This window comes from Sphingomonas sp. ERG5, from assembly GCF_000803065.1.
GTDB lineage: Bacteria > Pseudomonadota > Alphaproteobacteria > Sphingomonadales > Sphingomonadaceae > Sphingomonas.
In genome coordinates, this window is record NZ_JSXI01000080.1 from 1 (window position 1) to 43521 (window position 43521).

Below are 43521 nucleotides of genomic sequence, written 5' to 3' on the forward strand. Positions count from 1 at the left end.
GGGCAATGCTATGCCGCTGCGCGCATCACCGGGATCACATGACCATGGCGCATTTCGCCGCCCTTTCCTACTCGCTTGCCGATCCGGTCGGGTCCGACCCGCTGGTCGCAGCGCTCGGCTGGTTGCAGGGAACATTGCTTGGCACGATCGCGTCGACGATCGCGATCATCGCGGTCGCGGTGATCGGCATGATGATGCTGAGCGGCCGGATCAACTGGCGCAATGGCGCGACGGTGATCATCGGTTGCTTCATCCTGTTCGGTGCGGGCGCGATCGCGGCAGGAATCCGATCGGCGGCGAGCGGTGGGTATGGGCGGGGGGAAGAGCTGCCGCCGGCCCCTTATGTCGCGCCGCCGCCACCCATGCCGGTCCCGTCGCCGGCGCCGACGCGGCCGGCCAATTATGATCCCTATGCCGGGGCGGCGCCGCGGAATTTCTGACGGTGGGTTTGCGCCATCGTGCGCGCAAGCGCGGGGCCAGCCCAGAAGAGATTGCGGATTGAGTAAGGTGCCGCTCAATAAGGCAGCTTGGTAACACGAAACATAAACTGCGTCCAAAAATCCTACTAAAATACTAGGATATTGTCGGGGGCCAGAAGAAGCCGCCCGTTGGCATAGGGGGTCTTCATGGCCGGAATTCGTTTATCGCTGATCCATCTCCTCTCGGCTTCCGTCCTTGGACTGTTCCCGGTCGCGGGCGCCGTTGCGCAGACGGCAACGGCGGGCACAGCGGATTCCGGCGACGCAGCCGACACCGCTGGCCAGGACGACATCATCGTGACCGCGCGCCGGCGTGCGGAGAATCTGCTGACCACGCCGGTTTCCGCGACAGTGCTGTCGAGCGCGGACCTGACGCAGCAGAATGTCCGCACCTTCCAGGATCTGCGCGGGGCGGTCTCCAATCTCGAGCTGACGCCGTTGCTGTCGGGCGGCACCAGCTTCACGATCCGCGGGATCGGGCAGACTTTCAATCAGGTCAATTCGGACACCAAGGCCGGCTTCTATGTCGATGAGATGTATGTCAGCCGGCTGGAGGGCAATGACCTGTATTTCTATGACATCGCCTCGCTCCAGGTGCTGAAGGGGCCGCAGGGCAATTTGTTCGGCAAGAATACGACCGCCGGCGCGGTGCTGCTGACCACCCAGCGGCCGACCGACCGTTTCGAAGGCTATGCCCAGTTGCGCCTCGGCTCCTATCATCGGGTGGATAGCGAGGGAGCGATCAACCTTCCGTTGGCGGACGGCATCAGCAGCCGGCTGAGCTTCCGCACCCAGGATGCCGATGGCCCGATCAGGCATCTCCTGGATGACGGCCGCAGCGGCAATGTCAGGAATCGCTCCGGCCGTCTCCAGCTTCGCGCCGAAAAGGGGCCGCTGACCGTCGACCTGCTCGGGGAATATAACTGGTCGCGGACCGATGGCGGGGCGACCATCCCGGTCGGCTGCCTGTCAACGGCGGCCTATATCAAGAATTACGATGCGCTCCACAGCGTGCCCTATTGCACCGCCTATCCGGTGCTGGGGAAGGACGATCTGGTGTATGGCGGCGCGACGCTGACCGCGCCGACCAGCGCGCTGGTGACCGACATCGCGTCGGGTGGCGACGCGGGCAAGGGCATTGCCCGTTATGTCGGGCGGGGGCCGTTCAATCACACCGATGCGACGACGCTCAACGGTCGCATCAACTATCAGCTGACCGACGCGATCGCGCTGCATTCGGTGACGACGTATCGCCGGTCACAGGCGACCTTCTACACGCCGGTCAACAACAGCCCGAACGACATCTACGCCGAATATGACCATACCCGCTCGACTCAGGTCACGCAGGAACTGACGCTGGGTGGCACCGCGTTCGATGAGCGGCTGACGTTCCTTGCCGGGCTGTATTATTTCAATCAGAAAACCACATTCCTGCAGGATACCGGCCCCGACTGGATCGATCCGCTGGGCTATATCTACGACGCGTCGCTGAAATATGAGAGCTATGCCGCCTTTGCGCAGGCGTCGTTCAAGGTCACCGACCGGCTTGAGCTGACCCTTGGCGGCCGCTACACCCATGACCGGAAAATCGGGGCGAGCTATGTCTTCTTCGCGGGCAAGGCGGGGAGTTTCCTCCACAATGGCGTGCTCACCCAGTGCGGTTATTTCACCGGCGATTTCCTGGGTGGTCTGGCGAATTGCGCCGGCGATCCCTTCACCGCGCGCGATACGCATAGCTGGCAGGGTTTCGACCCGAAAATACAGCTTTCCTATCGCTGGACCGACACGCTGTTCACTTATGCGAGCGCCGCCCATGGTTATAATGCCGGCGGCTTCAATCAGCAGATCGGTTCGCAACCGGCGAATGGCCGCTTTCCGTCCTTCTATGATCCGGAAAAGCTCTGGTCCTATGAGGCGGGCATCAAGGCCGAGCTGTTCGACCGGCGCGCGATCATCAACCTGTCGGGCTTCTACCAGAAATATACCGACATCCAGTCGGGCGTGAACGTGCTGATCGGCACGATCTCGACCCGGCAGGTGCAAAGCGCGGCATCGGCGCATGAGGCAGGTTTCGAGGGCGAGTTCGTGCTGCGTCCGACGCGCGACCTGACGCTGCGCGGTAACCTTGCCTATCTCAGCCAGGCCTATGACAGCATCCGGCCCAATGCAGTGACGCTGACGCTCGACACGCCGGTCAGTTCCGCGCCGAAATATACCTATAGCGCGGCGCTGTCCTATGACCTGCATGTCGGTGCGACAGGCAGGCTGACGCCAAGCCTGGACGTGCGCGGCGTGGGCTCGAAGCCCGCCTGCCAGGCCGGTGCGGATTATGTGTGCAAGCTGCCGGCTTATGCCTTGCTCGGCTTCCGGCTGGACTTCGTACCCGGAGGTGCAAAGGGCTGGCGGATCGGCGTCTATGGCACCAATGTGCTCGACAAGACGGTTCAGCTTGCCCGCACCGGTTATTTCGGGGATTTCGGCATTGATCGGTTTACACCGGGGCGGCCGCGGGAATTGGGTGTCGAGGCGGCGGTGAAATTCTGACGGCGGGGTGCTGTGGGGACGTTCTCTTCCTGCGCACTCAATTCATCCGAACCGAGATGGCAGGCACAATAGCCCAAAATATATAGATGCTGCGGAAAATGGGGTTGTTGCGGGTGTGACGGTGACCAGAGTATCAGTGCTGGCTTGATCGCTATTCTGGAAGCGAGCGCCAGACGGGCGCTATTACCTGCCAGGCGTGGGCTGACGCAAAAAAAGAGATTAGGGGTTAAGAAACTGTCACTGAAATCCCCAATGATACCAATAAGTCCGTAGGTTCGTAATGATATTTAGAATAAATGGCGGAGATGGCGATCAATCTATCTTCGATGAGGCATTTTTAGCTGAAACTTGCCAGGAAAATTGGTTTCCTGGTACCGTAATCAGAGGAAGGGCTCTGCTATTAAAGGTGGTATCTGGAAAAAATACGGGAAGGTATATTGCGATAACATCAAAAAATACAAATTCAATTGAAGATCAGCTTGGGAAGTCCAATTGGGTTAGTGTCGTAACCCATCTTATAGAAAGAACCGGGGATAAATTCTCTTTGGATAACGATAATGTCAGGGCGTTTGGCATGGCGGCGATTGAGAAAGTCTAGTTTGGACAGAGGCAGCGGGGTATCATCCTGGCGAGCTTTTTCGAGTTCGGGTGCCTCGGCTCTCCGCGAAGATGGCTGCGCTTGGTAGAGCAACGGCTGGCCTTCGGCTAATCCGCCTGCGCCTGACCGTCCGACATCCCGCCCTCGTCGTGCGACATCCCGCACAAAATCCACCCCCGCACCCCCACCAAGCCGGTTTGCATATCGGCCCGTCCCTCCTAAAGACTGGCCCAAGATCGAGAGGCCATCATGTCAGAAGACAGCAACGTCCAGTTTTCCGAGCGCGAAGCGCTGTTGTTCCATTCCGAGGGACGCCCCGGCAAGATCGAGATCATCGCGTCCAAGCCGATGGCGACGCAGCGTGATCTCGCGCTGGCCTATTCGCCCGGCGTCGCGGTGCCGGTGCTGGCGATCGCCGCCGATCCCGCCACCGCCTATGACTATACCGCCAAGGGCAATCTGGTCGCGGTGATCTCCAACGGGACGGCGATCCTGGGCCTCGGCAATCTCGGCGCGCTGGCGTCCAAGCCGGTGATGGAAGGCAAGGCAGTGCTGTTCAAGCGCTTCGCCGATGTCGACGCGATCGATATCGAGCTGAAGACCGAGGATGTCGACCGCTTCATCGATGCGGTCGAATTGATGGAGCCGAGCTTCGGCGGGATCAATCTCGAGGACATCAAGGCGCCGGAATGCTTCATCATCGAGCAGACGTTGCGCGAGCGGATGAACATCCCCGTCTTCCATGACGACCAGCACGGTACCGCGATCATCACCGCGGCGGGGTTGATCAATGCCTGTCTGCTGACCGGACGCCACATGAGTGAGGTCAAGGTGGTGGTGAACGGCGCGGGCGCGGCGGCGATCGCCTGTACCGAGCTGATCAAGGCGATGGGCGTGCGGCATGACAATGTCATCATGTGCGACCGTTCCGGCGTGATCTATCAGGGCCGCACCGACAGCATGGACCAGTGGAAGTCGGCGCATGCCGCGAACACCACGACGCGCACGCTGACCGAGGCGCTGGTCGGGGCCGATGTGTTCCTCGGCCTGTCGGCGGCGGGCGCGCTCAAGCCCGAAATGGTCAAGGACATGGCGGCGCGGCCGATCATCTTCGCCATGGCCAATCCCGATCCCGAAATCACCCCGCCCGAGGCGATGGCGGCACGGCCCGATGCGATCGTCGCGACGGGACGGTCGGACTATCCCAACCAGGTCAATAATGTGCTTGGCTTCCCGTTCATCTTTCGTGGTGCGCTCGACGTGCGCGCGACGGGGATCAACGATGCGATGAAGATCGCCGCCGCCAATGCGATCGCCGAGCTGGCGCGCGAGCGCGTGCCGGAGGAAGTCGCCGCAGCGTATGGCGTGCAGCACAGCTTCGGTCCGGCCTATATCATCCCGGCGCCGTTCGACCCGCGGCTGATGGAGAATGTGCCGGTCGCGGTCGCCAAGGCGGCGATGGATTCGGGCGTGGCGACCAAGCCGATCCTCGACATGGAAGCCTATCGCCAGAAGCTGCGCGGGCGGCTGAACCCGACCACCTCGGTGCTGACGCTCGCTTATGAGGGCGCGCGCGCGCATCCCAAGCGCGTGCTGTTCGCGGAAGGCGAAGAGGAAGTGGTGATGCGCGCCGCGATCGCGTTCCGCGAGGGTGGATATGGCACGCCGGTGCTGGTCGGGCGCGACGATGTGCCGGACCGGCTGAAGGCGCTCGGCGTGTCCGATCCGGAGAGCTACGAGCTGCACAACAGCCGCAATTCGCCGCTGGTGCCCGACATGGTCGATTTCCTGTACGAGCGGTTGCAGCGGCGCGGTTACCTGCGGCGCGATTGCGAGCGGATGATCAACCAGGATCGCAACATCTTCGGCGCGGTGCTGCTGCAGATGGGCCATGCCGATGCGATGATCACCGGCATCACGCGGACTTATGCGCACACCATGCGCGAAGTGCGCCGCGTGATCGATCCCGAGGTCGGGCGCACGCCGTTCGGCATCCATCTGATGGTTGGGCAAAGCCATACCGTGTTCATGGCCGACACCACGATCAATGAGCGGCCGAGCGCCGAGGAACTGGCCGATATCGCCGAAGGGACCGCAACGGTCGCGCGGCGCATGGGGCATGAGCCGCGCGTCGCGTTCCTGAGCTATTCGACCTTCGGCAATCCCGAGGGGCGCTGGCTGGAGAATATCCGTGCGGCGGTCGGCGTGCTCGACGGGCGCAATGTCAGCTTCGAATATGAAGGCGATATGGCGCCCGACGTGGCGCTGAACCCGAAACAGCTGGCGAATTATCCGTTCGCGCGGCTGTCGGGGCCTGCGAACGTGCTGATCATGCCGGGGCTGCAAAGCGCCAACATCTCGGCCAAGCTGCTGCGCGAACTGGGCGGCGACGCGGTGATCGGGCCGATGCTGGTGGGCATGGAGAAATCGGTGCAGATCGCGCCGATGACCAGCACCGCAAGCGAGCTGGTGACGCTGGCGGTGCTCGCGGCGGGCGGTATCGCGCGCTGACGAGCGGCCGGCGGATAGCGGGTCAGCATTGGTACAGGTAACATGCCGCAGGGAAGCGCGATGAGCGGAGTCCCGGGCGGCGTGTCGCCGTATCTGATCGCGATCATCGGCGTGGTGCTGGTCCTGCTGGCGCGGCGTTCGCGTCTCGTCGGCACCGTGCTGACCATCGGCCTGCTCGGGCTGGCGGTGATGATCTTCACGCAGCGTGCCGCGATCGATCCGGCGCTCGACCGGGTCGCGCGGATGTTCGGCGCCGACAGGGGCGGGCAGCAGGTCATGGGCAAGGAAATGCGCGTGCCGATGGCGCGCGACGGGCATTTCTGGGTCCGCGCGCGGGTCGGCGGCAGCGAGCGGCGCATGCTGGTCGATAGCGGTGCGACCGTGACGGCATTGTCGAGCGACACAGCGGCGGCGCTGGGCCTGCGCGTCGAAACACCCTTGTTTCCGGTGGTGCTGCAAACCGCCAACGGGTCGATCGAAGCGCAGACCGCGACCATCACCGAATTGCACATCGGCAATATCGTCGCGCGCGACCTGCCGGTGGTCGTGTCGCCGGCGTTCGGCGACATGAATGTGATCGGGATGAATTTCCTGTCGCGGCTGAAATCGTGGCGGGTGGAGGGCCGGACCTTGATCCTGGAGCCGCACCACCCGCAGCGTGTGGGGTAGGTTTCGGCTCCTCCCCGTGCCGGGGAGGAGCGAAAGGTTACGCGTCGATCGACGTCCCCAGCGCGGCATGGACCAGGCCGCCGTCGACGGTGATCGTGTCGCCGATGACATAATCGCCGGCACGGCTGGCGAGGTAGATGGCGGCACCGGCCATGTCCTCATCGACGCCGATGCGCTTCGCCGGGATGCCCCTGGCGATCTCCGACCCATGGTCGCGCGCCGCCTTGTTCATTTCGCTGGCAAAGGCGCCCGGCGCGATCGAGGTGACGTTGATCGAATCCGTCACCAGCCGTGCGGCCATGCGCTTGGTGAGATAGATCAGCGCCGATTTGGAGGCGTGATAGCTATAGGTTTCCCACGGATTGAGGCGCTGGCCATCGATCGAGGTGATGTTGATCACCTTGGACGGGCGGTCGGGGCGGGCGGCCTTTTTCAGCGCTTCGTGCAGCGCCTGGGTAAGAAAGAAGGGCGATTTGACGTTGAGGTCCATGACCTTGTCCCAGCCTTTTTCCGGGAAGACATCGAACGGCTCGCCCCAGGCGGCGCCGGCATTATTGACTAAGATGTCGAGGCTGTCGGTATGTTCGGCGAGCTGCGCGGCAAGCGCCTTGCAGCCGGCGACAGTCGAGACGTCCTGCGGCAGGGCGATGCATTTCTCGCCCAGTTCCTTCGCGGTTTCGAAACAGGCATCGGCCTTGCGCGCCGAGATATAGACGGTCGCGCCCTGCGCGATGAAGCCCGCCGCGATCATCTTGCCGATGCCGCGCGAGCCGCCGGTGACAAGCGCGGTGCGCCCGTCGAGGCGGAAGAGGTTGGTGGTGTCCATGTATTTTCTCTCCTGACATCCGTTCGTTTCGAGCGACGTCGAGACACTGTGCGCAGCGCTTACGACCTGTTTCTCGACATCGCTCGAAACGAACGGGGGTGGGTGTGCTTTCGGGTGATTATCCCCCGCGCCTGATCGTCTCGCGCGCGATGATGAGTTGCTGGATCTGGCTGGTGCCTTCGTAGATGCGGAACAGGCGGACGTCGCGGTAGAGGCGTTCGATGCCATAGTCCGAGATGTAACCGGCGCCGCCGAAGATCTGCACCGCACGATCAGCGACGCGGCCGACCATCTCGCTGGCAAAATATTTCGCCGCGGCCGATTCCATCACCACATCCTTGCCGGCGTCCTTGGCGGCGGCGGTTTCAAGCACCAGCGCGCGCGCGGCGAGCGCATCGGTCTTCGAATCCGCGATCATGCCCTGGATCAGCTGGTGTTCGGCGATCGCCTTGCCGAACTGCTTGCGCTCGGTCGCATAGGCGACGCTGTCGGCGATCAGCCGTTCGGCGACGCCGACACATACCGCCGAGATATGCAGCCGCCCGCGATCGAGCACGCGCATCGCGATCTTGAAGCCTTCGCCCTCCGCGCCAAGCCGGTTGGCGGCGGGGACGGGGACGTCGTCGAAGATCACATCGGCAACCTTGGCGCCTTTCTGTCCCATCTTCTTTTCGGGTTCGCCGATCGACAGGCCCGGCAGGTCGCGCGGCACGAGGAAGGCGGAAACACCGCGTCCGCCCGGTTCGTCGCCGGTACGCGCCATGACGGTGAACAAATCGGCCTTGTCGGCATTGGTGATGAAGCGCTTGGTGCCCGACAGGCGGTAGATGTCGTTTCCGTCAGCGTCCCTGGCCTTCACCGCCCTGGTCTTCACCGCACCCGAATCGCTGCCGACATCGGGTTCGGTCAGCGCGAAGCTGGTGATGATCTCTCCGCTGGCGATGCGCGGCAGCCAGGTGGCTTTCTGTTGGTCATTGCCCGCCATCACCAGGCCCTGGCTACCAATGCCGACATTGGTGCCGAAGGTCGAGCGGAAGGCGGGCGTGGTGCGGCCGAGCTCGATCGCGACGCGGGCTTCCTCCGCCATGGTCAGGCCGAGGCCGCCATAGTCCTCGGCGATCGACAGGCCGAACAAACCCATCTCGCGCATTTCGCGCACCACATCGGCGGGGATCGCATCGGCTTCCTCGACCGCGCTTTCGAGCGGGCGCAGCCGTTCGGTCACGAAGCGGCGGACGGTGTCGATCAGTGCGTCGAAGGTTTCCGGATCGAGTGCCATACATCCTCTCTCTCAGCCATCATGTCGAAACTGGTTCGGGATGGCGATGGATGTTCCCGTCGATGCCTCAATCGCCGCCCCTCCGCAAACCCGAAATTCCAAAAACACGCGATTGACCGCGCTGAACCCCATACTATGCTACCCAAAAAATATTGCCCCCAATAATATTACCCCAGGAGAGTGTGATGCGTTTTACCGGCAAGCGTGCCGTCGTCACTGGCGGCGCTTCGGGAATCGGCCGCGCGACCGCGCTGCGACTCGTCGAAGAAGGCGCGGAGGTATGGATCGGCGATATCGACGAGGATGGCGGGCGGGAGATTGCCGCGACTTCCAATGGCCGGATCCGCTTCCTGCGCACCGATGTGATGCAGGCCGGGGACATCGAGGCGCTGATGCATGCGGCCGATGCGGCGGGCGGGCTCGACGTGGTGTTCAACAATGCCGGCGCGGGCGGGTCGCGCGACAAGATCGATGCGATCAGCCCGGAGGATTGGGATCGTACCCAGGCGTTGCTGCTGCGCTCGGTCGCACTTGGTATCCGGTATGCCGCGCCGCTGATGACTGCGCGTGGCGGCGGCGCGATCGTCAACACCGCGTCGATCGCGGCGCTGCAGACCGGCGCGGCGCCGACCGCGTATTCGGTCGCCAAGGCGGGCGTGCTGCATCTGACGACGATGGCGGCCGCCGATCTCGCGCAGCACAATATCCGCGTCAACGCGATTTGCCCGGGCTTCATCACCACCAATATCTTTACCTCGGCGCTGGGTATCGAGGGCGAGAAACGCGCCATGGCCAACGCCGCGATCGGTGCGATCGCCGCCAAGGCGCAACCGCTGCAACGCGCCGGACGGCCTGAGGATATCGCGGCGGCGGTCGCCTATCTCGCCAGCGACGATGCGGCGTTCGTCACCGGCACGCACATCACCGTCGATGGCGGCATGACGATCGGGCCGCGGCACAGCTGGGACGCGGAAGCGCCATCGATGTTCGCCGCGCTCGAGGCGTTCGCGGCATGAACGATACGGCAGCGCCGGTACACGGCGCCGCGCCGGCGGCGCGCCGGCTCTCCCCGCGCACCACGCTCAGCTACGGCTTTGGCGCGGTCGCGTACGGCGTGAAGGACAGCGGGTTCGGGACTTTCCTGCTATTGTTCTACAATCAGGTGCTCGGCCTGCCGGCGGCGACCGTCGGGCTGGTGATCATGACGGCGCTGGTTGCCGATGCCGTGGTCGATATCTCGATCGGGTTCTTTTCCGACCGCACGCGCAGCCCCTGGGGGCGGCGCCATCCCTGGATGTATGGAGCGGCAATTCCGATCGCGGTCGGTTGGCTGCTGATCTGGAACCCGCCGGCGCTGAGCGAACCGATGACTCTGGTGTGGCTGTTCGTCACCGCGATCCTCGTGCGCAGCGCGGTGTCCGCTTATGAAGTGCCGTCACAGGCGCTGACGTCGGAACTGACCGCCGATTATGACGAACGCACGCGGATCAGCGCCTATCGCTATTTGTTCGGCTGGGCCGGCGGGCTCGGCATCCTGCTTGCCGCCTATACCATTTTCCTGCCCACCGACGCGGCTCACCCCAAGGGTTTGCTGGAGCGGGCGGGCTATACCCAGATGGCGTGGGTCGCGGCGGGCGTGATGCTCATCGCCATCCTGACCTCGGCGATCGGCACGCATCCGGAGATCAAGCGGCTGCCCAAATCGCCGGCCAATGGCACGCTTGGCGCAAGTTTCAGCGAATTGGGCACCACGGTGAAGAATCGCGGTTTCCTGGTGCTGATGGGTGCGGGGCTGATGGTCTATACCAATCAGGGGATCAGTTTTGCGCTGTCCAACTATCTCTATGCCTATGTCTGGCATTTCGAGAAGCTGGCATATGTGTTCCTGATCTTCGCGCTGTTCTCGGGAGCGACGATGGCGTTTGTGATCGCACCGCGGATCGGGCGGCGCTTCGGCAAGCCGGTCGCGGCGTCGGCCGCGATGGCCGGTGCGGTGTTCCTGCTGACATTGCCATATTGGCTGCGGCTGGCCGGCTGGTTCCCGGCACCCGAGGATCCGGTCATGATCCCGTTGCTGCTGACGATCTTTGCCTGCAACACGGCATGCAGTGTTTCGGCGATGATCCTTGGCGCGTCGATGATGGCCGATGTGGTGGAGGATTCGGAAGCCCGGACCGGACGGCGATCCGAAGGCATATTCTTCGCCGGATCCTTCTTCATCCAGAAATGCACCAGCGGTTTCGGCATCGCGCTCGCTGGCCTGATCCTGGCCCTGGCGCATTTCCCCGAAGCAGCGAAGCCAAGTCAGGTGCCGGTTGGAACGGTCGACCGGCTGACCATCATCTTCATTACGGTCTATATCGTGCTGGGCGCGACCGGGGCATTTCTCTTCAGCCGCTTCCCGTTCGGGCGGACTGAACATAATGCGCGGCTCGACGCGCTGGCGACGACCGAGCATGGAGGCTGATCCGCGCTGCCGTTAAAATAGAAATCATGGCCGGTCGATTCTGCCCGGGTCCGAACGACAAGGGATGTTCGCGCCATCACGGAGACCGGCCATGTCGACATCGTTTCCCAACCTGACCGCGCAATGCGCCTGCGGCACTGTCGCGTTCGAGACCAAGCGTGCGCCGATCATCACCGCAGCCTGTTATTGCCATAGTTGCCAGGAAGCGGGCCGACAGATCGAACAACTCTCCGGCGCGCCGCCGGTTCTCGATGCGGATGGCGGCACGCAGTTCATCCTTTATCGCAAGGACCGCGTCACCTGTATAAAGGGCGCCGAGCACCTCGCGGATCGCCGGCTGACTCCGCAATCACCGACGCGGCGGGTATTGGCGACCTGCTGCAACTCGGCGATGTTTCTCGAATTTTCAAAGGGGCATTGGCTGAGCATGTATCGCGCGCGCTTTGCGGGGGATGCGCCGCCGCTTGAGATGCGCGTCATGACCCGCGATCGCCGCGATGGTGTCGTGCTTCCCGACGATGTCCCCAATCTTGCCGGCCATTCTGGAAAATTCATGGGTAAGCTGTTCTTCGCCTGGATCGCCATGTTGCTGCGGCGCTGAGAAGGGGGCCCGAAGGGGCAGGCCGCGACCGTCGTCCAGACGCTGCAATCGCCGCCGACGCCGCGCCGCACGCGCCCTGATCGACCGGCGCGGATGCGGCGACGTCTTGCGCGGCGGCACAAGCGATGCGACTGATCAGGCCATGCCGACGAAAACACCCCATGTTTCCCGCCTGTCGGGAGAGCTTGATTGAGCGCCATCGCCGGGGTGGTTTTTGCCGATGGTCGCGCGGTGGAGGATGCGTTGCTGGCGCGGATCGTCGGCGCGTCGGCGCGGCGCGGCTTCGACGGCGTGACACGCTGGCATGGTGGCCCGGCGGGGCTGATCCGATTCGCACATGCGACGACAGTCGAAGCGGTGGGCGAAGTGCAGCCGTTCGTCAGCCGGCGATCGGACGCAGTGATGGTGTTCGACGGCCGGATCGACAATCGCGCGGAATTGATCGCGTTGCTCGGTCCGTCGGACAGCCCCCCGGCATCCGCGCCCGATGGCGAGATCGCGCTCGCGCTGTTTGATCGGCTCGGCGACGATTTCGTGCAGCGGCTGGCGGGCGACTACGCGATCGCGATCTGGCAACAGCAGCACCGGCGCTTGCTGTTGCTGCGATCGCCATTCGGCTGGCGTCCGCTGATCTGGACATTCGATGGGCACCGCTTCGGCTTCGCCACCGAGCCCCGCGGGTTGGTCCTCGGCCTGGGGATTGAGCGGCGGCTCAACGAAGGCGCGATCGGTGAGTTTCTTGCCGCGCGCTTTGTCACTGAAACCGACACGTTCTGGCACGGCGTGCACCGCCTGCCGCAAGGTGGCGCACTGGCGTTCGAAGGCGGCCGGGTGCGCCAATGGGCGTGGCATGGCGGCCCGTTCGAGGATCTGTCGCAGCTATCGCTCGACGAACATGTCGAGCGTTTCCGCACATTGTTCGACCAGTCGCTGATCGCCGCCGCGCGCGGTTCGGGGCCGGTGACCTCGCAATTGTCCGGCGGGCTCGATTCCTCCTCAGTGGTGTGCCGCATGGCGGAATTGCACCGCGACGGCCGGATCGATCGGCCGGTCGGCGCGATCAGCGCGCGCTTCCCCGGCGAGCCGCATGACGAGACGGTGTGGAGCCAGGCGGTCGAGACTCATGCCGGCATCACTGCCGAGACCGTGGGGTCCCAGCCGTTCGACAGGGATACAGCGCGGCAATGGTGCGCCGATTCCTACCAATTGCCGCTGCGCCCCAACACGCTCGACACCACCGTGCCTGTGTGTCGCCAACTGCGTCAGGATGGCCGCCGCATCCTGCTGACCGGAGAGGGCGGCGATGACTGGCTCAACGGGTCGTTCGCGCACTGGCCCGATCTGCTCGCCCGTGGCCAATGGCGCGCGCTGTTTCGCCACGGCGCCGAGCAATGGCCGGACGCCCCGGCGCATGTCATTGCGCGGCGTACGCTTTATCCCGCGCTGATGCCGTTGATCAGCGCACGTCATCGCGAAGCATTGCTCCAACCGCATCTCGATTTCCGCCTCGATCCGCCGGACTGGATCCGTCCCGACTGGATGGCGCGTATCGGGCTCGAGGCGCGCTGGCGTGATGGCATCGCACGGCAGGGTCTTCGCGGTTTTACGCAGCGCTCGCGCTATGCCGTGTTCACTCATGCCCGCCGCCACATCGGCTATGAACCGGTTTTCGCTTATGCCGAAAGCCAGGGGATCGAAACCCGTCATCCGTTTCACGATCTCCGGCTCGCGGATTTTTTCATGGGCGCGTCGGGCAGTTTGTTGCGTAAGCATAATTGCCGCAAATTTCTGCTGCGCGAGGCGATGCGCGGCACCCTGCCCGAACTGGTCCGGACGCGCACCACAAAGGCGTATTTCGTCGGCCATATCGTCGATGCGGTCGACGGGCTGTTCGAGCAGCGCGCGCCGCGCGACCTGCTCCCCGCAACACTTGGCTGGATCGATCCCGACCGGATCGCTGCATTGCACGCGCCGTTCAGCAAATGGCGCAGGGATGGGTCAACCGGGCCGATCCCGGAGACGCAATGGGGGCCGGTCTGGTTCGCGCTGGCGATGGACATGTGGCTCGAGAACGCATTCGGTCTGTAGCGTCCTTCGTCTCGACGCGGCGCTGCCATTGGTCGCCATAGTCTGTTAGATGGGCTCGGGGGAGAGGCATATGGTGCAGCAAGCGGCGGAATTCGGGGTTGATGTCTGCCTTGTCCTGCCAGCCTTTAGTTCGGCGCATTTTCCGCATCTCGGCACCGCGGTGTTGAAAAGCGCGTGCCAGGCGCGCGGACTGAGCACGCGCGTCCTGTACGGCAATCTGTTGCTGGCGGCTGCCTGCGGCCTGGAGCGGTACGATGCGGTGTGCGACGCCTCGATGCGCGCCATGCTCGGCGAGCGTCTTTATCGCCCACATGCCTATCCGCCGGAGACCGTTGCCCGCTTGCCCGCTCTGGGCCCGCTGAGCGCCGAGCTTCAGACGGCTCATGACGAGATTTACGAGTCGGTCGCGCCGGCACTCGACACGCTGGTCGATCAGATACTCGCGTTGAAGCCCCGGATCCTCGGGGTGTCATCGACCTTCGAGCAGAACCTTGCATGCGGTGCCGTGGCGCGACGGGTCAAGCAGATCGCGCCCGATACCTGCGTCGTGATGGGCGGCGCCAATGTCGCATGGCCGATTTGCAACGGCCTTGCCGAGGCGTTTCCGTGGGTCGATCATTTCTTTGCCGGCGAATCCGACATCGACTTTCCCGAATTCTGCGAGCGGCTGGTGCGGGAGGGCATCCGCCCCGCCGAGCGGATTGTCCGCAGCGAGCCGATCCGCGATATGCGCACCGCCTTTGCACCCGATTTCACCGATTTCTTCGCCGCGCTGCGCCCGCTTCAGGCCGTGGGCGCGTTGCCCGACTGGTTGCCGCGCTTTCTGACCATGGAGACATCGCGCGGCTGCTGGTGGGGGGCGAAGAATCATTGCACCTTTTGCGGGCTGAACGGTGAAGGCATGGCGTTTCGCGACAAGCCCGCAGCGCTGGTGCTCGAGGAAATGGCTGCGCTTGGAGAGTGGCAGGTCGATCACATCCATTTGACCGACAATATCATGCCGCATCACTATCTGACCGATTTGATGCCCGCGCTGGCCGAGACCGCGCCGCGCCGCAAACTATTCTATGAAGTGAAAGCCAATCTCAGCGAGGCGCAGGTCGATGCGCTGGCGCGGGGCGGCGTGGTGGCGATCCAGCCGGGGATCGAATCACTTTCCTCGGATTTGCTGCGGTTGATGCGCAAGGGCGTGTCGGCGCACCAGAACATCGCGTTGCTGCGCAGCTGTGCCGGGGTCGGCATCGAGGTGCAATGGGGCATCATCTACGGCTTTCCGGGCGAGACCGCGGCCAATTACGAAGAGATGATCGCGGTCATGCCGCGCCTTGCGCATCTCGAGCCGCCCAACGCCGCGCACCAGATCCTGATTGACCGCTACAGCCCCTATTACAAGGACTCGATCGGGTTGGGGATTGGTGCGGTCTCGCCATTTTCCGGTTATCGCGCACTCTATCCAGCAGAGGTGGCCGCCGCGGATGTCGCCTATCATTTCGACGGCAGCTATTCGACCGAATTGCTCGACCAGCCTGAGTTGATCGAGCGGATGCAGGTGGCGATCGCGACATGGAAGCGTGTCTGGGGCGCTGCGCGGCGGCCAATGCTGCAACTGGTGACGGTTGGGACGTCGTCGGTCATACTCGATTCGCGGCCGATCGCGCGCCAGCCGATCACCCCACTTTCAGCGCAACATCATGACGCGCTGACCCAATTCGAACGGCCGCGTGCGCGTATCGGCCTCGACCCGGCGCTCGCCGCTTCTGCCGACTGGCTGGTCGAGCGTGATTTCGTGATTGAGCATGAGGGCAGGTTGATGAGCGTGGTGGTGCGCCCCCGTCCGCATGTTCTGGCCAATACTCCACCGTTGACGGGGAACGAGACGCGCACGCTGGAGACGGCGTCCTGAATCGGATCGCCTATCCCGTTATCGCGTCGCTTGATCATGCTGCCGCGCATGGCTACCCCGATCCCCGGGGGAACTGCAAATGACTATTGCCACATCTATCGAAGACACTGCGCTGATCAGCCGCAAGCCGACGTTGATCGCGGCGGATGTTGCCGACGAGGCGATCCTGCTCGATGTCGATAGCGGCTATTTCTTCCAGCTCAACAAGACCGCGGCACGGATCTGGAGCCTGGTGGAGGAGCCGCGTACCTTGTCCGATCTCTATGCGCAGCTGGAAAAGGTCTTCGCCGTGGATGCGGCAACTTGCCGGCGCGAGGCGGTGGAATTCGTCGTGCAGATGCGCGATCGCGGCCTGCTGGTCATTGGCGATTCCGTCTAATTCCCGCGCGTGCGATAAACCCAGCAATTCACGGCAAAGCGGGAATCGGCGAGATCGCCCGACGGGCAATCGACGCGCAGCACCTCGTGCGGCGCCCATGATGGAAAGACCACCAGGCTGTTCTGCGCCGGGGGGACATCGATACCGGTGTCGCCCGGACTGGCGCCGATCCGGTGCAGCCTGAGGCAGCCGCCGCTGAAACCCTGTGGCTCCCGATGAAAATAATAGACTGCACTCAGCATCCGGTCGCCACGCGCGGGTTGATCGCGAGTATAGGTGTCCGAATGGAGCTGGAAATGCGCGCCGTCATTATGTGCCGCCAGTTCGAGTTCCACTTCGCTGATCGCGAAGGGCGTGACACGCAATGCAGCGATCCAGCCCGGCACCGCCGCGCGGATATGGTCTTCCAGCAGGTCGCGATGCGGCCCCAGATCGCGCAGGGTGACTGCCCGCCGTACCGCTGGATCGACAATGTTTCCGGCGAGCGCGGCCGGACGGAAGCGCGGCAGATTTGCCATCGTCCAGTCGCGTAGCGCGGCATGGTCAGCGGGCGGCAGAAAATCCGCCTGCCGCAGATAGGGTGTCATCAGGCCGCCGCTCATCGAGCGGCGTCGGTCGGCCGTGTCGCGCGTTCGCGCAGATAGCGCAGGACGAACGCTTCGCTGCGCGCATCGGCCTGGCGTCGCATGCGGATCGCCGGTGGCTCGGCATTGCTGCCGAGTTCAGCGAACAAGCCGCCGACAATGTGCCGGTAATCGGTGATGAGTTGTTCATAGGCGACGTCATGCGGCGCGGTGCCGATTGCGGCGAAGAGATTGCGCCAGTGGCCGTGGCAGAAATCGGCATAGCCGATCAACCGGTCGAGCCGTTCGACATCGAATTCGGGGTCGAGACCGGGCTCGGTGCGCGGGACGATCCCGTCTTTCCCGGAGCCGCTCTCGGGAATTTCGCGCCATTTGCCGGTTTCGCTGGCGAACAGCGCCGAAATCGCCTGACGCAGCCGGTCGCGGCGGTGGAGATGGACGAATGTCGGCGCTGGAAAGATCGTGGCGAGCAGCGCGGCAAGGTCACGATAGACCGCGGGCGATAGCGCTTCAGGCAAAGCGCCATCGAGAACAGCAAAGCGGGCGGGGTCGACTTCCTGCGCCAGTTCCTGAACATCGCGCCAGAATAGTTTGACCGCCAACAGGCCGTCCGGGCCGGTGCGATTACCATGAACCGCCCGGATATAATCGTCGATACCGGGCGCTGCCCAGCGTGCTGCCAGACCAGGTCGAAATCCGGCATGAAAATATTCGAGCGGACAACCCAACCCGCCGGCGAAATACAGCGCTTCGCCGAGCAAGGTGCTGCCCGATCTCGGATGTGTGCAGATCAGGATCGTGTTGTGTGGGCGGCCGCGCCAGGGCGGATAGTCATGGTCCGCGGTCGCGAGATCGTAAGGAGGCCGCGAGGTCGTCGAATCAGATGAGGCCGTCGAATCGGATGGGGATGTCACGTGTCGCCAAAGCTTATCGGCACTGGTGCCGTCGGCCCGTTCGCGGCGCTCGCACCGTTCAGGGCAGGCCCCGGCCCATCCAGAAAATGGGCCGGATACCACATCGTTAAGCGATCAGGTCAGGTTGCTGATGCCGTCGTTCGGGCGATAGGAAATACCTTCCGCCGCCTTGACCGGTTCGAACGACACGATCTCAGGCTTGACCCAAGTTTCGCGAGTGGTGGAATCCGCAGTGTTTTCACCGGCATTCACGTGCTTATTCGTATCCATCGACCGTTCCCCTGCAATCGTCGAACCTAGTTTAGCCCGAACGTCACACGAGCGCAACGATTAGTCACGCCAGACCCGGACGCGATCCTTCTCATGGCGGGCCGCAATATTGATGATCTGTCCTGCAATAGTGTCGACAGGGTGCTCGAACGGCCAGAAGATCGCACCCCAGCAGGATGGCGTGCCGGTTGCCGGGCGATTTTCGTATCGGCCCTGATCGTCCATCTCGAGCGCGATCCATTGGACGATGCCGTTGACCGTGCCACCGGTCGAACCAAGGGCCACCGTGCTACGCCGATCGGGCCATGGGCCACCCGTGGTGAAATCGAAGTCGAACAGGTCGGTCGGCGCGCTGCGCAATGCCAGGTGCTCGCTGGCGACGGGAACTTCGCGGTACGGGCGGGCGAGGCGATTGAACGCCGTCAGGTCGAACCCGCTCGCCGTATCGACCTGGCTCCTGCGTGATCCGCTGTCCTCGGCCAGCGCGACGCGAATCTGGCCGCGCGCCGGAATGATGGTGGCGCCGGGCTTGAGCAGCCGGGGTATGACATCCTCATGCGCCGGCAGCACGCCTTCGCTGAGCATGTCATTGCTGACGATCTCCGACACCAATATGTCGGCCGGTCCGTCGAGATCGGCGAGAACGAGGGCAGTCGAATGCTTGTTGACGACCCGGATGCGATCGGAAAGTCCGTTGACGGCGATGACGTCGCGCGCCGCTGCCGCCACCGCCATATCGACTTCGCAGGTCACGACATGCGCGCCGGCGCGCGCCGCCATCATTGCCAGCAATCCGGTGCCGGTGCCGATTTCCAGCACCTTGCACCCCGGCACGATCGCGCGGCGCAGCGCCGCTTCATAGGCGTCGTTGCGCAGGCGGTCGCGTACGATAAAGAAATGCCAGCGCGGCACGCCGTCACTGAGCAGGTCAGCGGCAAGTGCACGCACTTCACCATCGCCGGGTGCGAGCGCAAGCGCCTGGGTCGCAAGGTCGATCGCGCGCGCCGTTTCGTCAACGCCGCGAAATTGCCGCGCGAGCGCGATCATGGCGTGTGGCTTCCCCTCGACCAGAGGTAAGAGGGTGAAAAGATCCTGGGCTCGGTTCCGCATGGACATATGCGTTACGCAAGCTTTCGCCGCGCGACAATAACCGCGTGTCGCGCAGAGCTATGACGCACGGCGATCGGCCGCCGTCGCGACCTTAGTGAGGTGGCGCGATGAGGCCGCTGATTACCTCCGAAACTGTCGACAATGCTGCGTAGGATGCCGGATAGGTCAGCCGCCAGACCGGCGTCGAGCGCATGATCGGCACGAGCGTTTCGAGCGCGGTGACGCGTTCCGTGGCGCTCGATCCATGGGGATTGAAGCGGATGATCTGCGGCACGATTTCGGCCACGCCTTGCGCGAGGGAGAGCTGTTCGAGACGCGGTGATGTGCAGTCCGCCGCGCGATCGAGAAAGACAAAGGCCCGCAACGGCGTCGGGTGGCTGTCGCCCCGATACGGATCATAGCGCAATTTGCCGTCATAGCCCGGCATTTCGGCGCAATGTTCAGGTGCAAGGCCGAGGCCATCGCGTGACGGCGGCCATAGGCACACGCCGGTCGCCGCCGGTGCGAGCATCGGCAGGCTGTCGCCGCGCAGGATCGAGATATCGTCGCTGAGTATCTCCCAGCCGAGAAAATGCGCCAGCGCCGCAGTCAGGGTCGATTTGCCCGCGCCCGACCGGCCGAGCAGCATCAGCCCGCCGCCCTGCCCACCGTCCTGCCCGGCAAGCGCGGCCGAATGGATCGCGTTTGCGCCGAACAGGATCGTCACGCGCGGCAAGATGCGGCGGACCAGTACGTCGGTCAGCGCCTGGCCCGGCGGCAGGTGATCGCAAAAAACCTGAATGCTGGTGCCGTCGCGAGCGATCAGGAAACTGCCGTCGAATGCCGACCGCATCAGCCATTGCCCGCGATACTCGCCGAGCGTGAGGCCATAACGTCCCGGCCAGGCAAAATGCTCGCGATCGGGCTCAGGCGCCGCGCCGATCCCGCTGGTGACCATGATATCCGGGCGCGCATCGCCGACCGGACGCCCTTTGCGCAAGCCGTCAAAGGGTAATGAGGACCCGATGGAGAGGCCGCCAAAAAGATAATCGAACGTCACGCGGGCGCCATAGCGGACGCGTGGGAGGACGTCACCTACAAGCTCTCCCGCTGTCTCGCCCAGGTTGTGCCCAGGTTGTGCCCAGGTTGTGCATCGCCCCTCGACGGGCATAAGGAGCCCTGGGCTTTGGGGTGAGCGAACGGGTGGCGCAAATAGTGGAGATCGACCAGCCGCAAGGGGCGGCCCGCATCGACAGTCTGAACGCGCGCGCATTCTCGCCGGAACTGCGGTTCATCCTGCTTGCTGTCCGGGTATGGGGCGGCGCGGAGGATCCAGAGCTGCTCCGAGCGGCGGCAGGCGCCGGTCTTGACTGGGAGGTCGTGGTACAGGGACTGACCCGGCACGGCTTGTTATGGCTTACGGCGCCCTTGCTCGCCGCTGAGGACATTGTTCCGGCACCCGCGGCGGCGGCGCTGCGCCAGATGAACGCCGCCAACGCCGTCGCCACGCTGCAGCGGATCGACGAGGCGGTGCGCGTGGCGCGTGCGTTCGAACAGGCCGGCATCCGCTTCGTGATGATCAAGGGCGTGCCCCTGTCGGTGCAACTCTATCGCGATCCGGCGCGTCGCGCCGGTCGCGACCTGGATTTCGTGATCGAACGCGGCAAGGCGGGCCAGGTCGACGCGATCCTGACCGGGCTCGGCTATTTCCGCCCCGACAATGGCGTGCCGGACGCCGCGGGAACGGCTCCGATCGTCAAGGAAATCGGCTATTTGCACAGCCGGAGCCGGATCCTGGTCGAAGTCCATGACCGGCTGACCGATAATGCCGAATTGCTGTCATGGGACTGCGAGACGCTATGGGCGGATCGGGAAACCGTTCCCGTGGGACCCTATGCGATGCCGACCATGGCGCGGCACCGCCTGCCGGTTTATCTGTGCGTCCACGGTGCAAAACATGGCTGGGCGCGGCTGATGTGGCTCCACGATCTTGCCGTCCTGATCGATACGCCGGAGGCGGCCGAGCGCGCGCTGACCGCTGCCGCGGCGCTCGGGCTGGATGGCGCGATGCTGCATGGCTTTGCGCGGCTGCATGCCTGGTTCGGGCATTCGATCCCGCCGGCCATTCTCGCGCGTGCCCATGCCAGCCGGCAGGTGCGGTTGCTCGACCGCCTCGCAGCTCGCTTTCACCGCGACGCCGGCTGGCACGAGCAGCCCGGACGGCATTCCTGGCGGCGTTTCTGGCAAGGGTCGGTGCTGTCGCGCAGCATCGGTTATGCAATCAAGCCCGACCGCCGCTATTGGCGACGACAACTCGCGCTCGAACTCTTCTCGCCGGCGGACCGGCAACTGATCACGCTGCCGGCGGGGCTGGCCTGGCTCTATCCCGTGTTGCGACCGGTCGGCTGGCTGGCGCGGCGGTGGAAATTGCGCCGGGACTGAGGTTCCGCCACGTCACTTGGCGGGAATGATGTTGGCACGTCAGACGACGACCTTGGTCGCGACCCGGCCCTCTGCGCCGAAGATGCGCAGATAGCGCGCGATTTCGGCGGGATCGCCGGTCGCCTTGGCGGGATTGTCGGACAGTTTCACCGCGGGACGGCCATTGGCGCGGATCACCTTGGCGACCAGCGAGATCGGCTCCAGCCCATGCGCCCCGTCGGGATCGCAGTCGCGGAAGTCATTGGTCAGGTTGGTGCCCCAGCCAAAGCTCATCCGTACCCGGCCATGGAAGTGGCGATAGGTCGCCTCGATCGAGTCGGTGTCCATGCCGTCGGAGAAGATCAGTAATTTGTCGCGCGGGTCGCGGCCATGCGCTTGCCACCAGGCGATGATCTGCTCTCCGCCTTCGATCGGCGGTACGCTGTCGGGGCGGAAGCCGGTCCAGTCGGCGAGCCAGTCGGGCGCGTCGCGCAGAAAGGCGGTGGTGCCGAACGCGTCGGGCAGGGCGATGAGCAGATTGCCGTCATAATGGGCGCGCCACTCCTCCAGTACGCGATAGGGCGCGGCGGCGATCCCGGCATCGTCATCGGCCAGCGCCGCCTGCACCATCGGCAGTTCATGCGCATTGGTCCCGATCGCCTCCAGGTCATTGTCCATTGCCAGCAGCACGTTCGACGTGCCGATGAAACGATCGCCCAGTCCTTCCTTCAGCGCTTCGACGCACCAGCGCTGCCACAAAAAGCCGTGCCGCCGCCGTGTGCCGAAATCGGAAATGACCAGGTCGGGCAATTGCCGCAGCCGCTCGACCTTGCCCCAGAGCCGCGCCTTGCCCCGCGCATAGAGGATGTCGAGCGCGAAGCGGCCCTTGCCCTTGAGCACCGCGCGCGAGCGCAATTCGTTGACGATCGCCAGCGCCGGGACTTCCCACATGCTGGTGTGAGTCCAGGGGCCGTCAAAGCTCAGTTCGAACTGACCGTCGACGGCGCGCAGTTCATAATCGGGCAACCGGAAATCAGCGAGCCAGGCGATGAAATCGGGCGTGAACATCCGCTCGCGGCCATAAAAGCTGTTGCCGGCGAGCCAGATCAGCTCCTTCTTGCCGAAGCGCAAGGTGCGGGCATGGTCGAGCTGATCGCGCAACTCCTGTTCGTCGATCACCTCGGCAAGGCGGACCGTCGTGCTGCGGTTGATCAGCGCGAACGTCGCCTGCACCTCGGGATGGAGGTGGCGGATCATCTGCAGCATCAGCAGCTTGTAGAAGTCGGTATCGAGTAAAGAGCGGACGATCGGGTCGAGCCGCCAGCCATGGTCATAGGTGCGGGTTGCGATGTCGGTGACGGCCATGGACTCTGTTCCAGCTCAACCGGTGACCAGATGCAAGACATGCGTATCGGCGTGCGGGCGCGTTAGCGTTCGGCGGCGGACACCGCCCCGGTTACGCGCCCGCCGCCATCGCGGGTCATGAGCGGTTGTACAGCGACCGCGTTCCACGGCATGATATGTCATGCAAAGCGTGCGACCATGGATGGGGGCTTCGGCCCTGCTGGCGGTGATCTCGCTGAGTTTGGCGTGGCGCGTTGCCCAGGTTCCGAGCGAACTTTCGACTTATGTCCTTGGGCGATCCTTCGTGCTTGCCGAGCAAGCACGCAACGCGCCCGCCGGCATGACGCTGATCGTCGGCGACAGCATCGTGGAGCGTGCGTTCCACCGTGAAGCCTGTGGTGCGACTGTGTTCAACGCGGGCATCTCCGGCGCCCGATTGAGCGATCTCGCGCCGGTTGCGGCCACGCTGTCATCGATCCTGACGCCGTCGCGGATCATCCTGGCGATCGGCACGAACGATGCGGCGGCGGGCCGCGTGGTGCCGACCTCCAGATGGATCGAGGATTATGAAAAACTGCTCGCCAAATTGCCTGCGGACCGCCTGATGCTCGTTGCGATCCCGCAGGTGGAGGCCGGCAAATCCTCCTCGGGGATCATCGATGTCGAGGATCTGGCAGCGAAGAACCGCGCCTTGCGCCTGCTCGCGACGCGCCACGGCGCGATCTTCGTCCCGTCGCCCTTGGTCGCCACCAGCGACGGCGTGCATCCGAACGCGGCCGGCGCGCGCGCCTGGCTCGAGGCAATACAGCGGCACTGTCCGTCGCCCGGCTCGCGGAATGGAGGGCTGGACCGATAAGGGTCTGTTTGAATGTGCCGCGAGCGCATTTCAAACGAACGCCAGGCCGATGGCGGCGGCCATAATCGATCCTTAATGCTGCTTCGCTATCCGGCGGACATGCTTGTCGCTGCAGCATCGGCCGATCGACCCGGCAAGCACGTCTATGCCACGCTCGATGGCATTCGCGGGATCGCTGCGGCATTGATCGCGATCCGCCATGCCGGGCCACTTTTTCCCGGCTGGGATTTTTCGAACAGCCCGCTTGCGGTCGACCTGTTCTTCGTGATCAGCGGTTTTGTCATTGCCAGCGCCTATGACCGGCGGCTGGCGGATGGGTTGAGCCCTGCCGGTTTCATGAAAGCCAGGCTGATCCGGCTGTATCCGCTGTATCTTGCCGGGCTGTTGCTCGGCCTTGGTGCGGGAACATTATGCTGGCTGAGCGGCACCGACCCGCGGCTGAGCGCGACCGCGCTGGTCTTGCCGCTGCTGTTCGGCCTGGTGATGCTGCCGTCACCCTTCACCTGGAATGATGAAACCTTCCCGCTCAACACGCCGTCCTGGTCGCTGTTTTTCGAACTGGCGATCAATGTCGTCTATGCCGTGCTGCATCGGTCGGTCACGACGCGTCGCCTGGTCGCGGTGGTGTGTGTCGCCGGATCGATCCTGGCGGCGATGACACTGAGCGGCAAGGCGCTCGACGAGGGGCATTCCTGGGCGTTTTTCGGTACCGGCTTCGTGCGGGTGACCTATTCGTTCGCGATGGGTTTGTTGCTGTTCCGCCTGCGTGGCCGCATCAGCGTGTCGTCGCCCGGGTCAGTGGCGGTTCTTGCGCTGGCGGCCCTTACCCTGATGATGCCACCGCTCGGCGCCTGGTATCCCTTTGTCTGCATTACAGTCTGGCTGCCCGCGCTGGTCTGTCTGGCCATTGCGGGCGAACCCGGCCCGGCAATGCGGCGCGCGTGCCATCTGCTCGGTGCGGCGTCCTATCCGCTTTACGTGCTGCACAGCCCCGCCGCCGTGATGACTGAAGCGATGCTCGCCCGGATCGGAATCACGCATCCCGGCGCGCTGACCGGGCTGGCGTTCCTGATCGCGATGATGGCGATCGCGCTGTTGGCGGACCGCTATTTCACATCATGGTTCGGTGGCCGGAAACCCGCACCGGGCGATCCCGTCGGGGAAGAGGTTCCCCGCATGGATCGCGAAGAACCTTTGCGGGAAAGTCGATCCGAGCCCCATCCCACGGGCGACATGATCGCGTGCGAGCCGGACGGCCGCGTTGCTGGGTTCAGTTTGAGATCGTCCTGACGAACGCGCTCGATACCCAGCCGCTTTTGCACGGACCGGCATAGCCACGCGGCGATTCGACGGGCGCGAGGACGCCGCAATCGGTATCGGGCGCATCGGCGGGCGGCACGACCACGCCTTGCCAGCGCTGATCGATCGTGCGGGTGCAAATATAGACGCGGGCGCCATTGGCGAGCCGCACGACCTCATCGGCTTCGACGAAGGGCGCCGCCCGGACCGGCAGCGACGTTTCGCCCGATGGCGACAGATTGACCACCTGGCCGGCGGTTGCGCAGGCATTGAAGGTGGGGCCGCCTTCACCGACGCGGACCGGACGCATGCCGGGCGTCATCGCGGTGCCGTTGTCGGTTCCGAACAGTCCGGTGTCATTGCCGACGCCCCGGCTTTGCGAACAGGCGATCAGCGGCAGGCACAGGGCCAGGACGAGCAATTTCATGGCCGCATAATAGTCGGCATGGACAGGGTTGGCGAGAGGGCGAGGGATGGGCTTCATTCCCGGCCCGGCGCACGCTAGCAAGGTCGGCATTCACTCTTGCAAAGGGTCTTCCATGCGTATCGCCACCGTTTCGCTGATCGCGCTCGCCGCTGTTCTTGCCTCCTGCACCGCCGCCAAGAATGGCGCCGAGAAAGTGGCCGATGGCGCCCCCGGCGTGTCGCAGGTCCTGCTGACGCCCGATGCAAAGGACATTCACAGCTATGCCAACCCGGCCGAAGCGCGCGTCACGCACGTCGCGATCGACTTGGTCACTGACTTTGCCGCACATACCCTGACGGGGAGCGCGACGCTGGACGTCGCGGCGGCGGCGAATGCGAAGCAGATCGTGCTCGATACGCGCGACCTGACCGTCACGGCGGTGACCGATGCCGCGGGCAAGCCCTTGCCCTTCACGCTGGGCGCGGCCGACCCGATCCATGGCGCGCCGCTGACCGTCACCTTGGGGCCCGTCGACAAAATGGGCGCGCGGAAAATCAAGGTCGCTTATTCGACTTCGCCCAAGGCGGACGCGCTGCAATGGCTGACTCCGGCGCAGACCGCGGGCAAGAAACTGCCCTATCTGTTCAGCCAGGGCGAAGCGATCCTCAACCGCAGCTGGATCCCGACGCAGGATTCGCCCGGTATCCGCCAGACCTGGGAAGCGAAGATCACCGTGCCCGAAGGGCTGACCGCGGTGATGAGCGGTGAATCGAAATCGGCGCTGGGCGAGACCGCGGCGAACAAGATGCGCACCTTCAGCTATGTCATGGACAAGCCGGTTGCGCCGTATCTGATCGCGCTTGCGGTCGGCGACCTGCGCTTCCAGGCGACCGGGCCGCGCACCGGCATCTGGACCGAGCCGTCGATGCTGGAGAAATCGGCCAAGGAATTCGGCGAGCTGGAGAAATTCGTCGATGCCGCCGAGAGCTTGTATGGGCCGTACCGCTGGGGCCGTTACGATTTGCTCGTGCTGCCGCCGAGCTTCCCGTTCGGGGGCATGGAGAATCCGCGCCTGACCTTCGCCACGCCAACCGCGATCGCGGGCGACCGCAGCCTGGTCAGCCTGATCGCGCATGAGCTGGCGCATAGCTGGTCGGGCAATCTCGTCACCAACGCGACCTGGAACGATTTCTGGCTGAACGAAGGCTTCACCAGCTATTTCGAGAACCGGATCATGGAGAAACTCTATGGTCCGAAGCGCGCGGCAATGGAGGCCGATCTGTCATGGAGCGACATGCAGGCCGCGATCAAGGAAGCGGGCGGGCCGATGTCGAAGGATACGCAGCTGCGCCTCGACCTTCCCGCCAATCGCTCGCCTGACGACGGCATGACGCAGATCGCCTATGACAAGGGCGCGACCTTCCTGCGCACGATCGAGGCGGCGGTGGGCCGCGAGAGATGGGACGCCTATCTGCGCGCCTATTTCGACCGCCATGCCTTTCAGCCGCAGACCACCGCCGGATTCCTGAAGGATCTGCGCGAGAATCTGATCAAGGGCGACAAGGGACTCGAAGCGAAGATCGGCATCGACCAATGGGCCTATCAGCCGGGCATCCCGGCCAATGCGGTGCATGTGACGTCCGATGCCTTCCCGGCGATCGATGCGGCGGCCAAGGCGTTCGCCGCCGGCGGCGCGGTCGCGGCAGTGCCGGGCAATGTCACGACGCAGGAGACGATGCGCTTCATCACGCAATTGCCGCGCAAGCTGCCGGCGGAGCGGATCAAGGCGCTCGACGATCGCTTCGCTTGGTCGGACACCGGTAATAGCGAGATCCGCTTCGTATGGCTGCAGCTCGTCCTGCCGAATCGCTATGCGCGCGGTGAAAAGTCGGCCGAGCAATTCCTGTTGGCGCAGGGGCGGCGCAAGTTCGTCGCGCCGTTGTTCACCACGCTGATGGAAGACGGCGCGCACGGTCAGGCGCTGGCAAAACGAATCTATGCCGAGGCGCGGGCGGGCTATCACCCGGTCACATCGGGCACGGTCGACAAGATTGTCGGCTGGAAAACGGTCCAATAACGCCGTTCATCTGGCAGTCATCGCGCGGTCAACTCGTTTCATCGGAAAAGGTTCCATTGGTCGCGGCCCGGGGGTTTCCACCGCCGCCGCGACCTGCTTTGGACGATCCAACGAATGGTCGCGACCTGAGGGGGTCACATGAATTTTCGGGCTTTGGCAGCGCGTTTTGCGCTGGTGGTATCGTGCGCCCTGCTGACGGCGACACCGGCTTCTGCCCAATTCTGGCAGTGCGCCCCCTATGCCCGCACCATTTCCGGCATCAACATCCATGGCAATGCCAACACCTGGTGGGGCCAGGCCGCCGGCCGTTACGCCCGTGGCCATGCGCCCAAGGTCGGCGCCGTCCTGTCTTTCGCCTCCAGCGGCCGTATGCGCCTCGGCCATGTCGCAATGGTGTCGGGCATCGTCAGCGATCGTGAAGTGCTGCTGACTCATGCCAATTGGTCGCGCCGCGGCGGGATCGAACATAATGTCCGCGCGGTCGACGTGTCGGCAGCGGGCGACTGGAGCCTGGTCAAGGTCTGGTTCGCCGGCAATGGCGGCCTCGGTACGACCGCTTATGTCGCCAATGGCTTCATCTATTCGGACGGTACACCTTCGCAGGACGATACGCTGGATGCCCCGGTGACGATGGCGTCGAACGAGAGCAACACGAACGGCGTGCTGTCGCTGGTGGATCGCGTCGCTTTCTGAGAGACCTGTCTCGGAAACGATGAGCACCCGGATTTTCTACCTCTGAACCGACCGTTTTAGAGTCAGCTGACTTGGGCGCGCCCTGTCCGTCATCCCTGCTTTCGCGGGGATGACGGTGGTGGTTCAGTCAAATTCACCCTGCTTCAAAGATTGTAAGGGCTTCCCCCTCAGCCCTGCTTTGCCTTGAGCAACCGCGCCAGCGGATTGGGTTCGGCCTCCGCGATCTTGCGCAGCGTGTTCTGGTCACGGTGCGCGAAGGGATCGGGACGGCCATGCACGGTCAGCGTCGTGTCGGTGACATAGCTCCATGAGCCATCGGGCTCGAAGCTGATCGCGATGCGATAGGCGTCGGTGCGAAAGGCATATTCGAGAAATGCGGTCGAGCAGATGCCATATTCGGTCTGCCCGCGCGTCGCGGTCAATTCCAGTGTCGCGGCATCGGCGGTGGCTTGCCCCGACGCGATCAGCACCTGGCCGCGTGGAATGGCGACGGTCTGGATCACCAGCCCGGTCGCCGGCTCCCACAGCCAATAGCCGACCTGGTCGTGAAAGGTGATATCCTCCTCGGGCGTGTTGATATGGATGTGGTAGCGCAGGCCGTAGAATAGCTGCGGTCCATTGGTCTGGGGGTCGATCGGGTCCATCACGATTTGCTCGCGAAAGATGCGGCGTTCCGGCCCGTCGGCCTTGGGGTTGAGATCGATACCCTTGTCGGCTTGCCAGGTCCCGGCGAGCCGTCGCAGCGGACCGAGATTGGTGAGCGTGTCGGGATCGACGTCGGTCGGCTCAGTGAAGATGTCGGCCGGAAAGATAGCCATCGCGTCGTCCCTCTGCTCTCGGCGACAGTGCCGACGGGCAACATATCGCGGGACGGCGCTCGATCGCAATCAGCTTGGCGTCTAGGCCTTGCCCGGCGCGAACGCCATTGCCACGCCGTTCATGCAATAGCGCTTGCCGGTCGGCGGCGGGCCGTCGTCGAAGACATGGCCAAGATGCCCGCCGCAGCGGCGGCAATGCACTTCGGTGCGGGTGAAGCCGAGCGTGCTGTCCTTTCGCATGCGTACCGCATTGGCCAGCGGTTGCCAGAAGCTCGGCCAGCCGGTGCCGCTGTCGAACTTGGTCTTCGACGAATAGAGCAGCAGCGCGCAGCCCGCACAGGAGAAGATGCCGGCGCGGTGTTCGTTGTTGAGCGGGCTCGACCCCGGCCGCTCGGTGCTTTCGTGGCGCAGCGTCTGATAGGCGGCGGGCGAGAGCTTCGCTTTCCACTGCGCATCGGTCAGCTGAAACTCGAAACTCTCGGGCGCGCCGGCGGTGGCGCCGCGGCAGCCGAACAGGGCGATGGCGGCGGCACTGCTGCCCGCGATCGTCAGAAAGGCACGTCGGTTGTGGATCATCATGCTTCTCATTCGTCGGTAACGCGACAATAGTTACGCGCGTTCCGCCATTCGAGATGCATCCGGCCACCCCCTCCCGCAGGAGGGGGCTTTGCCGGGGTCAATATTTCGAAATCTCGACCGGCAGCTTGCGATAGCCATGGACGAAGCAGGCGGCGACGCGTTCGGGTTCGCCGACGACGTTCACGCGCATGCGGCGCTTGGCCATTTCCTCCAGCAGGGTCGCGATCTGCAACTCGGCCAGCCGCGCGCCGACGCAGCGATGGATGCCGTGGCCGAAAGCGAGGTGGCGCCGCGCATTGGGACGATCGACCAGGATCTTGTCGGCATTTTCGAACACGCTCTCGTCGCGATTGGCCGAGAGATACCACAGCGCGAGCTTGTCGCCCTGCTTGATCTGTTGTCCTTCCAGCACCGTATCCTGCGTCGCGGTGCGGCGCATATGCGCAAGCGGGGTCTGCCAGCGGATGATTTCCTGAACCGTGTTATGGATCAGTGACGGATCGCCCTCGAGCTTTTCTCGCTGGTCGGGAAACAGGTCGAGACCATAAGCGGCGGCAGTCATCGAATTTCGCGTCGTGTCGTTGCCGCCGACGATCAGCAAGATCAGGTTACCGAGAAATTCCATCTGGTCCATTTCGCGCATCGCATCGGAATGGATCATCATCGAGATCAGGTCGGGGGTCGGCTCCTTGCCGACCTTCTGGTCCCAGAGCTTCTGGAAATAGCCGCCGCATTCATACATGTATTGCAGCCGCTGGAGCCGCAGCTCCTCGGTCTTGACCAGTTCGATATCGCCGGCCCAGTCGGACCAGAAGGTCAGCTTGCGGCGATCCTCCCATGGGAAATCGAACAGAATGGCGAGCATTTGCGTGGTCAGTTCGATCGAGACGGTATCGACCCAGTCGAATTCCTCGCCCCACGGAAGCGTGTCGAGAATCTCGCCGGTGCGCATGCGGATATTATCCGACATGCGGACCATCTCGCTCGGCGTGAAGGCAGGGGCGACGGTGCGGCGCTGGCCGGTATGTTTGGGCCGGTCCATCGCGATGAACATCGGCATGCGCACGTCGCTGCGTTCCTCGATAAAGTCGGCGATGGTGATGCCGCCGGCTTCGGAGGAATAGATGTCGGGAAGCGATTCGACTTCGACGATCGGCTTGTAGGTCGAGACCGACCAGAAAGTGCCGAAACCGCTTTGTTCGACCTTGTACACCGGCGCTTCGGCACGGAGCTGGCGAAACGGGGCGTGCCAGGTGTCGTCACGATAGAGTTCGGGGCGGCTCACATCGAGTGGATCGACCGTCCGGGGCGGTTTGGGCGCGTCGTGATCCTGTGCCCCGACGTCTTGCGCTAATGTCGCCATTTCGACTCTCCTCTTTGCCGAAACAAACCTCTAACTGACACTCCGGTCAATAGCGTTTTGCAACCTTTTGCGATGGGGCGAGGGGCGGAAGCGATTTTTCGTCAGCCGCGCCGGAACATCGCCTTCAGATTCATCTTGCCGCTGCCCGATTGCAGCACGCCGCGCCGGAACGCCCGCGCGCCGATCGTGATGACGATCGCGACCCATAACGCCTGCCACAGCAATGCGGCGACATGCGGCCAGATCTCCGGCTGATTCGCGGCGCGCGCCGCCATCGCGAAGGGCGAGGAGAGCGGGAATATCTCCGCAAAGGTGGCAAGCGGCGTGCCGGGTTTCGACGCGGCGGTCGCGGCAAGGCCGAACATCGCGACCTGCACGATGGTGATCGGCAGCGACAGCATCTGGATCTCGCGCATGGTCGATGCCTGTGCACCGACGCTGAGGAACACCGCGCCGAGCAGCATGTACGCCATGGTGAAATAGCCGAAGAACAGGATGACATAGACCGGCATGCCGACCGCCGGCCCGATCTCGCGGAGCGCCTGGGCGAAGCCCGGCGGCATGATCGTGCCGATCTGGCTGATCAATGTTCCCCAAAAGGCGACGAACAGGATCGCGACGCCGAACATGCCGAGCAGCTTGCCGAGAAAGACCGATTCCAGCGGTACCGCGGCGGCGAGCACTTCGATCACCTTGTTGCTGCGCTCCTCCGCCATCGTGCCGACGGCCTGGCCGGCAAGCAGCAAGGTGAGGAAGAAAATGCCGAACACGGTGAAGAAAGCGGCCTGATTCTGCCCGCCGAGCGAGGCGCGTTCGCGTGCGATCGGGGTTCTGGTCGGCGTGCTGAGCGGCGTCGTGCCGCCCGAGCGTTCGGCGCGCAGGCTCGCTTCGGCCAGTTCGGCCAGATAATCGGCGGTGCGGTTTCCTTGTGTGCCATAGAGGATGACCGGCTTGTCGAGCGGGCCGTAAAGCGCCGACTGTACGTCGTAATCCTTGGTATCGAACAGCGCGCGGGCCTGGGCCTGGGCGTTGGCCTGTGGCGTCTCGATCAGCAATTCGGGTGGTTTCTCGCCGGTGCGGAACACACGGCGCAGCCTGGTGTCCTGGTCCCTCATCACGATGGCCTGTTCCGGCGCAACGATCGCGACGATGCGATTCTTGTTCTCGCCGCTTTGCGTGACGGTCATCGCGCCCATGCCGCCGATCGCGCCGAACGACCCCATGATCAGCGGCGCGAACAGGAAGATCAGGAAGGTCGGGGTGAAGACGGTGGCGATGAAGTCGCGCCGGGCGATGGTCATGGTCTGGCGGATCAGGCGGCGGGTGTTGCCGACTTGGCGGTTGCTCATGCCGCTTGCTCCAGCGCATCGGCGCCGACAATGCGCACAAAGGCATCGTGCAGGCCGGGGCGTTCGATCGACAGGCCGGAAATGCCGAAACCGGCATCGATCAGTTTCACCAGCAAGGTCTCGATCCCTTCCTCCGGCACGGTGAAGCGCCATCCGTCGCTGTCGCGCGCGGCATCGGCGGGCAGCAGCGCCGCGATTCCGTCGCCGTCATGATGCGGAATATAATGCGCGCGCATCGGCAAGGTGCCGCGCGCTTCGTTGACCGTGCCTTCGAAACGGCGCTTGCCGCCGGCGATGATCGCCAGCCGGTCGCACAGCCGTTCGGCATGCGCCATGACATGAGTCGAGAACAGGATCGTCGCGCCGCGGTCGCGCTCGGCAAGGATCAGCGCCTCGAGCCGTTCCTGATTGACCGGGTCGAGGCCCGAAAAAGGTTCGTCGAGCACGAGCAATTCGGGTTGATGCACGACCGAGCCGAGCAATTGCACGAGCTGCGCCATGCCCTTGGACAATTTCCGGATCTTGGTGTCGACCGCATGGCCGAGCCCCGCCGCCTCCAGCAAGGTCACCGCGCGCTTGCGCCCGGTCTTGAGGTCGAGACCGCGCAGCGCGCCGAGAAAGGCGATCGCGTCCTTCGCCTTCATCGCCGGATAAAGGCCGCGTTCCTCGGGGAGATAGCCGATCTGGTCGCTCGCTTCGCGCGGGCGATCATGGCCGAGCAGGGTGCGGCTGCCGCCATCGGGCTCGATGATGCCGAGCAGCATGCGCAATGTGGTGGTCTTGCCCGCGCCATTGGGCCCGAGCACGCCATAAATGACCCCGCGCGGTACCGCGATATCGATTCCATCCACCACGCGGCGGCCACCGAAATTCTTGATCAGTCCCGTGGCGCTGATCGCGAGGCCCTGGTTCAACGAAAATTCCTTGTTCTGTCGGCTCGTGGTAGCGGGTGCGGGTGCGCCAAGACAAGCAGAAGGATCGCCCGGAGACGGGTAGGCAGTTCACCGATCGCCTGAAGGCGAAGGCGGCCGAGTTCGGCTTCGCCGCGTGCGGGGTGGCGCGCGCCGATGCCGCGCCGCGCACCGCCGAGCGGCTGCGCCAATGGCTGGCGGAAGGCGCACATGGCGACATGATCTGGATGGAGGCGCGCGCGCATCACCGCGAGAGCCCGGCGGCATTGTGGCCGGAGGTGCGCAGCGTGATCGCGCTGGGGATGAGCTATGCGCCGGCGAGCGATCCGCTCAGGCTGGCCGGGGAGGGGGAGATCGGGCGGATCTCGATTTACGCGCAGGGCGGCGATTATCACGATGTGGTAAAGCGCAACCTGAAGGCGCTGGCGCGCTGGCTGGTCGGCGAATTGCAGGGGACGGACGTCAAGGTGTTCGTCGACACCGCGCCGGTGATGGAAAAACCGCTGGCTGAGGCGGCCGGGCTGGGCTGGCAAGGCAAGCATACCAATCTGGTCAGCCGCGAGCATGGCAGCTGGCTGTTCCTCGGCGCGATCTATACCACCGCCGACCTGGCGACCGATACCGGCGGCAGCGATACCTGCGGGTCGTGCGATGCGTGCCAGCAGGCATGCCCGACCAATGCCTTTCCCGCGCCCTACCGGCTCGATGCGCGGCGGTGCATTTCCTATCTGACGATCGAGCATGGCGGGCCGATCCCGACCGAGTTTCGCGCCGCGATGGGCAACCGCATCTATGGCTGCGACGATTGCCTGGCGGTGTGTCCATGGAACAAGTTCGCCGAGGCGGCGCATGCCAATATGGCGTTCGCGCCGCGCGCCGAATTGGTCGCGCCCGAGCTGGCCGATCTGATGGGGCTGGACGATGCCGGGTTCCGACAAGTGTTTGCGGGATCGCCGATCAAGCGCATCGGGCGCGACCGGATGGTCCGCAACGCGCTGGTGGCGGCGGGGAATAGCGGGTCGGCCGGGCTGGTCGGCGTCGTGGCGGAACTCCTGGACGATCCGGCGCCAGTGGTGCGCGGCGCGGCGGTCTGGGCGCTCGGGCGGCTGGACCGGGCGCGCTGGGTGGCCGAGCGGGAAGGGCGGCTTGCGACTGAAGTTGATGAGACTGTTCTGGCCGAATGGGCCTGACTCAGGACGAGTGTCAGCGCGTTTTCAAATTGGGGTGATCCGCCATTCCCGTTCGGGCTGGCGCCGTCTTGCTGAAAACGACTCTAAGGGCGGATCGAGCGCTGCCGCGGATAGCCGAAGCGGCTGCTTTCGAACGACACGACCGCCCCGGCGTTCTCGCCAAGGGGAATTTCCGCCGTGCCATAGACGCTGCGCGTGCCATATGAGCCGATCATGACGCCCATCTCGCCATGGATGCCTCGCCCGGGGCGCGCTGATCCCACCAGTTCGCCGCGAGCAGCGGCGGCACTTTCCTCGGTGTTGCTGTTCAGGATCGCCCAGCGCTGTTCATCGGTCAGGCGAATCGTATCGCCGGTCGAGGGCGGCGCGGGCTCTGTTGCCGGTGCCGGCGCTGGCGCCGATTGCGCAAATGACGCTGTCGACCAGCAGGAAGCGCCCGCAACCAGGGCAAGCACAACCGGGGCGATCGCGATCGGAAACGCACGAAAATGCGGTGGCATCAAACGGGTCATCCCTTGCTTATAGGCCAGATCAACCTGACCGCAAAATGAACGGGATGGGCAACCAGCATCATTGCCCAATTCCGTCCGGTTGCGCCTATTTCCCCTGCGCCTTCATCGACAGTGCCGCGACACAGCTGGCGCGGTCGACCGGGCTGCCGTCGGTCTGGCGCGCGTCGACATGAGTGACGACGGGTTCGGCCTTGCCCTTGGGGTAGAGATAGGCGTCGAGCACGCAGGTGCCGCTGGCGAATTGCAGCTTGCGCGCATCGCCTTCGAGCATATCGGCGCCGGGCCGGCCGAACAGCGCGACCAGGCCGCGGGCATTCTGGCCCATGACATGTTCCAGACCGACGACATTGTGGGTGGTGGTCGGGATCGGCACGATCGGCGGCCGAACCCGCGCCGGAGCGGGGGTGCCGGTGGTCGCGCAACCGGCAAGCGAGAAGCCGAGTCCGGCCACGATCAGCAATCGTTTCACGCTTTACGTCCTCCATGAAACCAGTGCGTCGCCATGGCCGCACCTAGCACCGGCGCGATGATCGCAACGATCGGCACGACGAGCAGGCCCGTGACAATCAGCCCGATCGCGAACCGGCTGACCTGGGTCGTGCCGCGCCACGCCTTCAACTCGCTCTCCGGCATATGCCGCGCCGCGACCATGTCGCCGAGATCGCGGCCGAGCAGCCAGCCATTGACGACGAAGAACAGGATCGGCGTGCCGATGCCCGTCACGATCAGCAGCAGATAGACCGGCGACAGCGCGACATTGACCAGGATCGCCCGGCCCGCCGCCCTGAGCCCCATGACGATCGAGCGACCAAGCGGGACATCCGTCGCCTGCGCCAGCGCCGTGGGATAATATTTGTCCTCGACCGCCAGCACCACGTCATCGGCGAAGATGCCGATCACCGCGATCGCGATGGCTCGGAACAAGAGCCACCCGGCGAGCAGGATGCCGAGCGCCGCCGCGACCCCGGCAAGGCCGGCGACACCCGCGCTCGCGCCGGCCCAGGCGACCAGCGATTGCGCGCCGAACCACAGCCCCGCACCGATCGCGGCGAGGATCAGACAGGTCAGCGCGAACGATTTCAGGAACACCCGAATGATGCGCTTGTCGCCGAGCTGGCCGACCGACAGGAAGAAAGCGCGGATCATGCGCGCTTGGTGCGGCCTTGCTGTGCCCACGTCAACGGCGGTTGCGCTGCGTCGCCGTGCAAATTAGGGCGAACGCTTCTCCGTACGGGCCGAACTCCGTACGGGCCCGTTTTTCCGGAGACCTTGTTTTGACCACGCCAGCCTATGACGTCGTTGCGATCGGCAACGCGATCGTCGATGTGCTTTCCCAGACCGACGACGCCTTCATCACCGCCGAGGGGATGGCCAAGGGATCGATGCAGCTGATGTTCTCGCCCGAGGACGCCGATGCGCTCTACGCCAAGATGGGCCCCGGGATCGAAGCGAGCGGCGGCTCCGCCGCCAACACCGTCGCCGGCATGGCGGCGCTTGGCGCGCGCTGCGGTTTTATCGGACAAGTCGCCAACGACCAGCTTGGTGAAGTCTTCGCGCATGACATCCGTGCGACCGGTGTGACCTTCGGGACGGCCGTGCGCGACGGCGCGCCGACCACCGCACGCTGCCTGATCTTCGTCACGCCCGATGGGCAGCGGACGATGAACACCTTTCTCGGCGCGTCGCAGTTCCTGCCCGCCAGCGCACTCGACAGCGAGCTGATCGCGAGCGCCGCGATCCTGTATCTCGAAGGCTATCTGTGGGATCCGGAAGAACCGCGCCAGGCCATGCGCGCCGCGATCGAAATCGCCCGCAAGGCGAGCCGCAAGGTCGCCTTCACCCTGTCGGACGTGTTCTGCATCTCGCGCCACGGTGGCGATTTCCGCAAGCTGATGAATGACGGGCTGATCGACATCATGTTCGCCAATGAAGCGGAAATCCTGGCGCTGATGGAGGTCGAGGATTTCGACACGGCGGTCGCCGCGGCAGCGGCACAGGTGCCGATGCTGGTGGTGACGCGCAGCGAGAATGGCGCGATCGCGGTGTCGGGCGGCAAGACCGTCGCGGTGCCGGCCGAACCGATTGCCAAGGTGGTCGACACGACGGGCGCGGGCGACCTGTTCGCGGCTGGCTTCCTGACCGGCCAGGCGCAGGGCCGGTCGGTCGAGGATTCACTCCGTCTCGGCGCGATCTGCGCGGCGGAGATCATCTCGCACATCGGCGCGCGGCCAATGGTCGACATGAAGGCGCTGGCGGCGAGCAAGCTCGGCTGACCTGATTCTGTTCGTCAAGAAAAAGGGGTGCTGTCCGGCTGGACAGCACCCCTTTTTCGTTTCCGGAAGTCCGGCGCTCAGACGATCGGCGGCACCGGTTGCGGCGGTGCGTCGCTATCGGTCTCATGGACTTCGATCGAGCCGCGGCCGACATGGCTGCGGCTGCGGCTATAACCGAAATAGACCACCAGGCCGACTGCGGCCCAGCCGACGAACATCAGCTTGGTCGGCATGCCGAGATTGTAGAACAGATAGGCGCAACCGATGATCGCGATCGGCGCCGTCACCATGACTGCCGGGGTGCGGAACGGACGATGGCGATCCGGATCGGTCCGTCGCAGCACCATCACCGCGATCGACACCGCCGCAAAGGCGAACAGGGTGCCCGAGTTCGAGATGTCGGCGAGCAGCCCGACCGGGAAGAACGCCGCGAACAGGGCGACGAACAGGCCGGTGATGATGGTGATGACATGCGGCGTGTGGAATTTCGGGTGAACCTTCGACAGGACCTCCGGGAGCAGGCCGTCACGGCTCATCACGAAGAAGATGCGGGTCTGCCCGAACATCATCATCAGGATGACCGAGGGCAGGGCCAGGCCGGCGGCAAGGCCGATCAGATTGCCGACCTGCTTCCAGCCGATTTCGCGCATGGTCCAGGCCAGGGCTTCCTTCGAGCAGACCACGGCGGCGTCCTTGATCGCGGCGCACTGGTTGGCCAGCTCGATGCTGCCCGGTGCGAGGATCTGGCCGTTCGGGCCAGCCACTGGCTGGGCCCCAACGGTACCGACGACGCCGGTCGCGACAAGGATGTAGAAGACGGTGCAGATGGCGAGCGAACCGATCAGGCCGATCGGCATGTTACGCTGCGGGTTCTTGGTTTCCTCCGCCGCGGTCGAGACCGCATCGAAGCCGACATACGCAAAGAAGATCGACGCGGCGGCGGCGGAGATGCCGCCGAACCCGAGCGGCGAGAAGGGCGTGAAATTCGCCATGTTCATGACCGGCAGCGCAAGCACGATGAACAGGGTGAGCGCAGTGACCTTGACCGCGACCAGCACGGCGTTGACCATCGCGCTTTCCCGGGTGCCGATGACCAGCAGCCAGGTGACGAGTCCGGCGATCGCCATTGCCGGCAGGTTGATCATGCCGCCGTCGAACGGACCGCGGACCAGCAAATGCGGGATGTTTATCCCGAACGCATGCTGGATCAGCCCGACGACATAGCCCGACCAGCCGACCGAGACCGCGCCGGCGGCAATGGCATATTCGAGAATCAGCGCCCAGCCGACGATCCAGGCGATCATTTCGCCCATCACCGCATAGCTATAGGTATAGGCGGAGCCGGAAACCGGCACCATCGACGACATTTCCGAATAGCACAAAGCAGCAAAGGCGCAGACGAAACCGGCAATGATGAACGAGATCATCATGCCCGGCCCGGCCTTTTGCGCGGCCTCCGCCGTCAGCACGAAAATGCCGGTGCCGATCACGGCGCCGACGCCGAGCATGGTCAGCTGAAAGGCGCCGAGCGATCGCGTCAGCGATTTCTTCTCGGCGGTGGCAAGGATGGCGTCGAGTGATTTGATACGCCCGAAGATCATGAACGGGTCCCCCAGAAGAAAGTGCGATAACGCTGAATCGCGAAAGATTGACGTTTAAAGCGAAAGCCGGTCGGTGCAATCCGTCAAAGCTGCTCGCCGTTACGGAATGGCCGCCGGCCGGCATGGCAGGCAGTAGAAAAAGGGGGGCGGGAATTGCTTCCCGACCCCTTCTCCATCTTCAGGTCGATCAGTTTATTCAGTGCCCGGCACCTTGGGCGCCAGCTCGCCGAGCGCAGCGTCATTCAAGTCGTCGAGACCGCGTCCGACATGGCTGCGCGAACGACTATAGAGGAAATAGACGGCCAGCCCGATCGCGCCCCAGATCGGCAGGACGAGGATCGCGAGCCAGGGCAGCGACACATACAGCCCGATGCAGCCGACAATCGCCAGCGGCGCGATGACCCAGATCGCCGGCGTGCGGAACGGTCGCTTGCGTGACGGGTCCTTGACCCGCAGCACCATCACCGAGATCGCCACCATCATGAAGGCGAACAATGTGCCCGAGTTGGAATAATCGGCAAGCTTGCCGACCGGCAGGACCGCTGCCGCGATGGTGACGACGACGCCGGTGACCGCGGTCACGACATGCGGGGTCTTGAAACGCGGATGGACGCTGGCGAGCTTTGCCGGCAGCAGGCCGTCGCGCGCCATCACGAAGAAGACGCGGGTCTGGCCGAACATCATCATCAGCACGACCGAGGGCAGTGCAAGCACGGCGGCGAGACCGACCAGCCGGCCGACCGAATGCCAGCCGATCGTGTCGAGCACATGGACGAGCGCTTCCTTCGAACAGACCAGCGGCTCGACCACGCCGCTGCTGACGATCGAGGCGCAACGCCCGGCCATTTCGGCCGATCCCGGCGCCAGCACCACGCCGGACAGCGAGGAGACCGGCTGCGCGCCGATCGCGCCGATCGCGCCGCTCGCGACCAGAATGTAGAACAGCGTACAGATGGCAAGACTGGCGATCAGTCCGATCGGCACGTTGCGTTGGGGATTCTTGGTTTCTTCCGCCGCCGTCGAAACCGCATCGAAGCCGACATAAGCGAAGAAGATCGAGGCTGCGGCGCCCAGGACGCCGGTCGCACCGGTCGGCGCGAATGGGGTGAAATTGTCGGCCTTGAGCACCGGAATGGTCAGCGCGATGAAGGCGGTGAGGGCAAGGATCTTGATCGCGACCAGCACGGCGTTGACGCGTGCGCTTTCGGTCGTGCCGAGGATCAGCAGGCCGGTGATCAGCACAGAGATGATCACCGCGGGCAGATTGAAATAGCCCCCGACCTGGGTCGCGGTGACGAGATCGGGCGTCGCCGTCGCACCCAGGGCGATCTGCACATTGGCGATCAGCGCGTCGCCGTTACTGAGAAAGGCGGGTATGTGGAACCCGAGGCCATTGAGCAATCCGACCGCATGGTTGGACCAGCCGACCGCGACCGCGCTCGCCCCCACCGCATATTCGAGGATCAGCGCCCAACCGACCATCCAGGCGAGGATTTCGCCGGTGACGGCATAGGTATAGGTATAGGCTGAGCCCGACACGGGCACCATCGACGCCAGTTCCGAATAGCACAGCGCGGCGACCGCGCAGACGAAACCGGCGATGATGAAGCTGACCAGCATGCCCGGGCCGGCCTTTTGCGCGGCCTCGGACGTCAGGACGAAGATGCCGGTGCCGATGACGGCGCCGACGCCCAGCATGGTCAGCTGGAAGGCGTCGAGGGTCTTGTGCAGGCCCTTTTTCTCGGCCGTGGCAAGAATGGCGTCGAGTGACTTTACGCGCCCGAATATCATTAAAATCCCCCCTGAGGATCAGGATGCTCGACGTTTGCCGTCGTTATACGAAGCGGCGGAGCCTAGTGGCAAAACCGCCTCGTGCAATCCCTTATCGCGCCAGCATCGGCCCAAGATGCCGGCCGGCAAACAGATGAACGTGAAGATGCGGCACTTCCTGTCCGGAATCGAGCCCGGTATTGGCGAGCAGCCGGTATCCGGGGGCGACGAACCCCGCGGCACGGGCGACGGTACCGACCGCGCGCACGAACCCGGCAATCTCCGCGTCCGACCCATGCGCGCTGAAATCATCCCATGAGACATAGCGTCCGCGCGGGATCACCAGGATATGCGTCGGCGCTTGCGGATTGATGTCGTGAAAGGCGATCGCATAATCATCCTCGTAAACCCGCTTCGACGGAATCTCGTCGCGCAGGATCTTCGCGAAGATGTTCTGGTCGTCATAGGATCTGGTGGCGTCGATCGGCATGGGAAATCCTTCAAGCGTTACGCGTCAGCTCTTGCGGGCGGCCTTTTCGTCGATCCCCGACACGCCCTCGCGCCGCATCATTTCGGCGCGCACGTCGTCGAGGCTGAGCCCGGCATCGGCGAGCAGGACGAGCAGATGAAAGACGAGATCGGCGGCTTCGCTGGTCAGTTCCTTTGTGTCCCCGCCAAGCGCCGCGATCACTGTTTCGACCGCTTCCTCGCCCAGTTTCTGGGCGATCTTGGCGCGGCCTTTGGCGAACAGGCTGGCGGTGTAGGAGGTCGACGGGTCCGCGCCACGCCGGTCGCGGATCACGGTTTCGAGGCTGGTCAGGAAATCTTCGGCCATGTGCGCTGGCTGGCGCAGGGCGGGCTCAAGGTCAATGCCCCCGAGGTCAATCCTTGCGGACGCTCAATCCTTTTGTCGCTTCGCGAACCGGGCGCGCATCGCGCGGCGGACGCAATAGACCCCGATCGCCGCCATCACGAACAAGGCGATGTCGGACAGTTCCGGGCCGGTGCGGATCTTCGGCACGCCGGTATGGGCGGCGAAGGCCGGGGCGGCGATCAGGAGAAGGAGCAGGAAGCGCATGGCGGTTGTTATAGGCGCCAGCGGTTAAATTACTCGTACTCCCACAAACTTCGTGGCGGTGGACCCTAAGTCCTGACTGGCCGTCGCACCGGCACACCCGCTGCCGCCAACGCGGCATGGGCATCGGCAATGCTCGCATCGCCGAAATGGAAGATCGAGGCCGCCAGCACCGCGCTGGCATGACCCTCGCGAATCCCGGCGACGAGATCGCCGAGCGACCCGACGCCGCCGGACGCGACCACTGGCACCGCAACCTGGTCGGCGATGGTGCGGATCAGGTCGAGGTCATAGCCGTCGCGCGTGCCGTCGCGGTCCATCGATGTGACGAGCAATTCGCCGGCGCCGAGCCGTACGAGATTGAGCGCGTGCGCGACCGCGTCGATGCCGGTCGCGCGCCGGCCGCCATGGGTGAACACTTCCCAGCCGCCTTCGACGCGCCGCGCATCGACCGAGGCGACGACGCACTGGCTGCCGAAGCGATCGGCCATGTCGGCGACCAGTTCGGGCCGCGCGACGGCGGCGGAATTGACCGCGACCTTGTCCGCGCCGGCAAGCAGCAGCGCGCGGGCGTCGTCGGGCGTGCGCACGCCGCCGCCGACGGTCAGCGGCATGAAGCAGACTTCGGCGGTACGGCTGACGACATCGAGGATGGTGCCGCGGGCTTCGTGGCTGGCGGTGATGTCGAGGAAGCAGAGTTCGTCGGCGCCGGCCGCGTCATAGGCGCGCGCCTGCTCGACCGGATCGCCGGCGTCGCGCAAATCGACGAAGTTCACGCCCTTGACCACGCGGCCATTGGCCACGTCGAGGCAGGGAATGACGCGCGCGCGGACGGTCATGGCTTCACGCCGCCGCCGCCACGCTGAGCGCCGCCGCAAGATCGAGTCGGCCGTCATACAATGCCCGCCCGGTGATCACGCCCTCGATCCCGTCGCGCGCATGCAGCGCCAGAACATGGATCTCGCCAATCCCGGCGACCCCGCCGCTGGCGATCACCGGAATGCGCACCGCGCGCGCCAGATCGACCGTTGCCTGCACGTTGCAGCCTTTCAGCATCCCGTCGCGGCCGACATCGGTGAACAGCAAGGCGGCGACGCCGGCATCCTCGAAGCGGCGCGCCATATCGACCACTTCGACGGTCGAGACATCGGCCCAGCCGCGCGTTGCGACCATGCCGTCCTTCGCATCGACCGCGACGACGATGCCGCCGGGGAAATCCCTGGCCGCGTCGCGCACCAGCTCGGGATTCTCCAGCGCCGCCGTGCCGATCACGACGCGCGACACGCCCATGTCGAACCATTTCTCGATCGCGGTGCGATCTCGGATGCCGCCGCCAAGCTGCACATGGCCGGGGAACTGGCTGACGATCGACGCCACCGCTTCGCCATTGACCGACGCGCCGGCAAAGGCGCCGTCAAGATCGACGACATGGAGATATTCCGCGCCCTGGCTCGCAAAGATCATCGCCTGCGCGGCGGGGTCGTCGCCATAGACCGTGGCGCGGTCCATATCGCCTTCAGCGAGGCGGACGACCTGGCCCGCCTTGAGGTCGATCGCGGGGAAGACGATGAGAGTCATGGTCGCCACTCCAGGAAGCGCGAGAGAAACGCCAGGCCATAAGCCTGGCTCTTTTCGGGGTGGAATTGCACGCCGATCAGATTGTCGCGGCCGATCGCGGCCGTGACCGCGCCACCATGGTCGGTGCCGGCGAGCACATCGTCGCCGTCGAACGCATAGCTGTGCAGGAAATATGCCTCGCCCGGCTCGATCAGCGGGTGAGGGC

At 64.4% G+C, this 43521-nt stretch carries 42 protein-coding genes; 17 read left to right on the forward strand and 25 right to left on the reverse strand.

Going from position 1 to position 43521, the window contains the following annotated elements; translation table 11 throughout:
* The 4 genes from OO12_RS29385 to OO12_RS25400 all read left to right on the forward strand — a co-directional run.
* Positions 1-440, forward strand: a 440-nt coding sequence (locus OO12_RS29385; protein ID WP_327196049.1) for a TrbC/VirB2 family protein, incomplete at its 5' end; no start/stop codon positions are given.
* Between the two features lie 186 nt (positions 441-626).
* A complete protein-coding gene (locus tag OO12_RS25390; RefSeq protein WP_034161495.1) occupies positions 627-3023 on the forward strand; it encodes a TonB-dependent receptor in 2397 nt (798 codons plus the stop codon).
* An 847-nt stretch (positions 3024-3870) separates the two neighbouring features.
* A complete protein-coding gene (locus tag OO12_RS25395; RefSeq protein ID WP_034161496.1) occupies positions 3871-6132 on the forward strand; it encodes an NADP-dependent malic enzyme in 2262 nt (753 codons plus the stop codon).
* Positions 6133-6192: 60 nt separating this feature from the next.
* Positions 6193-6801 (forward strand): retropepsin-like aspartic protease family protein, encoded by a 609-nt coding sequence (locus OO12_RS25400; RefSeq protein WP_034161527.1) that lies wholly within the window; start codon positions 6193-6195, stop codon positions 6799-6801.
* A 37-nt stretch (positions 6802-6838) separates the two neighbouring features.
* Here the strand turns inward: OO12_RS25400 and OO12_RS25405 are convergent, their stop codons facing one another.
* Positions 6839-7627 carry an SDR family oxidoreductase gene (locus tag OO12_RS25405; protein WP_034161497.1) on the reverse strand — a complete coding sequence of 263 codons (789 nt, stop codon included), beginning with the start codon at positions 7625-7627 and terminating at the stop codon, positions 6839-6841.
* A gap of 118 nt (positions 7628-7745) precedes the next feature.
* Positions 7746-8906, reverse strand: a complete 1161-nt coding sequence (locus OO12_RS25410; RefSeq protein WP_034161498.1) for an acyl-CoA dehydrogenase family protein — start codon at positions 8904-8906, stop codon at positions 7746-7748.
* Positions 8907-9091: 185 nt separating this feature from the next.
* Here OO12_RS25410 and OO12_RS25415 point away from each other — a divergent pair, with 185 nt between their 5' ends.
* The 6 genes from OO12_RS25415 to OO12_RS25440 all read left to right on the forward strand — a co-directional run bounded on the left by OO12_RS25415 (position 9092) and on the right by OO12_RS25440 (position 16344).
* Positions 9092-9922: an SDR family NAD(P)-dependent oxidoreductase gene (locus OO12_RS25415; RefSeq protein ID WP_034161499.1), complete on the forward strand. Its 831-nt coding sequence runs from the start codon at positions 9092-9094 to the stop codon at positions 9920-9922.
* Positions 9919-11373, forward strand: a complete 1455-nt coding sequence (locus tag OO12_RS25420) for an MFS transporter (protein ID WP_034161500.1) — start codon at positions 9919-9921, stop codon at positions 11371-11373. The genes OO12_RS25415 and OO12_RS25420 overlap by 4 nt, the downstream gene beginning before the upstream one ends.
* A 91-nt stretch (positions 11374-11464) precedes the next feature.
* A complete protein-coding gene (locus OO12_RS25425; RefSeq protein ID WP_034161501.1) occupies positions 11465-11974 on the forward strand; it encodes a GFA family protein in 510 nt (169 codons plus the stop codon).
* A 189-nt stretch (positions 11975-12163) separates the two neighbouring features.
* The gene (locus OO12_RS25430) at positions 12164-14062 is read left to right on the forward strand and encodes an asparagine synthetase B family protein (protein ID WP_082006788.1); all 1899 of its coding nucleotides are present in this window, start codon (positions 12164-12166) and stop codon (positions 14060-14062) included.
* Between the two features lie 70 nt (positions 14063-14132).
* Positions 14133-15965, forward strand: a complete 1833-nt coding sequence (locus tag OO12_RS25435) for a RiPP maturation radical SAM C-methyltransferase (RefSeq protein ID WP_034161503.1) — start codon at positions 14133-14135, stop codon at positions 15963-15965.
* Between the two features lie 79 nt (positions 15966-16044).
* Positions 16045-16344, forward strand: coding sequence for a PqqD family protein (locus tag OO12_RS25440; protein WP_034161504.1), 300 nt, complete (start codon positions 16045-16047; stop codon positions 16342-16344).
* Here the strand turns inward: OO12_RS25440 and OO12_RS25445 are convergent.
* From OO12_RS25445 to OO12_RS25460, 5 genes are all read right to left on the reverse strand, one after another.
* On the reverse strand, positions 16341-16946 hold the full coding sequence (locus OO12_RS25445; RefSeq protein ID WP_034161505.1) for a 2OG-Fe(II) oxygenase: 606 nt from the start codon (positions 16944-16946) through the stop codon (positions 16341-16343). The two genes, OO12_RS25440 and OO12_RS25445, sit on opposite strands and share 4 nt — an antisense overlap.
* Positions 16943-17842 carry a Stf0 family sulfotransferase gene (locus tag OO12_RS25450; protein WP_034161506.1) on the reverse strand — a complete coding sequence of 300 codons (900 nt, stop codon included), beginning with the start codon at positions 17840-17842 and terminating at the stop codon, positions 16943-16945. The genes OO12_RS25445 and OO12_RS25450 overlap by 4 nt, the downstream gene beginning before the upstream one ends.
* A gap of 114 nt (positions 17843-17956) precedes the next feature.
* The gene (locus OO12_RS28815) at positions 17957-18112 is read right to left on the reverse strand and encodes a hypothetical protein (protein WP_160296915.1); all 156 of its coding nucleotides are present in this window, start codon (positions 18110-18112) and stop codon (positions 17957-17959) included.
* A 60-nt stretch (positions 18113-18172) separates the two neighbouring features.
* The gene (locus tag OO12_RS25455; RefSeq protein WP_052216269.1) at positions 18173-19159 is read right to left on the reverse strand and encodes a 50S ribosomal protein L11 methyltransferase; all 987 of its coding nucleotides are present in this window, start codon (positions 19157-19159) and stop codon (positions 18173-18175) included.
* 154 nt (positions 19160-19313) lie between these two features.
* Positions 19314-20261 carry a hypothetical protein gene (locus OO12_RS25460; protein WP_034161507.1) on the reverse strand — a complete coding sequence of 316 codons (948 nt, stop codon included), beginning with the start codon at positions 20259-20261 and terminating at the stop codon, positions 19314-19316.
* A gap of 131 nt (positions 20262-20392) precedes the next feature.
* Between OO12_RS25460 and OO12_RS25465 the strand changes: the two genes are divergently transcribed.
* The gene (locus tag OO12_RS25465) at positions 20393-21643 is read left to right on the forward strand and encodes a nucleotidyltransferase family protein (RefSeq protein ID WP_160296916.1); all 1251 of its coding nucleotides are present in this window, start codon (positions 20393-20395) and stop codon (positions 21641-21643) included.
* A gap of 39 nt (positions 21644-21682) precedes the next feature.
* Here the strand turns inward: OO12_RS25465 and pncB are convergent, their stop codons facing one another.
* Positions 21683-22987 carry a nicotinate phosphoribosyltransferase gene (gene pncB, locus OO12_RS25470; RefSeq protein WP_034161509.1) on the reverse strand — a complete coding sequence of 435 codons (1305 nt, stop codon included), beginning with the start codon at positions 22985-22987 and terminating at the stop codon, positions 21683-21685.
* Positions 22988-23168: 181 nt separating this feature from the next.
* Here pncB and OO12_RS25475 point away from each other — a divergent pair, with 181 nt between their 5' ends.
* Entirely contained in the window at positions 23169-23822 is a 654-nt protein-coding gene (locus OO12_RS25475; RefSeq protein ID WP_034161510.1) for an SGNH/GDSL hydrolase family protein, read from the forward strand.
* 99 nt (positions 23823-23921) lie between these two features.
* Positions 23922-25112 carry an acyltransferase family protein gene (locus tag OO12_RS25480; protein ID WP_160296917.1) on the forward strand — a complete coding sequence of 397 codons (1191 nt, stop codon included), beginning with the start codon at positions 23922-23924 and terminating at the stop codon, positions 25110-25112.
* Here OO12_RS25480 and OO12_RS25485 read toward each other — a convergent pair.
* Positions 25093-25548, reverse strand: a complete 456-nt coding sequence (locus tag OO12_RS25485; RefSeq protein ID WP_034161530.1) for a hypothetical protein — start codon at positions 25546-25548, stop codon at positions 25093-25095. The genes OO12_RS25480 and OO12_RS25485 overlap by 20 nt on opposite strands.
* 112 nt (positions 25549-25660) lie before the next feature.
* Between OO12_RS25485 and OO12_RS25490 the strand changes: the two genes are divergently transcribed.
* Positions 25661-27604, forward strand: coding sequence for a M1 family metallopeptidase (locus OO12_RS25490; RefSeq protein ID WP_034161511.1), 1944 nt, complete (start codon positions 25661-25663; stop codon positions 27602-27604).
* 138 nt (positions 27605-27742) lie between these two features.
* Entirely contained in the window at positions 27743-28297 is a 555-nt protein-coding gene (locus OO12_RS25495) for a CHAP domain-containing protein (RefSeq protein WP_034161512.1), read from the forward strand.
* A 167-nt stretch (positions 28298-28464) separates the two neighbouring features.
* Here the strand turns inward: OO12_RS25495 and OO12_RS25500 are convergent, their stop codons facing one another.
* The 5 genes from OO12_RS25500 to OO12_RS25520 form a co-directional block, all read right to left on the reverse strand.
* A complete protein-coding gene (locus OO12_RS25500) occupies positions 28465-29115 on the reverse strand; it encodes an FABP family protein (RefSeq protein WP_034161513.1) in 651 nt (216 codons plus the stop codon).
* A gap of 81 nt (positions 29116-29196) precedes the next feature.
* On the reverse strand, positions 29197-29691 hold the full coding sequence (gene msrB, locus OO12_RS25505) for a peptide-methionine (R)-S-oxide reductase MsrB (protein WP_235365015.1): 495 nt from the start codon (positions 29689-29691) through the stop codon (positions 29197-29199).
* Between the two features lie 100 nt (positions 29692-29791).
* Positions 29792-31057 carry a cytochrome P450 gene (locus OO12_RS25510; protein WP_034161514.1) on the reverse strand — a complete coding sequence of 422 codons (1266 nt, stop codon included), beginning with the start codon at positions 31055-31057 and terminating at the stop codon, positions 29792-29794.
* Between the two features lie 101 nt (positions 31058-31158).
* Complete coding sequence (locus tag OO12_RS25515; protein ID WP_034161515.1) at positions 31159-32406, reverse strand: ABC transporter permease; 1248 nt, start codon at positions 32404-32406, stop codon at positions 31159-31161.
* The gene (locus OO12_RS25520) at positions 32403-33320 is read right to left on the reverse strand and encodes an ABC transporter ATP-binding protein (protein WP_034161516.1); all 918 of its coding nucleotides are present in this window, start codon (positions 33318-33320) and stop codon (positions 32403-32405) included. The genes OO12_RS25515 and OO12_RS25520 overlap by 4 nt, the downstream gene beginning before the upstream one ends.
* A gap of 41 nt (positions 33321-33361) precedes the next feature.
* Here OO12_RS25520 and queG point away from each other — a divergent pair, with 41 nt between their 5' ends.
* Positions 33362-34507: a tRNA epoxyqueuosine(34) reductase QueG gene (gene queG / locus OO12_RS25525; RefSeq protein ID WP_034161517.1), complete on the forward strand. Its 1146-nt coding sequence runs from the start codon at positions 33362-33364 to the stop codon at positions 34505-34507.
* 83 nt (positions 34508-34590) lie between these two features.
* On the opposite strand, the gene OO12_RS25530 is transcribed toward queG, so the two are convergent.
* The 3 genes from OO12_RS25530 to OO12_RS25540 form a co-directional block, all read right to left on the reverse strand.
* The gene (locus tag OO12_RS25530; protein WP_235365016.1) at positions 34591-35019 is read right to left on the reverse strand and encodes a hypothetical protein; all 429 of its coding nucleotides are present in this window, start codon (positions 35017-35019) and stop codon (positions 34591-34593) included.
* An 85-nt stretch (positions 35020-35104) separates the two neighbouring features.
* Positions 35105-35488 (reverse strand): hypothetical protein, encoded by a 384-nt coding sequence (locus OO12_RS25535; RefSeq protein WP_052216271.1) that lies wholly within the window; start codon positions 35486-35488, stop codon positions 35105-35107.
* A complete protein-coding gene (locus OO12_RS25540; RefSeq protein ID WP_327196050.1) occupies positions 35485-36195 on the reverse strand; it encodes an EI24 domain-containing protein in 711 nt (236 codons plus the stop codon). The genes OO12_RS25535 and OO12_RS25540 overlap by 4 nt, the downstream gene beginning before the upstream one ends.
* Positions 36196-36293: 98 nt before the next feature.
* Between OO12_RS25540 and OO12_RS25545 the strand changes: the two genes are divergently transcribed.
* Complete coding sequence (locus OO12_RS25545) at positions 36294-37292, forward strand: adenosine kinase (protein ID WP_034161519.1); 999 nt, start codon at positions 36294-36296, stop codon at positions 37290-37292.
* A gap of 77 nt (positions 37293-37369) precedes the next feature.
* Here the strand turns inward: OO12_RS25545 and OO12_RS25550 are convergent, their stop codons facing one another.
* From OO12_RS25550 to OO12_RS25585, 8 genes are all read right to left on the reverse strand, one after another.
* Complete coding sequence (locus tag OO12_RS25550) at positions 37370-38893, reverse strand: amino acid permease (protein WP_034161520.1); 1524 nt, start codon at positions 38891-38893, stop codon at positions 37370-37372.
* Between the two features lie 192 nt (positions 38894-39085).
* Positions 39086-40684 carry an amino acid permease gene (locus OO12_RS25555; RefSeq protein WP_034161521.1) on the reverse strand — a complete coding sequence of 533 codons (1599 nt, stop codon included), beginning with the start codon at positions 40682-40684 and terminating at the stop codon, positions 39086-39088.
* 91 nt (positions 40685-40775) lie between these two features.
* Positions 40776-41153 (reverse strand): histidine triad nucleotide-binding protein, encoded by a 378-nt coding sequence (locus OO12_RS25560; RefSeq protein ID WP_034161522.1) that lies wholly within the window; start codon positions 41151-41153, stop codon positions 40776-40778.
* A 24-nt stretch (positions 41154-41177) separates the two neighbouring features.
* Positions 41178-41498 (reverse strand): phosphoribosyl-ATP diphosphatase, encoded by a 321-nt coding sequence (locus tag OO12_RS25565; protein ID WP_034161523.1) that lies wholly within the window; start codon positions 41496-41498, stop codon positions 41178-41180.
* A 63-nt stretch (positions 41499-41561) separates the two neighbouring features.
* Positions 41562-41741: a hypothetical protein gene (locus OO12_RS25570; protein WP_034161524.1), complete on the reverse strand. Its 180-nt coding sequence runs from the start codon at positions 41739-41741 to the stop codon at positions 41562-41564.
* Between the two features lie 65 nt (positions 41742-41806).
* Positions 41807-42577, reverse strand: coding sequence for an imidazole glycerol phosphate synthase subunit HisF (gene hisF, locus OO12_RS25575; protein WP_034161534.1), 771 nt, complete (start codon positions 42575-42577; stop codon positions 41807-41809).
* Between the two features lie 4 nt (positions 42578-42581).
* Positions 42582-43316: a 1-(5-phosphoribosyl)-5-[(5-phosphoribosylamino)methylideneamino]imidazole-4-carboxamide isomerase gene (gene hisA, locus OO12_RS25580; protein ID WP_034161535.1), complete on the reverse strand. Its 735-nt coding sequence runs from the start codon at positions 43314-43316 to the stop codon at positions 42582-42584.
* Positions 43313-43521, reverse strand: a 209-nt coding sequence (locus OO12_RS25585) for a glutamine amidotransferase-related protein (RefSeq protein ID WP_034161525.1), incomplete at its 5' end; no start/stop codon positions are given. The genes hisA and OO12_RS25585, both read right to left, overlap by 4 nt.

Excerpts from the sequence above, each read along its gene's own strand:
- OO12_RS25390 (WP_034161495.1), top strand. The coding sequence starts at position 627 with ATGGCCGGAATTCGTTTATCGCTGATCCATCTCCTCTCGGCTTCCGTC.
- OO12_RS25395 (WP_034161496.1), top strand. The coding sequence starts at position 3,871 with ATGTCAGAAGACAGCAACGTCCAGTTTTCCGAGCGCGAAGCGCTGTTG.
- OO12_RS25400 (WP_034161527.1), top strand. The coding sequence starts at position 6,193 with ATGAGCGGAGTCCCGGGCGGCGTGTCGCCGTATCTGATCGCGATCATC.
- OO12_RS25405 (WP_034161497.1), bottom strand. The coding sequence starts at position 7,627 with ATGGACACCACCAACCTCTTCCGCCTCGACGGGCGCACCGCGCTTGTC.
- OO12_RS25410 (WP_034161498.1), bottom strand. The coding sequence starts at position 8,906 with ATGGCACTCGATCCGGAAACCTTCGACGCACTGATCGACACCGTCCGC.
- OO12_RS25415 (WP_034161499.1), top strand. The coding sequence starts at position 9,092 with ATGCGTTTTACCGGCAAGCGTGCCGTCGTCACTGGCGGCGCTTCGGGA.
- OO12_RS25420 (WP_034161500.1), top strand. The coding sequence starts at position 9,919 with ATGAACGATACGGCAGCGCCGGTACACGGCGCCGCGCCGGCGGCGCGC.
- OO12_RS25425 (WP_034161501.1), top strand. The coding sequence starts at position 11,465 with ATGTCGACATCGTTTCCCAACCTGACCGCGCAATGCGCCTGCGGCACT.
- OO12_RS25435 (WP_034161503.1), top strand. The coding sequence starts at position 14,133 with ATGGTGCAGCAAGCGGCGGAATTCGGGGTTGATGTCTGCCTTGTCCTG.
- OO12_RS25440 (WP_034161504.1), top strand. The coding sequence starts at position 16,045 with ATGACTATTGCCACATCTATCGAAGACACTGCGCTGATCAGCCGCAAG.
- OO12_RS25445 (WP_034161505.1), bottom strand. The coding sequence starts at position 16,946 with ATGAGCGGCGGCCTGATGACACCCTATCTGCGGCAGGCGGATTTTCTG.
- OO12_RS28815 (WP_160296915.1), bottom strand. The coding sequence starts at position 18,112 with ATGGATACGAATAAGCACGTGAATGCCGGTGAAAACACTGCGGATTCC.
- OO12_RS25455 (WP_052216269.1), bottom strand. The coding sequence starts at position 19,159 with ATGATCGCGCTCGCGCGGCAATTTCGCGGCGTTGACGAAACGGCGCGC.
- pncB (WP_034161509.1), bottom strand. The coding sequence starts at position 22,987 with ATGGCCGTCACCGACATCGCAACCCGCACCTATGACCATGGCTGGCGG.
- OO12_RS25475 (WP_034161510.1), top strand. The coding sequence starts at position 23,169 with ATGGGGGCTTCGGCCCTGCTGGCGGTGATCTCGCTGAGTTTGGCGTGG.
- OO12_RS25480 (WP_160296917.1), top strand. The coding sequence starts at position 23,922 with ATGCTTGTCGCTGCAGCATCGGCCGATCGACCCGGCAAGCACGTCTAT.
- OO12_RS25485 (WP_034161530.1), bottom strand. The coding sequence starts at position 25,548 with ATGAAATTGCTCGTCCTGGCCCTGTGCCTGCCGCTGATCGCCTGTTCG.
- OO12_RS25490 (WP_034161511.1), top strand. The coding sequence starts at position 25,661 with ATGCGTATCGCCACCGTTTCGCTGATCGCGCTCGCCGCTGTTCTTGCC.
- OO12_RS25495 (WP_034161512.1), top strand. The coding sequence starts at position 27,743 with ATGAATTTTCGGGCTTTGGCAGCGCGTTTTGCGCTGGTGGTATCGTGC.
- OO12_RS25500 (WP_034161513.1), bottom strand. The coding sequence starts at position 29,115 with ATGGCTATCTTTCCGGCCGACATCTTCACTGAGCCGACCGACGTCGAT.
- msrB (WP_235365015.1), bottom strand. The coding sequence starts at position 29,691 with ATGATCCACAACCGACGTGCCTTTCTGACGATCGCGGGCAGCAGTGCC.
- OO12_RS25510 (WP_034161514.1), bottom strand. The coding sequence starts at position 31,057 with ATGGCGACATTAGCGCAAGACGTCGGGGCACAGGATCACGACGCGCCC.
- OO12_RS25515 (WP_034161515.1), bottom strand. The coding sequence starts at position 32,406 with ATGAGCAACCGCCAAGTCGGCAACACCCGCCGCCTGATCCGCCAGACC.
- OO12_RS25530 (WP_235365016.1), bottom strand. The coding sequence starts at position 35,019 with ATGACCCGTTTGATGCCACCGCATTTTCGTGCGTTTCCGATCGCGATC.
- OO12_RS25550 (WP_034161520.1), bottom strand. The coding sequence starts at position 38,893 with ATGATCTTCGGGCGTATCAAATCACTCGACGCCATCCTTGCCACCGCC.
- OO12_RS25555 (WP_034161521.1), bottom strand. The coding sequence starts at position 40,684 with ATGATATTCGGGCGCGTAAAGTCACTCGACGCCATTCTTGCCACGGCC.
- OO12_RS25560 (WP_034161522.1), bottom strand. The coding sequence starts at position 41,153 with ATGCCGATCGACGCCACCAGATCCTATGACGACCAGAACATCTTCGCG.
- OO12_RS25565 (WP_034161523.1), bottom strand. The coding sequence starts at position 41,498 with ATGGCCGAAGATTTCCTGACCAGCCTCGAAACCGTGATCCGCGACCGG.
- OO12_RS25570 (WP_034161524.1), bottom strand. The coding sequence starts at position 41,741 with ATGCGCTTCCTGCTCCTTCTCCTGATCGCCGCCCCGGCCTTCGCCGCC.
- hisF (WP_034161534.1), bottom strand. The coding sequence starts at position 42,577 with ATGACCGTCCGCGCGCGCGTCATTCCCTGCCTCGACGTGGCCAATGGC.
- hisA (WP_034161535.1), bottom strand. The coding sequence starts at position 43,316 with ATGACTCTCATCGTCTTCCCCGCGATCGACCTCAAGGCGGGCCAGGTC.